Origin of the sequence: Pseudovibrio sp. JE062, from assembly GCF_000156235.1 — a bacterium.
GTDB lineage: Bacteria > Pseudomonadota > Alphaproteobacteria > Rhizobiales > Stappiaceae > Pseudovibrio.
This window is the reverse complement of the sequence record NZ_DS996805.1, coordinates 181089-238759: the sequence shown is the minus strand read 5'-3', so window position 1 is coordinate 238759 and position 57671 is coordinate 181089. Positions and strand designations below refer to the sequence as shown.

At 52.8% G+C, this 57671-nt stretch carries 54 protein-coding genes and 1 tRNA gene; 24 read left to right on the top strand and 31 right to left on the bottom strand.

From position 1 onward, the window contains the following. Nucleotides 1-8: 8 nt before the first annotated feature. The 4 genes from PJE062_RS01075 (at nucleotide 9) to PJE062_RS01060 (ending at nucleotide 3370) form a co-directional block, all read left to right on the top strand. Nucleotides 9-839 (top strand): enoyl-CoA hydratase, encoded by an 831-nt coding sequence (locus PJE062_RS01075; RefSeq protein ID WP_008546960.1) that lies wholly within the window; start codon nucleotides 9-11, stop codon nucleotides 837-839. Between the two features lie 23 nt (nucleotides 840-862). Further along, nucleotides 863-1318: a DUF3052 family protein gene (locus PJE062_RS01070; protein ID WP_008546331.1), complete on the top strand. Its 456-nt coding sequence runs from the start codon at nucleotides 863-865 to the stop codon at nucleotides 1316-1318. A gap of 7 nt (nucleotides 1319-1325) precedes the next feature. After that, nucleotides 1326-1766, top strand: coding sequence for a CoA-binding protein (locus tag PJE062_RS01065; protein ID WP_008546314.1), 441 nt, complete (start codon nucleotides 1326-1328; stop codon nucleotides 1764-1766). A 320-nt stretch (nucleotides 1767-2086) separates the two neighbouring features. Then, nucleotides 2087-3370, top strand: a complete 1284-nt coding sequence (locus PJE062_RS01060; protein ID WP_008547080.1) for an O-acetylhomoserine aminocarboxypropyltransferase — start codon at nucleotides 2087-2089, stop codon at nucleotides 3368-3370. A 134-nt stretch (nucleotides 3371-3504) separates the two neighbouring features. Here PJE062_RS01060 and PJE062_RS01055 read toward each other — a convergent pair whose 3' ends face one another. Continuing rightward, a complete protein-coding gene (locus tag PJE062_RS01055; protein ID WP_037035763.1) occupies nucleotides 3505-4590 on the bottom strand; it encodes a COX15/CtaA family protein in 1086 nt (361 codons plus the stop codon). Between the two features lie 290 nt (nucleotides 4591-4880). On the opposite strand from PJE062_RS01055, the gene PJE062_RS01050 reads away from it, so the two are divergent. Next, the gene (locus PJE062_RS01050; protein WP_008546191.1) at nucleotides 4881-5084 is read left to right on the top strand and encodes a DUF2842 domain-containing protein; all 204 of its coding nucleotides are present in this window, start codon (nucleotides 4881-4883) and stop codon (nucleotides 5082-5084) included. Between the two features lie 15 nt (nucleotides 5085-5099). On the opposite strand, the gene PJE062_RS01045 is transcribed toward PJE062_RS01050, so the two are convergent. Continuing rightward, the gene (locus PJE062_RS01045; RefSeq protein ID WP_208982090.1) at nucleotides 5100-5939 is read right to left on the bottom strand and encodes a polysaccharide deacetylase family protein; all 840 of its coding nucleotides are present in this window, start codon (nucleotides 5937-5939) and stop codon (nucleotides 5100-5102) included. A 391-nt stretch (nucleotides 5940-6330) separates the two neighbouring features. Here PJE062_RS01045 and PJE062_RS01040 point away from each other — a divergent pair, with 391 nt between their 5' ends. Beyond that, nucleotides 6331-7548 (top strand): GNAT family N-acetyltransferase, encoded by a 1218-nt coding sequence (locus PJE062_RS01040; RefSeq protein ID WP_008546779.1) that lies wholly within the window; start codon nucleotides 6331-6333, stop codon nucleotides 7546-7548. A gap of 35 nt (nucleotides 7549-7583) precedes the next feature. Here PJE062_RS01040 and PJE062_RS01035 read toward each other — a convergent pair whose 3' ends face one another. Next, nucleotides 7584-9941 (bottom strand): GumC family protein, encoded by a 2358-nt coding sequence (locus PJE062_RS01035; RefSeq protein WP_008546205.1) that lies wholly within the window; start codon nucleotides 9939-9941, stop codon nucleotides 7584-7586. 221 nt (nucleotides 9942-10162) lie between these two features. On the opposite strand from PJE062_RS01035, the gene PJE062_RS01030 reads away from it, so the two are divergent. The 6 genes from PJE062_RS01030 to PJE062_RS25735 all read left to right on the top strand — a co-directional run bounded on the left by PJE062_RS01030 (nucleotide 10163) and on the right by PJE062_RS25735 (nucleotide 15774). Next, nucleotides 10163-10720 carry a polysaccharide biosynthesis/export family protein gene (locus PJE062_RS01030; RefSeq protein WP_008547208.1) on the top strand — a complete coding sequence of 186 codons (558 nt, stop codon included), beginning with the start codon at nucleotides 10163-10165 and terminating at the stop codon, nucleotides 10718-10720. Between the two features lie 183 nt (nucleotides 10721-10903). After that, the gene (locus PJE062_RS01025) at nucleotides 10904-12118 is read left to right on the top strand and encodes a glycosyltransferase (protein ID WP_008546243.1); all 1215 of its coding nucleotides are present in this window, start codon (nucleotides 10904-10906) and stop codon (nucleotides 12116-12118) included. 12 nt (nucleotides 12119-12130) lie between these two features. Next, nucleotides 12131-13690 (top strand): undecaprenyl-phosphate glucose phosphotransferase, encoded by a 1560-nt coding sequence (locus tag PJE062_RS01020; protein ID WP_008547036.1) that lies wholly within the window; start codon nucleotides 12131-12133, stop codon nucleotides 13688-13690. After that, entirely contained in the window at nucleotides 13687-14955 is a 1269-nt protein-coding gene (locus PJE062_RS01015) for an O-antigen ligase (RefSeq protein WP_208982088.1), read from the top strand. The genes PJE062_RS01020 and PJE062_RS01015 overlap by 4 nt, the downstream gene beginning before the upstream one ends. A 139-nt stretch (nucleotides 14956-15094) precedes the next feature. Then, a tRNA-Pro gene (locus PJE062_RS01010) sits at nucleotides 15095-15171 on the top strand. A gap of 174 nt (nucleotides 15172-15345) precedes the next feature. Further along, on the top strand, nucleotides 15346-15774 hold the full coding sequence (locus tag PJE062_RS25735) for a hypothetical protein (RefSeq protein WP_050773803.1): 429 nt from the start codon (nucleotides 15346-15348) through the stop codon (nucleotides 15772-15774). 245 nt (nucleotides 15775-16019) lie between these two features. Here PJE062_RS25735 and PJE062_RS01000 read toward each other — a convergent pair whose 3' ends face one another. The 4 genes from PJE062_RS01000 to PJE062_RS00985 form a co-directional block, all read right to left on the bottom strand. After that, nucleotides 16020-16796 (bottom strand): glycoside hydrolase family 108 protein, encoded by a 777-nt coding sequence (locus PJE062_RS01000; protein WP_208982087.1) that lies wholly within the window; start codon nucleotides 16794-16796, stop codon nucleotides 16020-16022. A gap of 92 nt (nucleotides 16797-16888) precedes the next feature. Further along, on the bottom strand, nucleotides 16889-17659 hold the full coding sequence (locus PJE062_RS00995; RefSeq protein WP_008546263.1) for a DUF2793 domain-containing protein: 771 nt from the start codon (nucleotides 17657-17659) through the stop codon (nucleotides 16889-16891). A 98-nt stretch (nucleotides 17660-17757) separates the two neighbouring features. Next, nucleotides 17758-18063 carry a DUF550 domain-containing protein gene (locus tag PJE062_RS00990; RefSeq protein ID WP_008546976.1) on the bottom strand — a complete coding sequence of 102 codons (306 nt, stop codon included), beginning with the start codon at nucleotides 18061-18063 and terminating at the stop codon, nucleotides 17758-17760. 258 nt (nucleotides 18064-18321) lie between these two features. Next, complete coding sequence (locus PJE062_RS00985) at nucleotides 18322-21384, bottom strand: aminotransferase class III-fold pyridoxal phosphate-dependent enzyme (protein WP_008546743.1); 3063 nt, start codon at nucleotides 21382-21384, stop codon at nucleotides 18322-18324. A 139-nt stretch (nucleotides 21385-21523) separates the two neighbouring features. Here PJE062_RS00985 and PJE062_RS00980 point away from each other — a divergent pair, with 139 nt between their 5' ends. Continuing rightward, nucleotides 21524-21952 (top strand): Lrp/AsnC family transcriptional regulator, encoded by a 429-nt coding sequence (locus PJE062_RS00980; RefSeq protein ID WP_008546341.1) that lies wholly within the window; start codon nucleotides 21524-21526, stop codon nucleotides 21950-21952. 66 nt (nucleotides 21953-22018) lie between these two features. On the opposite strand, the gene PJE062_RS00975 is transcribed toward PJE062_RS00980, so the two are convergent. From PJE062_RS00975 to PJE062_RS00950, 6 genes are all read right to left on the bottom strand, one after another. Then, nucleotides 22019-22729: a MerR family transcriptional regulator gene (locus tag PJE062_RS00975; RefSeq protein WP_008547200.1), complete on the bottom strand. Its 711-nt coding sequence runs from the start codon at nucleotides 22727-22729 to the stop codon at nucleotides 22019-22021. 41 nt (nucleotides 22730-22770) lie between these two features. Beyond that, nucleotides 22771-23082, bottom strand: coding sequence for an integration host factor subunit alpha (locus tag PJE062_RS00970; RefSeq protein WP_008546564.1), 312 nt, complete (start codon nucleotides 23080-23082; stop codon nucleotides 22771-22773). A 135-nt stretch (nucleotides 23083-23217) separates the two neighbouring features. Further along, complete coding sequence (locus tag PJE062_RS00965; protein ID WP_008546279.1) at nucleotides 23218-24195, bottom strand: beta-ketoacyl-ACP synthase III; 978 nt, start codon at nucleotides 24193-24195, stop codon at nucleotides 23218-23220. A 10-nt stretch (nucleotides 24196-24205) separates the two neighbouring features. Next, nucleotides 24206-25255: a phosphate acyltransferase PlsX gene (gene plsX / locus PJE062_RS00960; protein WP_008546257.1), complete on the bottom strand. Its 1050-nt coding sequence runs from the start codon at nucleotides 25253-25255 to the stop codon at nucleotides 24206-24208. A 167-nt stretch (nucleotides 25256-25422) separates the two neighbouring features. Further along, on the bottom strand, nucleotides 25423-25995 hold the full coding sequence (locus tag PJE062_RS00955; protein ID WP_008546265.1) for a DUF177 domain-containing protein: 573 nt from the start codon (nucleotides 25993-25995) through the stop codon (nucleotides 25423-25425). Then, nucleotides 25988-26548 (bottom strand): ubiquinol-cytochrome C chaperone family protein, encoded by a 561-nt coding sequence (locus PJE062_RS00950; RefSeq protein ID WP_075697056.1) that lies wholly within the window; start codon nucleotides 26546-26548, stop codon nucleotides 25988-25990. Before PJE062_RS00950 ends, PJE062_RS00955 begins: the two co-directional genes overlap by 8 nt. 127 nt (nucleotides 26549-26675) lie before the next feature. Between PJE062_RS00950 and PJE062_RS00945 the strand changes: the two genes are divergently transcribed. The 4 genes from PJE062_RS00945 to PJE062_RS00930 all read left to right on the top strand — a co-directional run bounded on the left by PJE062_RS00945 (nucleotide 26676) and on the right by PJE062_RS00930 (nucleotide 30476). Further along, nucleotides 26676-27113, top strand: a complete 438-nt coding sequence (locus PJE062_RS00945; protein WP_008546731.1) for an outer membrane protein assembly factor BamE — start codon at nucleotides 26676-26678, stop codon at nucleotides 27111-27113. Nucleotides 27114-27353: 240 nt separating this feature from the next. Continuing rightward, entirely contained in the window at nucleotides 27354-28262 is a 909-nt protein-coding gene (locus PJE062_RS00940; protein WP_008546384.1) for a DUF417 family protein, read from the top strand. 150 nt (nucleotides 28263-28412) lie between these two features. Beyond that, the gene (locus PJE062_RS00935; RefSeq protein WP_037035938.1) at nucleotides 28413-28832 is read left to right on the top strand and encodes a thioesterase family protein; all 420 of its coding nucleotides are present in this window, start codon (nucleotides 28413-28415) and stop codon (nucleotides 28830-28832) included. A gap of 378 nt (nucleotides 28833-29210) precedes the next feature. Beyond that, nucleotides 29211-30476, top strand: coding sequence for a carbohydrate porin (locus PJE062_RS00930; RefSeq protein ID WP_037035758.1), 1266 nt, complete (start codon nucleotides 29211-29213; stop codon nucleotides 30474-30476). Nucleotides 30477-30544: 68 nt separating this feature from the next. On the opposite strand, the gene PJE062_RS00925 is transcribed toward PJE062_RS00930, so the two are convergent. The 16 genes from PJE062_RS00925 to PJE062_RS00845 all read right to left on the bottom strand — a co-directional run bounded on the left by PJE062_RS00925 (nucleotide 30545) and on the right by PJE062_RS00845 (nucleotide 47561). Further along, nucleotides 30545-32674 carry a sodium-translocating pyrophosphatase gene (locus PJE062_RS00925; RefSeq protein ID WP_008546888.1) on the bottom strand — a complete coding sequence of 710 codons (2130 nt, stop codon included), beginning with the start codon at nucleotides 32672-32674 and terminating at the stop codon, nucleotides 30545-30547. 180 nt (nucleotides 32675-32854) lie between these two features. Beyond that, a complete protein-coding gene (locus tag PJE062_RS00920) occupies nucleotides 32855-34072 on the bottom strand; it encodes an MFS transporter (protein ID WP_008546777.1) in 1218 nt (405 codons plus the stop codon). A gap of 621 nt (nucleotides 34073-34693) precedes the next feature. Then, nucleotides 34694-35710, bottom strand: coding sequence for a thiamine-phosphate kinase (thiL, locus tag PJE062_RS00910; protein WP_008547311.1), 1017 nt, complete (start codon nucleotides 35708-35710; stop codon nucleotides 34694-34696). Nucleotides 35711-35714: 4 nt separating this feature from the next. Continuing rightward, complete coding sequence (nusB, locus tag PJE062_RS00905) at nucleotides 35715-36206, bottom strand: transcription antitermination factor NusB (protein WP_008546596.1); 492 nt, start codon at nucleotides 36204-36206, stop codon at nucleotides 35715-35717. A gap of 8 nt (nucleotides 36207-36214) precedes the next feature. Beyond that, a complete protein-coding gene (gene ribH, locus PJE062_RS00900; RefSeq protein WP_008546707.1) occupies nucleotides 36215-36664 on the bottom strand; it encodes a 6,7-dimethyl-8-ribityllumazine synthase in 450 nt (149 codons plus the stop codon). Nucleotides 36665-36820: 156 nt separating this feature from the next. Further along, nucleotides 36821-37444 (bottom strand): riboflavin synthase, encoded by a 624-nt coding sequence (locus PJE062_RS00895; RefSeq protein WP_037035747.1) that lies wholly within the window; start codon nucleotides 37442-37444, stop codon nucleotides 36821-36823. Next, nucleotides 37445-38590 carry a bifunctional diaminohydroxyphosphoribosylaminopyrimidine deaminase/5-amino-6-(5-phosphoribosylamino)uracil reductase RibD gene (gene ribD, locus PJE062_RS00890; RefSeq protein WP_008546201.1) on the bottom strand — a complete coding sequence of 382 codons (1146 nt, stop codon included), beginning with the start codon at nucleotides 38588-38590 and terminating at the stop codon, nucleotides 37445-37447. Between the two features lie 151 nt (nucleotides 38591-38741). Next, a complete protein-coding gene (gene nrdR / locus PJE062_RS00885; RefSeq protein WP_037035745.1) occupies nucleotides 38742-39227 on the bottom strand; it encodes a transcriptional regulator NrdR in 486 nt (161 codons plus the stop codon). 69 nt (nucleotides 39228-39296) lie between these two features. Further along, nucleotides 39297-40610, bottom strand: coding sequence for a serine hydroxymethyltransferase (gene glyA / locus PJE062_RS00880; protein ID WP_008546488.1), 1314 nt, complete (start codon nucleotides 40608-40610; stop codon nucleotides 39297-39299). Nucleotides 40611-40795: 185 nt separating this feature from the next. Next, complete coding sequence (locus PJE062_RS00875; protein ID WP_008546912.1) at nucleotides 40796-40981, bottom strand: serine hydroxymethyltransferase; 186 nt, start codon at nucleotides 40979-40981, stop codon at nucleotides 40796-40798. A 161-nt stretch (nucleotides 40982-41142) separates the two neighbouring features. Beyond that, entirely contained in the window at nucleotides 41143-42489 is a 1347-nt protein-coding gene (locus PJE062_RS00870) for a murein L,D-transpeptidase (protein WP_008547215.1), read from the bottom strand. Nucleotides 42490-43014: 525 nt separating this feature from the next. Next, nucleotides 43015-43527: a transcriptional regulator LdtR gene (ldtR, locus tag PJE062_RS00865; RefSeq protein ID WP_008546709.1), complete on the bottom strand. Its 513-nt coding sequence runs from the start codon at nucleotides 43525-43527 to the stop codon at nucleotides 43015-43017. 155 nt (nucleotides 43528-43682) lie between these two features. Further along, the gene (gene mmsB, locus PJE062_RS00860; protein ID WP_008546219.1) at nucleotides 43683-44585 is read right to left on the bottom strand and encodes a 3-hydroxyisobutyrate dehydrogenase; all 903 of its coding nucleotides are present in this window, start codon (nucleotides 44583-44585) and stop codon (nucleotides 43683-43685) included. A gap of 157 nt (nucleotides 44586-44742) precedes the next feature. Then, nucleotides 44743-45153: a DUF6163 family protein gene (locus PJE062_RS00855; protein WP_008546554.1), complete on the bottom strand. Its 411-nt coding sequence runs from the start codon at nucleotides 45151-45153 to the stop codon at nucleotides 44743-44745. A gap of 58 nt (nucleotides 45154-45211) precedes the next feature. Continuing rightward, the gene (locus PJE062_RS00850) at nucleotides 45212-46261 is read right to left on the bottom strand and encodes an enoyl-CoA hydratase/isomerase family protein (protein ID WP_208982086.1); all 1050 of its coding nucleotides are present in this window, start codon (nucleotides 46259-46261) and stop codon (nucleotides 45212-45214) included. A 160-nt stretch (nucleotides 46262-46421) separates the two neighbouring features. Beyond that, entirely contained in the window at nucleotides 46422-47561 is a 1140-nt protein-coding gene (locus PJE062_RS00845; protein WP_008546322.1) for an isobutyryl-CoA dehydrogenase, read from the bottom strand. Between the two features lie 479 nt (nucleotides 47562-48040). Here PJE062_RS00845 and hemB point away from each other — a divergent pair, with 479 nt between their 5' ends. From hemB to PJE062_RS00820, 5 genes are all read left to right on the top strand, one after another. Next, nucleotides 48041-49069 (top strand): porphobilinogen synthase, encoded by a 1029-nt coding sequence (gene hemB / locus PJE062_RS00840; protein ID WP_008547025.1) that lies wholly within the window; start codon nucleotides 48041-48043, stop codon nucleotides 49067-49069. Nucleotides 49070-49103: 34 nt separating this feature from the next. After that, entirely contained in the window at nucleotides 49104-50345 is a 1242-nt protein-coding gene (locus tag PJE062_RS00835; RefSeq protein ID WP_008546945.1) for a threonine ammonia-lyase, read from the top strand. A 219-nt stretch (nucleotides 50346-50564) separates the two neighbouring features. Next, entirely contained in the window at nucleotides 50565-51053 is a 489-nt protein-coding gene (locus PJE062_RS00830; RefSeq protein ID WP_208982085.1) for an RDD family protein, read from the top strand. An 83-nt stretch (nucleotides 51054-51136) separates the two neighbouring features. Next, the gene (locus PJE062_RS00825) at nucleotides 51137-52969 is read left to right on the top strand and encodes an SLC13 family permease (protein WP_008546302.1); all 1833 of its coding nucleotides are present in this window, start codon (nucleotides 51137-51139) and stop codon (nucleotides 52967-52969) included. 38 nt (nucleotides 52970-53007) lie between these two features. Further along, nucleotides 53008-53754, top strand: coding sequence for an arginyltransferase (locus PJE062_RS00820; RefSeq protein WP_008546426.1), 747 nt, complete (start codon nucleotides 53008-53010; stop codon nucleotides 53752-53754). Nucleotides 53755-53775: 21 nt separating this feature from the next. Here PJE062_RS00820 and PJE062_RS00815 read toward each other — a convergent pair whose 3' ends face one another. Both PJE062_RS00815 and PJE062_RS00810 read right to left on the bottom strand, forming a co-directional pair. Further along, nucleotides 53776-54447, bottom strand: a complete 672-nt coding sequence (locus tag PJE062_RS00815) for a uracil-DNA glycosylase (protein ID WP_208982084.1) — start codon at nucleotides 54445-54447, stop codon at nucleotides 53776-53778. Next, complete coding sequence (locus tag PJE062_RS00810) at nucleotides 54434-55018, bottom strand: NYN domain-containing protein (protein ID WP_008547287.1); 585 nt, start codon at nucleotides 55016-55018, stop codon at nucleotides 54434-54436. The genes PJE062_RS00815 and PJE062_RS00810 overlap by 14 nt, the downstream gene beginning before the upstream one ends. 824 nt (nucleotides 55019-55842) lie before the next feature. Here PJE062_RS00810 and rpoZ point away from each other — a divergent pair. Both rpoZ and PJE062_RS26810 read left to right on the top strand, forming a co-directional pair. After that, complete coding sequence (rpoZ, locus tag PJE062_RS00805; RefSeq protein WP_008547174.1) at nucleotides 55843-56238, top strand: DNA-directed RNA polymerase subunit omega; 396 nt, start codon at nucleotides 55843-55845, stop codon at nucleotides 56236-56238. Nucleotides 56239-56334: 96 nt separating this feature from the next. Then, the coding region (locus tag PJE062_RS26810; protein WP_037035743.1) for a bifunctional (p)ppGpp synthetase/guanosine-3',5'-bis(diphosphate) 3'-pyrophosphohydrolase at nucleotides 56335-57671 on the top strand (1337 nt) is incomplete at its 3' end.

Below are 57671 nucleotides of genomic sequence, written 5' to 3'. Positions count from 1 at the left end.
GATCCACCATGTCTGACGCAGACACCGCAAAAGATCAGAGCGAAGCAGAGCGTCCAATGCTCGGCAAACTGCTGCACAATGGTGTTCAGCGTATCGTCATGCAGCGCCCGGAGCGCATGAACGCTCTGTCCATGGCCATGATGAAAGAGCTTTGCGCCGCCTTGGATGAAGCCGCAGCCAACCCGGAAGTTCGCGTTGTCCTGCTAGGTGCAGAAGGCAAGGTGTTCTGCGCAGGCCACGACCTGAAAGAACTCACCGCAGCTCGCGCGGAAGCCGACGGTGGCAAAGCTTTCTACCAGCAGACATTCGACCAGTGTGCTGAACTGATGCAGAAGATTGTGAACCTGCCAAAGCCAGTCATTGCTGTCGTCACGGGCGTTGCCACTGCAGCTGGCTGCCAGCTCGTCGCCTCCTGCGACCTTGCTCTGGCACTCGACACAGCAACCTTCTGCACACCTGGCGTCAACATCGGCCTCTTCTGCTCCACACCAATGGTTGCCCTCACCCGCAACATTGGCCGCAAGCAGGCCATGGAAATGCTGCTAACCGGTGAAAGCATCGATGCTTCCACTGCAAAAGAGTACGGCCTGATCAACCGCGTGGTGCAGGCAGACTATCTGGAAGTTGTGGTGCAGAAATATGCTGAAGTCATCGGCTCCAAATCTGCCCTGACAGTCAAAACCGGTAAGGAAGCCTTCTACAAGCAGGCAGATATGCCACTGGCAGAAGCTTATGCTTACACCTCCAAGGTCATGGCAGAAAACATGCTGGCCAATGACGCAGAAGAAGGCATCAGCGCATTCCTGCAAAAGCGCACTCCGGAATGGAAAGATAGCTGATCAGTCAGTAAGGAGCAGCAAGCATGGCAGCCGGGTATTCGAAAAGATCACTAGCTCAAAAACTTGGTCTGAAACCCGGCATGCACTGTTGGTGGCACAACATGCCGCAGAGCGTTTCCGATGAAATTACCGCAGGAGTTGACGATCTGGTCCTCCTACCCACTCTGGAAACCGGCGTAAGCACTGCCCATATCTTTGTAACAGGTCAAAGCGAACTGTCAGATCTGCTGGGTAAGCTGCGCATGAAACTGGATGCAGACGGCATGATCTGGGTGTCGTGGCCGAAGAAAGCATCCAAAGTCCCCTCTGAGGTGACAGAAGATACAGTAAGAGAAATTTGCTTGCCTATGGGGCTGGTGGATATCAAGGTCTGCGCCGTTGATGCAGTCTGGTCCGGTCTCAAACTTGTCATTCGCAAGGAGCTGCGTGCCGCGCATCGGCAAAGGCAGCAGGCAGCCACAGAAATTGCAGAGAGTTGATAAGAATATGAACCACGATCACTATTCCGACGATTACATTCAGAACATTCTGGAAAGCACCAAGACAATCGCGTTGGTCGGCGCCAGCAACAAGCCGGAACGTGCCAGCTTCCGCGTGCTGGGCTACCTACTGGAGCAAGGCTACACCGTCTATCCAATCAACCCAGGACAGGCTGGCACCGAAATCGCAGGCGCAAAAGTCTACGCATCCCTGAGCGAGCTACCAGAGGCCGTAGACATGATCGATGTCTTCCGCAACTCAGAAGCCGCAGGCGGCGTCATCGATGAAGCTATCGCACTGCCAACACCTCCCAAAGCCATCTGGCTTCAACTGGGCGTAAGAAACGACGACGCAGCTGCACGGGCAGAGGAAAAGGGAATCAAAGTGGTTATGGACCGCTGCCCAAAGATCGAAATCCCGCGCCTGGCATCTGTTGCAACCAGCTAAACACGTATTCTCATGCGCTCTCGGCTCCTGACATCTGAGAGCGCACTTCACTTCTTAGAATGATTTTCCAATCCCTCACCACTAAAGCAAACAGAATTTCAAGCATCAAATAGCCGTCATATTGCTTGAGCTTTCTGCAAGAGTGAAGCGCGCTCATCTTTCCCTTCTGCGCTTGCCAACCTGCGGTTGCCCCCTCATAGTTCCTAGCGGGAAATTATATAAATTTCAGCAGAGAATGACGCGCCTGTTCCAAGGGTTTGCACGCCATGCACCTTGCGCAGCACCGCTCCATCCTGCAAGCGCATTGAAAGGACTGCCTCATGAGCGAGAACACCCCAGGCTTTGATACCCTTGCAATTCACGCAGGCGCGAAACCAGACCCAACCACAGGCGCACGCGCAACACCAATCTACCAAACCACCTCATTTGTGTTTGATGATGTAGACCACGCAGCTTCCCTGTTCGGTCTTCAGGCGTTTGGCAACATCTACACCCGCATCACCAACCCAACCACAGCAGTGCTTGAAGAGCGCGTCGCAACGCTGGAGGGCGGCACAGCAGCTCTGGCAGTAGCATCCGGTCATGCGGCACAGCTCCTCACCTTCCACGCACTCATGACCCCGGGCTGCAACATCGTTGCCTCCAAGCGCATGTATGGCGGCACCATCAACCAGCTCAACCATTCCTTCAAGAGCTTTGGCTGGGATGTGAAGTGGGCGGAAGGTCTGGATGGGCAGAGCTTTGCAGATCAGATCGACGAAAACACCCGCGCTGTGTTCATTGAAAGTGTTGCCAACCCGGGCGGCGTGGTCATGGACATTGAGGGCATCTCAGCCGTTGCCAAAGAAGCTGGCGTCCCGCTGATCGTCGACAACACCATGGCAACACCATACCTCTGCCAGCCAATCAAACACGGCGCAGACATCGTGCTCCACTCCCTGACCAAGTTCATGGGTGGTCATGGTAACTCCATGGGCGGTGCGATTGTTGATGCAGGCACATTCGACTGGGCAGCCTCCGGCAAATATCCAATGCTGACTGAGCCGCGCCCTGAATACAACGACATGCGCCTCTTCGAGACCTTCGGTAGCATCGCCTTCGCAATCTGCTGCCGCGTCCTAGGCCTGCGCGATCTTGGCCCTGCAATCTCACCGCAGAACGCATTCATGCTGATCACCGGCATCGAAACGCTGGCCCTGCGCATGCAAAAGCATTCTGACAACGCACTGAAGGTCGCTGAGTTCCTACAAGGCCATCCAGCCGTCAGCTGGGTCTCCTACGCTGGCCTCGCAAACGATCCATTCTATCAGGCACATCAGAAGTACTGCCCAAAGGGCGCAGGCGCTGTCTTCACCTTTGGCCTGAAAGGTGGATACGAAGCAGGCGTCGAGCTGGTGAAAAGTCTGGAACTGTTCTCTCACCTTGCCAACATCGGCGACACCCGCTCACTCGTCATCCACCCGGCTTCAACCACCCACCGCCAGCTTTCTGACGAACAGAAGACAGCAGCAGGGGCTGGTCCAGACGTGGTGCGCGTCTCCATCGGCATTGAAGATGCTGCAGACATCATCGCAGATCTGAAACAAGCACTTGAGAACGCATAATCCTCAAATAAGTCAAAGACTTGAGATTGGAAAATGAATCAATCTCCAAGCTTTAGCTCAAAAAACAAGAAAGGCGCCCTAGGAGGCGCCTTTTTCGATTCTACATCAATCACTTATTCCAGAAACCGGAATCACTATCTGAGCGCAGCTTCCTTTTCCCGGCGCAGCAGGCAAACCTGCTCAACAGCCAGTGCAAGAACAATCAGCGCCATGGCCTGATGTGCCAATGCGCGATCCATTGGAACCATTCCGAGCAGAGTCACGACACCGAGGAAAACCTGAATGATAATCGCCACCATCAACCAGCTGGCATTCTGCTTCAACGCAGCATCCCGGTTCCCTCGCATCAGATAAAAACTCTGCAGGAACACAGCCACAACCAACAGGTAGGCAATCATGCGATGCTGGAACTGCACCATCATCACATTCTCAAAGAAGTTGATCCACCAAGGAGACATGATGAACAGACCGGACGGGATAATCTGCCCATCCATCAGCGGCCATGTGTTGAAGGTCAGGCCCGCATTCAGGCCAGCAACCAACGCCCCAAGGAACAGCTGGAAGAGCACCAGAGCAACCAGACCATACGACCCCATCAGCCCATCACCAAACACATCCCAGCCGTCGCGTTTCAACTCAGGGCGACGCTTGAGAACGCCAGCAAGGTAATAGAGGTAGGCGAACAGAATACACGCTACACTCAAATGCACGGCAAGACGGTACTGGCTCACATCAATGCGGTTCACCAGCCCTGAAGCCACCATCCACCACCCAATTGCACCTTGCAAACCGCCCAGCAGAAACGCGATCACAAGCCGTGGTTTCAACCAGGAACTGACCTGTCCGCGTGCCCAGAACCACACCAATGGGATGAAGAAGAACAGACCGATCACGCGGCCTAGCAGGCGATGCCCCCACTCCCACCAGAAAATGCCTTTGAACTCATCAAGCGTCATCCCCTCATTGAGAACTTTATACTGAGGGATCTGCTTATACTTCTCAAACTCCTCTTCCCACTCAGCTGCATTCAGCGGCGGAATAGCACCGTGAATTGGTTTCCATTCAGTGATGGAAAGGCCGGAATCCGTCAGGCGGGTCGCCCCACCAACAACAACCATGGCCAAAATCAAAAAGCAGATGAACAGCAACCACACACGAATTTGCCTGCGGTTGGATAGGTCTTGAGCGGAAAGATCTGAAGTGTAGAACGGAGTAGACATGACACCTATTCGAAGAGCTTGTTTGCCCCTATATATGTCAGATCCGCAGCTAAATCAGGAAAAATACGCAGATCCTCACAGCAGTCTAGACAAATTACCTAGAATTTTCAGGCGAAAGCAGGTCGCTCAATAGCGCAGCGCTGTCATAGGCTTAGAGGCTCACCAGTAGGATCAGATCAGCAAGACCTGCAAATTATCAGCAAGATCCTCTTGAAAAATATATGCATTTTGAACTATGGCTTGCGCGGAAAAGAAGAGCCCAATGCAATGAGGCTTTCAAGGAGAACTATATGGCTTCGCCAGTGCGCCGCTTCATCGGTATGATTTTTCTGGTCACGTTTGTGGTCGTCTATGTCTTCGTCGCCATGGTGATTGGCGATCTGACAATGGCAGACAAACACTGGTCCCTTAAGCTGATCTTCTTTGCAATCGCTGGTCTGATCTGGGTTATCCCGGCAGGCATGATCATCAGCTGGACCTATAAGAAGCGCTAGGTTTTCTAGCGCTCGTTACCTCTGCAGCCAGGACCGGGCGCGTTTCACCGCGTGATAGGCCGCAAAGGCTGCCCCGGTCAGGTACACATCAACCATCCTCTGGTTTTGATGCAATCCATTTAGCGAGACCCGCGGCAAATGATAGGGCCGCTCAAGGTTTTTCGCAGAGAGCGTTCCAGGCTGCGTTGTAACAGCCGCCGCAAACCCAAGCTCCTCCGCCACAGCTTCACACCGTCGGTCAACCGCCTCAGCAAATCCATAAGGGTACGCCAACATAGTCGGCCTCTTGCCAAGCCGCGCAACCATTTCCTGCTGCCCGGCCTGTATATGCTGCCGGATCTCTGCCTCAGTTGAAAGCCGCGCCAACATCGGATGGGTATCGGTATGAGCACCTAGGCTCACCAGAGGGTCCTCAGCGAGTTCTTTCAGCTCCTCAAAGGAAAGAATAAGTTCCTGACACAGCGCTCGCCAGTCATGACCGTATCGCTCTGCAGCTTCCCGAACAACCTCTCTTTGAGCGGTCTCAGGCACTTCACTGATCAGCATGCAGCGTGAAGCTTCAAAAGCAGTTTCCTTCAACTCAAGTGACGAGCAATCATAATTGAACTGCCGCTCACCATATCGCAGAGAAACACTCGTATTCTCGGCAATGAGTTGCTCCAGAATGATCCACCAAAGCTCGGAGTTATGGTTGCTGTATTCGCTGCTGATGAAGATCGTGAAAGGGACGCCCAACTCCTTCAGAATTGGGTAAGCCACGTCACGATTGTCTTTGTAGCCATCATCAAACGTCAGAACAGCAAACCTGGAGGCAGACTTCTCGCCAGCTCGAAGCCGCTCAAGCGCAACATCCAATGATACAAATTCGTATCCAGAAGCTCGCACCTGCTCAACAGTATCTCGAAGAAACTCCGGCGTGACCTCCAAGAGTTTGTTGGGCTGAAAAGCTCGATCTGACGCGGGCAGCACGCGGTGCAGCGTAAAAATAACACCATCGCCAGCGGTCACCCCTTTAAAAAAACGAGCGGGACCACGACTGCTAAAAAGATAACTCGCGCAACTAATAAATAAATGTTTGAAGGATTTCCGCACGGAGACCCCCTAGTTCCCAACCGAAATTGTATCAAATTGTAACTGGGAATTATTTACGATTAATTTCAATTTGGGTTGCTCTACATAGTTAGATTTGAGATTCATTAAGAGCTTGGAACTAATAATTCCTTGTATTTTATTTAGGGCATTCTCAATGGCACTTCCTCAATCCACCGAAAAAAGCGAGAGCACATCATGCGCTGATCGCAAGACCACGCTGGATTTGGGCCAACTCTCCTTTCAGATTTACACCGGCAACGACCTGCAGCAAGTGCGAGCAGACTGGCTGGCATTGGAAGCAGAAGCCCAAGGAAGCGCCTATCACGCCTACGAATGGTGCAAAAGCTGGGCGCAACACGTGGCTGCTTCCGAAAAAGCCACAGCATTGATTGTTGCTGGATACATCGACGAGAAACTCCACGTCCTTCTCCCCCTCGCCCTTCACCAGTGTCATCTGGCGAAAACGGCAAGATGGCTTGGCGAGGAGATTTTCAACCAGAACACAGGGTATTGGTCAAAGGAGTTGCTGGCCGCACCACAAGCCCACTTCCTCCGCCCTCGCCTGTTTGCTGCACTGAAGGCATGGGGAGTTGATCTCATCCACTTGGGCAACATGAGCTTTAAGGTGGAAGCCTCCGACAATCCTCTGGTGCGTATGGACGACACCACCAGCACCAACGCGATCTATCCGTTTGAGCTGAAAGGCCCGGCAGAAGAGTTCCTCAAAGCGAAACGCTCCAAAGCCGCCCGCAAGAAGCACCGCAGCAAACTGAACAAGCTACAATCTCTCGGCACACTCACCTTCACAAACGAAGTAACCCGCGAAGGTGCGTCAGCCACTGTGGACGCGATGATCAAACAACGCGAAGTGCGGCAAGCCGAAACCGGCATTCCGACAGCTTTTGCATTGCCCAATTATCAAAGCTTCGCACGCGAGGTCTTCGCTGATCTGGCAAAAGAGGACAGCCCAACAAAGCCGCTGATCTATAGCCTGAAACTTGACGATGAGATCATCAGCACCTGCCTCAGCCTCAAATCCGGAAAACGCATCTACTGCTACTGCACATCCATCATCAGCGGAGACCTGATGCGCTACAGTCCGGGCGAGCTGCTCATGCAACACGTGATTGAGGACATGTGCGAGGAAGGACTGGAAGTCTTTGATTTCGGCTTGGGGGAAGAACGCTTCAAACTGGCATGGGCAGAGCCGGAGTATCTCAAAGATTGGATTGAGCCCCTCACCTTTAAAGGCAAACTCGCAGCAGCCGTAGAAAGCGCTAAACTCAGCTCAAAACGCAAGCTCAGAAACAACCAGAGCTTCTGGCAGCTATACCGCCGCATCCGCGGAATGTTCGCCCGCCTACAGCACTAAAATTCTTTTGAGAATATGCTGTTAAATGGCAGCTCTTACGCCGCCATATCAACCTGCAACCACGCAGCAGCTTCATTGCTGACCACACGCTCCACCTCTACAGGTGCCTTAGTGTGCTTTTCCAGAATAGAGAGCGCTTTCTCCAACTCAGGTCCTGCAGGAGAACCATCCGTCGCAATGATCACACGGTCCGCTTCAGAGAGCATCTGCGCACAAATCAGGCTTGGCTCGATAAGGCCAAGGTCAGCGACAATCACATCATAGGTGAGATCAAGCGCTTCCATGATAAGGTTATAGCGGCCGCCATAAACCACCTCATCCCGAATAGGCATGACACCTGATTGTATCACGTGCGCACGAGAAACCGGATCGCGGTGGATCACATTCGTAAAGGCAGCTTCCCCTTCCAACAACTCAGAAAAGCCCGGCTTGAGCGGCTCTGAACCATCTTCGGACTGCGGGACGTCACCCACTTCCTCGAGCGGTGTTTCCTTCAGGATAGACTGAGCACCTTCCCCACCTTCGGAGCGTACTTCAACGACCACTGGCATGATACCACGGGCAGCAATTTTACGAGTGCAGCTCAGAGCCACGCGAGAAGAAAGGCTTTCGTCCTCAACGCTCAGCACAACAACACGGCTCACCTTTTCCAGCTGGTTTGCATTGTCTGCCTTCACTTCTTTCAAATCGATAGAAGGGACTTCAACCTCGTGCTCTTCTTCGTCCTGCTCTTCATCAAACTCTTCAGCTTCATCAACAACGGTTTCGTCTTCCGCATCATCATGAAGCTCAGCCTGCTCTTCTGTCAGCTCGTATTCAGCAACCTCTTCTTCCTCAGGAGCTGGCTTGTCCTCCTCTTCTTCAAAGGAAGGTTTCAGCTCAACAGGAGGGACAGCAACTGCATGGCTGCGGGTTGTTGCATCAACCACGCTTTCCAACGCATTTGATGTTGCAGTCCCGATAGACTCTTTTGGATTGGCCGCAGGTGCAGCTGGCGTGGCAAAAGACTCGCGGCGCAGCACCTCACCAGAGATCAACGCCCGGACAATGCTCCAGAGACATCCCAGGAAGAACGCAGCGAAGCCAGCAATAGCAGCAAGTGCAGATGGTTTACGGCCTGATGGCTCGCTTGGCACAGACGCACGGGAAATCACACGAGAGTCAGCATTCAGAACTCCAACCCCTTGCAAAACTTCTGCTTCCCGAAGGCTCACCAGCAACTGGTTCAGCTGCTCTTCTTTAGAGCGCGCTTCACGTTCTAGTTCCTGCAAACGCACCTGATCAGCGCCAGAACGAGCCGCTTCTTTCTTCAACTCATTCACTTGCGCGTTCAAGGCAACATAACGGTCCTGAGCGATCTTGGCGTCATTCTCAAGACCAATAACAATCTTCTCAGCTTCAGCACGGATCTGGCGATCATACCCACGCAGCTGAGAGCGCAGAGCTTTGATCTGCGGGTGGTTCGGCAGCAAAGTGGTGGAAAGCTCAGCAATACGGTTCTCCAACGCCAGCTGACGCTCCCGCAAACGCTGAATAAGCGACGAGTTCAGAACCTGCGTTGCAGTTTCCAGGGATCCGCCATTCTCCAACAAAGACCGGATCTGCTTAGCCTGCGCTTCAGCCTGAGATTTCGCCACGATCGCAGCGGAGACCTGAGAATTCAGCTCTGACAACTGCTGCTGATTAAGTGTTCTGTTTTCAGAACCTAGCAACAAATCAGCACCGGAGCGAAACTCAGCAACTTTCTGCTGCGCAGCCTCAACCTCATTCTCAAGACGAGCAACCTGAGGAGCAAGCGCATCCGCTGTATTGTTGGTTACAGCCCGCTTCGCGTTATCCTGCAGTGTGCGGTACTCATTGACCACGGTGTTCGCAACACGCGCAGCCAGCTCCGGGTCCTTACTGGTAAAACGAACCGCAATCACGCGGGAGCCATCCACCTGATAGACATCCAGATTACTGGTGAACTTGTTCAGAAGACGCTCAGCTTTACTCACCTGATTGGAAGTTGGCTCAAACCCGACGGAGGTCATCAGCCGATCAACGAGGCCCGGCTCACTCTTGGAAGCAAACACACTGTTGTTTTCAAGATCAAGCTTCTGAACAACATGACGCGCCAGATCGCGCGATTGCAGCAGCTGGACCTGACTGGCGATGCCTTCTTTATCTAAGAGGGAGCGTTCCTGCTCACTGTTCCGGATCTGCCCCGGCAGCACAATCTTCGCAGTATCGATAAGAACTTTGGATTCACTGGTGTATTTAGCAGCCTGCTTGCTGGCCAGATAGAAGGTGCCAAAGGCGACCAGCGCTGCAAACGGGATCACCCAAAGGAGTCCCTTCAGCACTTTTTTGAACAGCACGCCCATATCAAGAAAGACATCTTCTTGCGGCACAGCCCACTTCCCCACTCAATACAAAGCCCGAAACAATTTTCTGCGCACAAGAATGCATAGACAGGGTAACCAAGTTATTAAGCACCTTAATCAAATGCTGGAAAGAAATGACAAAGAGCCCAACAATTCTTACAAAATTAATTGGAGGATAATTACAATATTTATATTCTGTTAACCTTGAGCGCCGAAATATACTCCCAATGAATTTAAAGGATTTCGTAATGCGCCCGCGCCTACTAGCAGTTATTGCTGGCTTAACTCTGTTAACGAGTTGTTCATCTTATAAAAAGCCAGAGCCTGCTTTCCATGAGGAACTGGTCCAGCCTTACACGCTTGCCGCGAGTGACGAAGTCCGCATCATTGTTTTTGGACAGGCTGATCTGTCCAACACCTATAAGATTGATCAGGGCGGCAGCCTCGCCTTCCCACTCATTGGGCAAGTCAACGCAAACGGCAAAACACCCAAGCAACTGACAAGCATGATCCGCGCACGCCTGAAGAACGGCTTCATCCGCGATCCGGATGTCTCTGTTGAAGTGGCCGTCTATCGTCCAATTTTCGTCATGGGTGAAGTCAGAAATGCAGGCCAGTACGCCTATCTTCCAGGCATGACAGTGCAGAACGCCATCGCAACAGCCGGTGGCTTCACAGCGCGCGCGCGCCAGCAAGATGTAGATCTGACCCGCCAACTGGGCGCTGAAGTAACCAACGGCGTTGTTCCAATCACAGCGCCAGTCCGTCCGGGTGACACACTGTATGTGCACGAGCGGCTCTTTTAAAATTAAGAGCATGCACTCTACATGCCTTTGCGTCTTGTTAAGCTAAAACCGCAGGTTAAGAGTTAATTAACCCTGTCGATTAACAGGTCAAACAGTATTTTAAGCTAGCAATAAACTCAGTTGCGCGGCGGTCTGTGCTGGGGAGCATCAGACCATGCATGCGCGGTGGGGAGTTTGCTGCGGATGTCTACGGACAAGCTGAAAATCGTTCATTGCATACGTGCGCCTTTAGGCGGCGCGTTTCGCCATCTTATGGATCTGGTCGAAGAGCAGATTGAGATGGGTCACGAGCTCGGCATCGTCTGCGCCTCCAACGATATTCCATCCTCTTCATTGGCACAGCTGGAAGCATTAAAGCCCAGATTTTCTCTGGGTTTAATCACCGTTCCAATGGCCCGGGCGCTCGCTCCCAAAGACCTGTTCAGCTTCTTCAAACTGCTCAAACATCTTGCTCCTTTAAAGCCAGATGTGCTCCACGGCCATGGCGCCAAGGGGGGAGTATGGGCACGCACGATCGGCTCAGCGCTTAAACTAGGCGGTCTCCCAACCAGACGTGTTTACAGCCCTCACGGCGGAAGTTTGCACTACGATTTTTCCAGCACCTCAGGCAAGGTCTACATCACGCTTGAAAAGCTCTTGAGACCGCTCACAGACTCACTTGTGTTTACCAGTGCGTTTGAGAAAGCCGCTTATCAACAAAAGATCGGCATGAAGGGCGAACGCCCAGACAGCAAGATTGTCCATAACGGCCTGAGAGAAACTGAGTTCTGGCAAAGCCCAGTTGATGAGGACGCTGCTGATCTCCTGTTTATCGGTGAGTTACGCCTGCTCAAAGGAGTTGACCTGCTCATCAACGCCATTGATGACCTGCATCGCAACACCAACTCCAGGCCAACCCTAGCTGTTGTCGGCGACGGACCGGATCGTGCGCTCTTTGAGCAAATGGTCAGCGACAGGAACCTGCAGGCCTACATCACGTTCCATGGCTTCCAGAAACTCGATCAGGCTCTCCCCCTGGGTAAAACGGCTGTCATTCCGTCCAGAGCAGAAGCCCTTCCCTACATTGTGCTGGAGCTGCTTGCCGCTCAAAAGCCACTGATTACAACCCGTGTTGGTGGCATTCCTGAAATCTATGCGCAGCACAAGAAGACACTCGTTCAACCCGACGACCAGCAAGCCCTGACCAACGCCGTCAGCTGGGCGCTGTCGCATACGGATGAACAGATCAAGCTGAGCCTGCAACTGCAGGACCACCTCAAATCCAATTTCACTCTGTCGCAAATGGCGCAGAGCATCACCCAACTTTATCAACCCGTTCAAAGTGCGAAGAACGAACTGGCAGACGCTTCACAGCAGTCTCAACAGTCCGCGCTGCACTCACCAGAAAAACTCACTTAGGCGCACGGCAACATGGTCAAACATCGCTTCAATGTAATTGAGAGTGGCCCGTCACCTGACGACAAAACCACGATAGACGGTCACCAGACACCTGCAACGCACAACGAAGACGTCACAATCAGTAATCTTTCCAAGGATGCGTTGGAGGTGGCAGCAACCCTGCGCACCAACACCATCTCCAAATCCGTTTTTGATGGCTTTATGCGTACGGCAGATGCGGCCTTGATCGTCATCACGGGCATTGCCGCTTACTTAAGCGGAGCAGCCCTCGACATCCCACCCCTCTGGCAGATCTTTGCGCTGTTCGAAGCCTCCATGATCGGCATCATGCTGTTTCAGATGGCAGATCTTTATCAAGCCAACGCCCTGCAAAAAGTGATTGCGCAAGTTATGCGCCTGATCACAGCATGGGCACTGGTGTTCGCCGCTCTGATCACGTCTCTGCTTCTGATCCTGCCTTCCGCTGAAATTCCGCAGGCGTTCCTGCTGAAGTGGTTTGTCAGCGGCGCTGCAGTCCTGACCATCTTCAGAATGGTCATGCGCGGTTTCATCGTACGTTGGACACGCATGGGCCGCCTGAGTCGACGTGCAGTTCTGGTGGGCGGCGGACAAGCAGCCGCTGACCTTATTGCAGAGCTGGAGCGCCAGCCAAACAATGACATCGAGATCTGCGGCATCTTTGATGATCGCTCCAACGACCGCTCCCCGCCGAGCGTCGCCGGATATCAGAAGCTCGGCAACGTTTCTGATCTGGTGGAGTTTGCTCGTATCGCACAGATCGATATGCTGTTGGTGACGATCCCGATCCGCGCAGAAAAGCGCATCATTCAGCTGCTGGAGAAACTCTGGGTGCTGCCGGTCGATATCCGCCTGTCCGCACACGCAGATAAACTCCGCTTCCGTCAAAGAGCATCATCCTTCGTGGGCACCGTCCCATTCGTTGATGTTCTGGAAAAGCCAATTGCGGATTGGGACACCATCGCCAAACGGGCATTCGACATCTTCTTTGCAAGCCTGTCGCTGATCGCCCTCTCCCCTGTCATGCTGATCACGGCACTGCTGATCAAGCTGGACAGTTCCGGACCGGTTATCTTCCGCCAGAAGCGCTATGGCTTTAACAACGAGCTGATCGACGTCTTCAAGTTCCGCTCCATGTATCACAACATGACGGACGCCAACGCCTCCAAACTGGTGACCAAAGGCGATCCGCGCGTCACCAAGGTTGGCCGCATCATCCGAAAGACATCAATCGATGAACTTCCGCAGCTCATCAACGTGCTGATGGGCCAGCTGTCACTTGTCGGCCCACGCCCTCATGCCCTTTCTGCAAAGGCCGAAAACCGCCTCTATGAGAACGTGGTGGATGGGTACTTTGCACGCCACAAAGTGAAGCCTGGCGTGACGGGTTGGGCGCAAATCAAAGGTTGGCGCGGAGAGACAGACACAGAAGACAAGATCCAAAAGCGTGTTGAATGCGACATCTACTATATCGAGAACTGGTCTGTTTTCTTTGATCTCTACATCCTGATTAAAACGCCGTTCTGTCTGCTGGAAACGGAAAACGCATATTGACCGACTTATCGCGCCCTCACGATGTTATCGGACGCACGCGCCCCTTCTGGCACGTGCCTCTGACGATCGGCACAGAAACAATCGCCCGTGCGCTGTTGTTTCTGACCGCATCGGTGAGCGCGCTCGTCATCATAGAACCGGCTCCATATGACCTGCTCATCGCACTTTTGCTGGTGGGCTGGTCTTTCTTTGGGCTGGAGCTGCGTAAAGACATCCTGCCGCTTCTGATCCTGCTGTGCTTCTACATTGTAGGCGGCATCATGGCTTTGCCCGCAGCGGCAGACACCAAAGAAGCTGTCATCTTCTACGCAGTCACGGTCTTCCTAGCCTTCTCGTCTTTCCTCTACGCAGCAACACTCTCCGCAAAAATCGAGCGGATTGAGGCGATTGAGAAGGGATACATGCTCGCAGCCCTGTTTGCGACGCTGCTGGCCGTTGCTGGATACTTCAACGCCTTCCCCGGAGCGTATGACCAGTTCACCCTGTATGGCCGCGCCAAAGGCACCTTCAAAGATCCAAACGTCTACGGTCCGTTCCTGCTGCTGCCAACGCTGCTGATCACCTACGACATCCTGACTAAGCCACTAAAGGAGAACATCCTCAAAGCGGGCATCTTGCTCATCTTGTTGCTCGGCGCCTTCCTCTCCTTCTCCCGCGCAGCCTGGGGCATGACACTCGGAGGAGCGCTCATGGTATTCCTGCTCGTCTTCATCAATGAGCGTCGTTCAGTCCCACGATTAAAGCTCCTCGGCATTCTTGGCCTCGCAGGTATCGGACTTGTTGTGGCGCTCCTGGCAATCCTTTCCATTGAATCAATCTCGGAAATGTTCACTCTCCGCGCCAAGCTTGTTCAGGACTACGACGGGGCTCGTTTGGGCCGTTTTGGCCGCTGGGGGGAAGGTTTCACGCTTGTCACAGAACGCCCATTTGGCCTAGGTGTTGGCGGGTTTAACTCCATCTTCCCGGAGGATGAGCACAACGCCTATCTAAAGGCCTTTACAACCTACGGGTGGCTTGGTGGTCTCTCTTATGTAACGCTCGTTTTCTGGACGCTGATCAAAGCTTTGCCACTGGTTTTCAAACCACGTCCATGGCAGAAATACATCGTCTGCACCTACGTGGCGTTCCTGCTACACGCTTGTGTTAGCTTCATTATTGACAGCGACCACTGGCGCCACTACTTCCTGCTGCTCGGCATCCTGTGGGCTATCATTGCAGCGGAATCCGGCATTTCCCGCTACAGGCGTTTTCCACCAACACAATAACGCCAGCCGCATTTGATCCTTGATCAGACAACCTGAATTAGGTAGGAAAGTTGTAAGGATAAGCCGTTAAGGCTACTCCTGAAATAGGAATACTTGCATGTGCGGTCTCCGCATCCAGGCGCAAGTATCCTCATAGGTTCGGGTAGTAGCGCAGCCTGGTAGCGCACTTCACTGGGGGTGAAGGGGTCGTCGGTTCAAATCCGGCCTACCCGACCAATCTTTTCAATAACTTAACTTTTTAAAGTGTAGTTCCCCTCGGCTCATTTGAGCACTTTTTTGCGAAAAAATCCCCAAAATCAGCCTTCAAAAAATTAGCTTCACAAAGTGTAGTGCGCTACCCTTGAGCTCAACTACGACCGAAGATTTGTTTTCAGCCGACAGGATTTTCAAATGGATTTGATGAGTGGCCTGACTGCCATCAGCAAAGCACTCGATGTTGCAAAAGCTCTGAGAGAGTTCGATGGTCAATTAAATGACGCGACGTATAAGTTTCAAGTCGCAGAACTATACGCCGCACTCGCGGATGCCAAAATTAGTTTAGCCGATGCAAAAGAGGAAATTGCACTAAAAGAAAGAGAGATCATTAGTCTAAAAGAGAAGCAACGAAGCAAGTATAAAACGATCAATCATCAAGGGTATAACTTTGGCCTCAATGAAAATGGAGAGGCATTTGTAGATCCCTTCTGCCCTGTCTGCGAGCAACAACACGATCTTCAAATTCCTCTTCAAACTCAAAGTCGGATTGAGAAGCAATGCCCTAAATGCAAGGCAAAATACACTAACTACCCAAGGACCACGCCTGAAACCGTTTCACATTAGTGAACTAGTTGAACGAGCACATCCACCTCACAATAGAGCTATCAAGCAATATCTGAAGTAACCAATCCAACATTTGGTACACTCGTACCAAGCCCAATCTAGCTCTATTGGGTTTGTTGGTTTTTTGGGCTCAGTAAAGTGGCTCTATTTGCCAAACATCAATGAGTTGGGGTAGATGCCCGTGACTGGGGGTGAAGGGGTCGTCGGTTCAAATCCGGCCTACCCGACCATTTTTCTTCCACTCATCAGGCTTCCCGCGTTCTCTGCACCAGCAGATAGCCACCTACACCCACGCCAATCAGCAGTGAAAGAGCAAACGCCCATTGCATAGGGCCAGAACCAGCAAGCATTCCTGCCAAGCCAGAAACAGCCGCTGCAGCTTTGCTCAGACCTTCCGGTGTCATCAACGCATTGATCGCACCCGTCTCCTGCCCCAACGCTTTTGCCCCCTGCCCGCGATCAAACCCATCCAGAACTGGCAATGGCTGCTTTTGCCTGCCGCTATTCTCCATAAGCTTGAGCGACTTTTCCTGCACGTCCCGCACCCGGCGTGACCAGCCGTTCTTGTTGTAAGGCCAGTTCCGCAACCGCTTCATGAAAGCCAGTCTTTGAGCTGAAAGCTCATTCACGAGATAGATCACGGGCCGCTGCTTGATCGCAGCAAGCGTCTTCAAGCCAATCACACCATCAACACCCACCCCAAGGATCATCTGAAGTGTTTTCACGGCTCGGGCAGGACCGGAGTTCACCGCAAAGTCAAAAAGCGCATAATCCAGACCGAGCGGCAAACGATCCCCTTGCACAGCATCCCAATACTGCGCCCGATAGATCTCAACAGCCTCAGACTGGCTCAGAGCCTGAACCTCCTCCACACTCACTTTTCGCTCCCTCCACGCACTCAATGTACCCTGCGTGATCCCAAAGTGTGTCGGCCCTCCCGGATCCGCTTTGCGGCTTCGATGGGCAAACCCGCCTTCGGTGTGAAGCAAATCAGCGATAATCAGGTCAAACGTAGACTTCATCAGCATCTCCCAACAAAAAAGGAGGCTCAGGGCCTCCATCAAAACACAAAAAAGACCGCAGAAGCGGCCCCAGAAAACGTAATCAGATATCATCAACTCTGCGGCACAATCGGCAGGAAGTAATGCAAGGAAAGCCGGAGCTTACCCCCAGTGAAGCCGCCTCCATTCGCAGTGACTCGAACAGGCGTATCTGCATAGAACGCTGTCGGCCCAATCACCCCGGCATTGTTTGAGCCAGCAGTCACACCCAGCGAACCACCAAACTTGCTGGTCTCGCCCGCAACCCCACAATCATAGGAGCTCGCGCCAGTGATGGCCTCTGTCACACGCGTAGAAACGCAAAAGACAATTGCTCGGGAAGGAATGTGAAGAGTGCTGTCGGAATAGCTACCGGAAAGAGTGATCAGTTCATCAACGGTCACGAACTGGCTCTGTGCCTTATGCGCACTTTCGCTAAGTACCGTCGTTTCCTGCTGAAACGCAGCACCGCCAGTGGTGCTATCAACGCCCAGCCCTGCAACGGAAGAGAACCCTACCCAGACACCGCCGGAATAGATACGCATAGCACCCAGGCTTTGCACCCAGGCAGCCCAGCCATCAACTGGTGCCAGAAATCGCCAGACACCTCCATCGAAGGCCGCGATTTTGTGCTCATGTCCGGCAAAGATGCCCGTGGCACCTGCAGGCACGATGTAGCGGTCACCCTCATCAGGGTCCGCAGGAGGCGCATTTACGCTGTCAGAAACAACAGCAAGCTGCACCACCAGATCAACGAGCGCCAAAGCCTCGTTATGTGTCACATGCTTTTGTGCTTGAGCAGCTGCCAGAAACGGCAGCTTAAGATGTGTCGTCCATTCACTCATCAAGATCCCCATAGATCGCCTAGCCTACGCAAAAGCGTATCATTCAGCGTAACGAGGGGGATAAGTCTTGATGAGACCGTAAAGCTCTGGCGGATGCCTTAAGCGACGTGACGACCGGTACCATCACCAGCCAGAGACCAGATGCGGGTGCGGTTACGCGCCATTTTTTCATCAACGGCAAAGGAAAGCTCGGCACCATGCAGACCAACGAGGCGATGCAATAGAATAGCAATCTCAGCTGCATCAGCTGCAACATCACGCGCACTGTCACCGCTTTCGACAGCCATTTGCAGAGCTGCCAGCTCTTCGCGTGCCCGCTCAATCAATGCATTCAGATCAGCCACCTGACCAAAGGTTCTCTCACCCCAGGCGGTAATGCTTGCACTGCTTTCAATGGTTACCATGTTCGCCCACCTTCAAACTCTGGGGCCTGTTCCCGCAAGGTTGGTAAGCCAACCCAATTGAAAACAAACCCGAAACACCAAACCGGAGCACTCAGTATGTTGCGATCTTGAGCGACGCCTCCGGACATTGAACATGAAATGAACTCACGCTTATCCCTATCCAGTTAGCCCTCAGGACAAAGAAAAAGCGGAGACAACCTCCTGTCCCCGCCTATTCTTCAGGTAAAAAAGGCCAGACTTTGGCCCTTTTTTGATAGTTTACATGGTTTCCAGAGCCGAAACGGACTCATTCATGGCCTGATCGAGCACGTCCAGCAAGTAATCCGCATTTTCCTTAGAAAAAATCATCGGTGGTCGCATCTTCAACACATTGTCATAGGGCCCCTCAGTGCCCATCAGGATACCCAGATCCTTGGCACGGTTCGCCACGCGTCTGGCCCTATCCGTTGCAGGCTCCTTGGTTTTGCGGTCTTTCACCAGCTCCACGCCAAGGAACAAGCCCATACCACGCACATCGCCAATGAACTCATACTTCTCCATCATCTTGCGGAAGCCAGCCAGAATATAGTCGCCAACCACGCGGGCATTCTCACGCAGTCCATCCCGCTCAATTACACTGAGAACAGAAAGCCCAACCGCGCAGGAAACCGGATTGCCGCCAAATGTGTTGAAGTACTCCATACCATTGTTGAAGCTCTTTGCTACTTCGCGCGTGGTAACGAGAGCGGCCATAGGATGACCATTACCAATTGGCTTGCCCATGGTCACCACATCAGGCGTCACACCCTGGGTTTCAAAAGCCCACCAGTGAGAACCAACCCGGCCAAAGCCAACCTGCACTTCATCAGCCACACACAAACCACCCTCAGCACGGATCAGCTTGTAAACCTCATCCAAGTATCCATCTGGCATAAACACCTGACCAGCCACACTTGGAATTGACTCAGCAATGAAGAAAGCTGGCGCACGGCCTTGTTTCTTCATCAGATCCAGCTGCTCAGCTACGCTCTGCACATAACGCGCAGTGATCTCTTCGGGTGCCCAATCTACAGGAGCGCGGTACGCGTCAGGAATGGCAGCCTCAAACACATGGTCAGGCCGCCCCTTCCCGCCATTGCGCTTGTATTTGTAAGGGCTCAGCGCAATCAGCTCAGGTGTGGTGCCATGATAAGCCCAGTCCAAAACCACCGCATCCCGGCGGCCCGTATGGGCTTCGGCCATACGGATCATCAGGCTGTTCGCCTCACTGCCCGTACACACAAAGGACGCAACAGCCAGATCATCCGGCAATGTGGCGGTCAGACGCTCGGAGTACTCCACGATATTGTCATGCAGGTAACGGGTGTTGGTGTTCAACAGGCCTGCTTGATGAGAAAGCGCCTCAACCACCTCTGGATGCGCATGTCCCAGATGACAAACATTGTTGAAGCAATCCAGATAGGCCCGTCCGCGATGGTCAATCAGATAAGCCCCTTCACCCCGCACAAACTTGATCGGCTCGCTGTAGGAGATGGAAAGGTTCGGCAACAGGTTCTGGCGACGCGACGACACAATCTCATCAATAGAACGCCCATCACTGCCCAATGTCTCTTGAGGAAGCCCTGCAAAATCAATGGCGGATGGGAACAGATCCGCCCACACATCAAGATACTTCTCCTCCCCAACACCAAGGATCTCCTCAGCACTTAGAGAAACATCCGCTGAAAGCTGCAGGTGCAGATGAGGTGCCCAGCCCCCATTCTCATCCTCGGCACCAAGGTAGCCAACCGTCTCACCGGCTCTAACGACATCGCCCGCCTTTAATCGACTTGCCGCCTCATGCGCCATGTGCCCCCACAGGCTCACAAAGGGCTGACCGCAGTCTGTCTCATGATCCAGTGCAATCATGCAGCCATAGCCAAGCGGATCAGTTTCAATCACAACAGAACGGACCTTGCCATCCATAGGTGCACAAACGCGGGTGCCAGATGAAAGGAACAGATCAAACCCCAAGTGATTGCGGCGACGCTCACCTTCAATAAATCGGCTCTCAAAAAAGTCAGAGGAGTAAACACTGCGGCTTTCACCCCATGGACCGATGCCCAGCTCCACATTGTGAGCTTCGCAGTAATCTTCCCACCACTCCTGCGCCGCTTCCGGCTGACGATCCCGAGACTTCACAGTCATCTCATTTTGAGGATCTCCATAGGGCACCATGGCCTTGGACATCAACTTGGGATGACGCTCAAACAACCCAGCAAAGGAGTTGCGGTTCTTCGCACAGAACTCAGCAACCTTCCGCGCTCCTGGCACCGCCTCAAACCCACAGGCCTTGCGCAGGATCGCCGTCGCGAACGCAGGCTTCATGCTGTAAAGTTTGTAAAGCAGGTTCCATGCTGGCGCTTCACTGACCGCCAGATAAGGATTGTCTTCAGTCTCGTCTTTCCGAAGCGCAGAAAGGCTCACACTGGTCACAAGGCGCATAGCGATCAGGTCGAAGAGAAGATCAACCTCCCCCTCTTCCAACGGATACTCCGCATGATAAGCCGCAGCCAGATCCGCTGCCGCCTCAATCGGATCAGCTACCTCCATAATCGTATAGGCCGCCGCAATCGCAACTTCCGCAATCACCGGCGTATGCAAGCTGTCCCCAAAATCAATCAGACCACAAACACGGGAATGATCATCAGGATCGACCAGCACATTCCAGTCATTTGCATCATTGTGAATGACAGCAGCCCGTAGGCCAGCGAGCTTGGGAGCAACCAGACGATCAAAGCGCTCAAGGAAGTACTCCACAATGCGCCGATGATCAGGATCGCCAATGGCGGTCAATCGATCACGCGCATCACCTGCCGCACGAAGATCCCATTCAAAACTGCGCAAAGCTCCCGGATGTACAAAACCGCGAAGCGCCTTGTCCATCTTGCCAAGCAAAGTGCCAAGGCTGGCAACAACGCCCTCCTCTCGCTTGGTCTCAGCCAGCGGTACACCTGTCACCCAGGAGACCACGCGCATTGCATGCTGTGCTCCATCTGGCCCAACGACACTTTGCGTGGTACCGCCGTCATTTGTCAGGCGCAGTCGTGGCATTGGCAGCTCTGGCGCAGAAGCAGCAAGATGCTGAAGCATAGCCGTCTGAAAGCCAGTCTCTGCCTCAGGCTCGCTGGCATTGACGATCTTCACGGTCCAGCGCGTTCCATCTTCTGCTTCAAGGCGATGGTTCTGGTCGCGCTCACTTTCCAGCGGCGACAGATCACCTTTCAGATCCCAATGCTTATTCAGCAGCTCAGCAATGGTTTCACGGTCAAAATTCGGGGCGGGATGGCTAATATCAGTCATGGGTCTCTCCGGTTGGCCCGAATATATCCCACGCTGATATTTCAGAATACCGACTTTATGTCAGTTGCGCCGACACTATGTCGCGATTAATAAGTATTTTAACGGCACTCTTCCTGAAAGCCCGCTTTAAGGACCACCAATGCTCGACGCCACCGACCGCGAGATCATCGCGATCCTCTCCAAAGAAGCTCGCATTCCGATCAAAACACTGGCTGCGCGCATCAACCTGTCCCGCAGCGCCACCAGCGAGCGCATCACCCGGCTGGAGAACAACGGCACAATCCGCGGCTACAGAGCAGACATAGGCGGTCTCGACCCAACCCACATCTCTGCCTTCCTCTTCATCCGCCTCTCCCGCACCCCCATGCGCGAAATTCTGGACGTACTGGCCGCTTTCCCGGAAGTGAAGCGGGTCAGTTCTGTCAGCGGCGAACTGGATCTGGTGGTTGAAGTGGTCGCTCCATCCATGGAAGTGCTGAACAACGTGCGCGATGCCATTGCCTCCACTGATGGCGTGAAAGACCTGACAACCACAGTCATTTTACGGGATGAATTTCAGCGTACCTGAAACGACAAAGGGCGCCGACTGCGTGAAACAGTGAACGCCCTAAACCTTGAAATCAAATAGACCTGACTAGCGTGCCTGATCCAGCATACGCTTACATTCCAGCAGCTCAAACAGCGTGGACTGCAGACGATCAACATCGTCCTTGGAAAGTCCAGGCGCAACAGCCTCTTCCTTCTCTGAACCCATCAGACGGTCCATGAAGCCAAATGCGCCATGCCCCCCTTTGCCACCAGCCTCTGGCTCATCATCTGGCAACAAACCAGATGGCAGCGGCATTTGTGGTTCCGGTTCAGTTTCAAGCGGAAGATCTGCCTGTGTTTCTGCAGGTCGCTCAGCAACCCAATCTTCCTGAGGCTCATAAACATCCTGTGCAGGCGCCATCACAGCCTGAGCCACAGCAGCTTCCGCTGCACTGCGTACAGAATGATCAGAAACCTGGGATGGATCAGGAGCAACGCCTACAGGCGTGGACGCACTGGATGAGGTCGGGATGACAACGCCACCTCCCTCTTTCCAAACGTCCATAACGACGCGCACGCCTTGCTCTCGCAAAATACGTTGCACGCCTTTAATCGTATAGCCTTCCCCATAGAGCAAATGGCGGATACCGCGCAAAAGCTCAAGGTCGTCAGGTCTGTAGTAGCGGCGACCACCACCTCGTTTCAGAGGCCTGATCTGGGTAAACCGGGTTTCCCAGAACCGCAGAACGTGCTGCGGCAGATCCAGTTCGCTTGCTACTTCACTAATTGTTCGGAACGCGTCGGCGCTCTTCTCCACGATGCAGACCCTCTAAACCTTATTATTTTTGGGGCAGCAAATTAGCTGGCGCCCTCAACCAGTGCATCGTTGATGCGCTGCTTAAGAACATTGCTTGGCTTGAACACCATAACCCGGCGTGGAGAAATCGGAACTTCCTCGCCTGTTTTTGGGTTACGGCCAATGCGTTCACCTTTCGAGCGAACAACAAAAGAGCCAAAGCTAGACAGTTTGACAGACTCGCCATTTTCCAGGCTTGCAGAAATCTCTGCGAGCACCTGCTCGACGAGTTCGGCAGATTCAGTCCGAGATAGGCCGACCTTCTGGTAAACCGCTTCACATAAATCAGCGCGGGTTACAGTGTGACTACCCATTCCACCCTCCTCCGGTAAAGCCATGATCCGTAAGAATAAAGCTTGCTTTCAACAAGTTACGGTATGGCCAACCGGCGTCAGGGTCAACAGCTCATTTGCTAAGAATTGCAACCCTCTGGGGTTTTTTGCTGCTTTTTACCACTTAAGGAGCACTGAACCCCAGGTAAAGCCGCCGCCCATGGCTTCCAGCATGATCAGATCACCCTTTTTGACCTTGCCAGCTTTTACAATGCTGTCCAGTGCCAAAGGAATCGATGCCGCTGAAGTGTTGCCGTGTTGGGAAACTGTTTTCACTACCTTTTCAGGAGCGATTCCGAGTTTCTTGGCAGACGCATCAATAATGCGCTGGTTCGCCTGGTGTGGAACAAACCAGTCCAGATCTTCCGCAGATGTGCCAGTGGCATCAAAGGCAGCTTCAATCACATCAGTGACCATGCCAACCGCGTGCTTGAACACTTCCTTGCCCTGCATACGCAGATGACCTGCTGTACCAGTGGTAGAAGGACCACCATCCACGTAAAGCTTCTCTTTGTGACGACCATCAGAACGCAGCTGACAGGTCAGAACACCACTCTCGTCAATGGAAGGTTCACCTTCCTGCGCTTCCATCACAACAGCGCCAGCGCCATCGCCAAACAGAACGCAGGTCGTGCGGTCTTCCCAATCCAGAATGCGGGAGAAAGTCTCTGCGCCAATCACAAGCGCACGTTTTGCCAGACCGCCGCGCAAATAGGCATCCGCAGTGGTCACAGCGTAAACGAAGCCGGAGCACACAGCCTGAACGTCAAACGCAAAACCGTGGTTGATGCCAAGCGCAGCCTGCACAGCAACAGCTGTGGCCGGGAAAGTGTTGTCAGGTGTGGAGGTTGCCAGAACGATCAGATCGATGTCCTGCGCATCAACACCGGCATTTTCCAGCGCAGCCTTGGCCGCATTCACTGCAAGGTGAGAAGTAAACTCGCCTTCTGCAGCAATGTGACGGTTCTTGATCCCGGTACGCTGAACGATCCACTCATCCGAAGTGTCAACAATCTCGGTAAGCTGCTGGTTAGTAAGTGCTTTCTCAGGCAGATAGCTGCCACAGCCCAAAAATACAGAGCGAAGTGCCTTCACTTTAAACCCTTCAGTTTTCTTCAGCCTCTGAGAAACGACCGCGATGGTAGTTTGCCAGATCGTCAGAGATCTTTTTAATCAGTTCATTCTTGGCCATATCGTAGGCCAGTTCAACGGCAGCAGCAAAACCTTCGGCATCTGTTCCACCATGGCTTTTGATCACAATGCCATTCAGCCCGAGGAACACACCGCCATTCACTTTACGTGGGTCCATCTTCGCGCGCAGGCGTTCAAACGCACCGCGTGCAAAAAGATAACCAATCTTCGCCATGAGCGTACGACTCATAGCAGCTCGCAGATAGCCAGCAAACTGTTTTGCTGTGCCTTCCGCAGTCTTGAGCGCAATATTACCTGCAAAACCTTCGGTGACCACAACGTCAACCGTGCCCTTGCCAATGTCATCACCTTCAACAAAGCCGGAGTAAACAAGGTTTGGAGGAGAAAGGTCACGCAGCATCTTGCCTGCGGTCCGCACTTCCTCAACACCCTTCACTTCCTCAACACCGATGTTGAGAAGGCCAACCGTAGGCTGGCTGACACCATGGACAGAACGCGCCATCGCGCCGCCCAGAATTGCAAAATCGATCAACTGCTGAGCATCCGCGCCAATAGTCGCGCCCACATCAAGAACGATGGATTCTCCGCGCAGTGTCGGCCAGATGGCGGCAATTGCAGGCCGCTCAATACCAGACATGGTGCGCAGGCAGAACTTGGACATGGCCATCAGCGCGCCGGTGTTACCGGCAGAAACTGCAACATGAGCCTCAGAGTTCTTCACTGCAGCGATGGAGTTCCACATGGAAGACTTCCCGCGCCCCTTACGAAGGGCCTGGCTGGGCTTTTCATCCATTCCAATGGAAACATCACAGTGATGAACGACAGATGCCTGTTTCAGACGAGGGTATTCCTCGAGCATTGGCTCGATGACCTTGGCATCACCGAAAAGCAGGAACTCGATATTCGGGCAGCGTTGCAACACCAGATCAGCACCTGGCAACACCACCTCAACACCGTAATCCCCTCCCATAGCATCAAGAGAAATACGTATTTTTTCAGACATTTCCAATTTCTTGCCTTGTCCCAACAAAGTCTGCCCTTGTATCGGCAGACCTTGGAATAGTTAAGAGCATTTTCCCTATGTTCAGTGGAAATGCGCGTCGCGAAGATACTCGATTATAAACGTCTCGCAACACCCACCTCCAAAAAACCTTTGCAGCACTCTAAGAATTACTTTTTGCCTTTAAGGGCCTCTAGCGCAGCAAAGGGAGAAGGCTTTTGCTCTTCATCCTGTTTTAGTTCTTCCTCTGGGTCCGGAGCATATTTCTCATCCATTTCAACCCCTTCAGCCCGAGGGAATGGATCAAGACCCAAAGCAAAATGTTCACAAATGACCGCTCCGAGATCCACCTGCGGCCCGTCGAAATAGTCCGGTGGATCGCTCTCATCAATATCCAGATCTACTTCCAAGGTATCATCGTCACTGCGACGTCGCCCCCGGGAATCTTGCTCTGGCAAAAATGTACGGTCGAACTCTTCGTCAATCATGCAATCAACGGGTTCGAGTGTCACGACACATTGCTGGATGGCTTTGGCACGAATGTGGCCACGCACGGCCAATCCATCACGGCGCCACGGGCGCACCTCAAGGTCCACATCCAGTTCCGGCAGCTCAAGCAGATCATAGGCTTTGGCGATTTGCGCCCGCTCGCTCTCATTCAAAGAGAGTTTCAGATGCTTGGTTTTATTACCAAGACGCGTCGCATCAAATTGATAAACCCACGGGTAATCAGTATCAGCCATTACTGGCGCTTTCCCTTATAAGTTCTGTTTTTGGAGCCACAAATTTGACGTCGCCCGCAAGAATTTCTGAAGTAGGAAGGGCAGCAAGGCCTTCCACCGCCTCATGCATGTAATGAACCAGCGCCTTTATCGCAACTGCTTCCCCGCTCTGCCCATAGATGTTTCTCATAAAGGCCTCAAATAGAGCGGCATTGTCCTTGTTTTCCAAAGCCTGCATGTAGCTGGTGGTGCGGCCATAGAACGATTCGACCATAATCCGGACACGTTTGCGCACGCCTTCATCGCCAATACCCAGCTCGCGCATGCTCTGGTCCATATCCTGAAAAAAATAATCGAATACAGCCTGTGCAAATTTTCGGGACGCCTTATCTTCGCCTCTTAACCGGTGAAAGACACAAAAAGCGTGCAAAACAATCATCTCGAAGCGACCTTCGCTCGTATCAGGTATACCATAGTGCTGATAAAACACCGGTAGTCGTGCCTGCGCGACGATCCGCTCGTAAGTTGTTCTGACGGATGTGTCTTTACGTCGACGGAAAAAACCGAAGATCATGGCACCTCTCTTGCGCTTGTCGAGTTACTTGTGTCCCTGCCACGTCGGTGGCATAAGCACAAGTCTGAATCTAAACCGCTTGCTTGCTGTATTTTGCCAGCATTTGCAAGCCAACAGGATGTTTGGAATGTTTGCATTTGCGCGCCGTACTGTGTTCCTTGCTTGTTTGAGCCTGCCACTTGCCGGCTGCTTCACCCAGACACTAACGCATGGCCAGGTGGTTTCACCTGATGCAATTCAAGATGTACAGGTCGGTTCCAGCCGTGAGCAGGTTGAACTTCTCCTTGGTAGCCCGTCCACAACATCTAATCTGGACGGTGAAGCTTACTATTATATCTCTCAAAAGAGCGAAACAGTGGCATTCTGGTCCCCATCCATCGTGGATCAGCGCGTTGTCGCAGTTTACTTTGATAAAGATGGTTACGTGAAATCAGTTGCTGACTACGGCATCGAAGACGGGAAGGTCTTTGATTACCTAGGCAGAAAAACACGCACTGGCGGTGCTGATTATGGTCTCCTGACGCAGATCCTGCGTGGAGCTGCAAACCCATCAATCGGCCTCTAAACTGCCTGCATTCACTTGAAAGAAACGGCGTCTCTCGCAGGCGCCGTTTTTTTGTGCGCAAACACCAGCAGAAAAAGCCCACACGTCAGTTCCCACCAAACTCTAAGTTTCACTCTTAAAATAACGCCGGTGTTATTGGAGGTTTGCTACATGTGATCCTGTATTGAGGAGTTATACGCATTCTGGCCGTCTTCTTCCGTGGTTTCTTCAAGGCCTCAACGACAAACGCGAAGTAAAATCATGACGCAAGCTTCTTCTCCCCTCAAAAGAATTACAGATATACGTCCCTCCGAAAACGCTCTCTTTGTCTACCTCACCCTCGTCACCGCAACCTATCTGATCTGGCTGGGCCTGCTGAAGTTCACAGCACCAGAACATCAGCAGATTGAGTTCTGGTTGGGCAACAGCCCGCTCTTCAGCTGGCTGGTTGCAGCTCTTGGCGCACCAGTGACAGGCGTTCTGATGGCCCTTTTTGAAGTTCCAGCCGGCATTCTGGTCCTGCTCGGCCTCAAAGATCGCCGTCTCGGCATCCTCGGCTGCCTGATGGCCATGCTGATCTTCCTGCTGAACTTCCTTTACCTGTTCACAAACCCCGTCTGGATGGATGCTCTTGGCGGCTTCCCAATCATCGGCTCAGGTCAGAACCTCCTCAAGTACCTCTCCATGTTCGCTGTGCCGACCTACATTCTGGGCCATCACATGCAGGCAGCAGGAAAGGACAAGACAGCTGGCTCCTTCAAAAAGCTCGCCGTCTTCGCAAGCTTTGCCGGCATTGCATTGGTCATGGGCTGGATCAGCGCCATGAAGTTCTATGAGTTTGAAGCTCAGGGCATCGTCCGTCTGATGGAATCCAACTTCCTCTTCAGCTGGACCTATCAGGTCTGGGATGTTCAGGGCGCCTCCAACTTCATCGGCATTGTGGAATGGGTCTTCCTGCTTCTGCTGCTGTGCCTGCCGTTCAACCGCTTCCTCGGCGGTCTGGGTGTCCTCGGCATTGCCGCCACAGCATTCGGCACCCTCACCTTCATGTTCTCAGTACCAGGTTGGGATGCAGACTCCTTCTTCCCACTCCTCAACCGCACCGGCGTCTTTGTGCTGAAGGACCAGTTCCTTCTCGCAGCCGCCATCATCCTCTGGAAGAACTACTGATCAGAACATAATCTGAAAGACAGAATGAGCCGGTGCCTGTATTCAGGTACCGGCTTTTTTGTGCGCGTGCAAACGTAGCCGACAGTCGTAATGACCTGCTGCCAGCTTCCCAATAGGCTGGATGAGACAGCAATCGTATTGGAAACAAAGATGTTTGAGACATATCGCGGGATTGTTTATCCGCAGCACGAAGACCACATGGGGCACATGAATGTGGCGTGGTACACCTCCAAATTTGATGAAGCCACCTGGCACATGCTCGCCCACATCGGCATCACACCCGCTTACATTCGCGAGAAAAACAAGGGCATGGCAGCTCTGGAGATCACCTACAAATACCTCGCCGAAGTCTCCGCAGGAGACTTGCTCGTCGTACGCTCCGAAATCAAAGAACTCCGCGATAAAACAATCCTCTTCCAACACACCATGTTTGAGGCGATCGACGACACCCCGGTCGCAACCATGCAGGCTGTGGGCGTGCACATGGACCGTGAAATCAGAAAGTCCTGCCCGTTCCCTGCGCACGTCAAAGAGCGCTGCGAAACCTTGCTTCTGGAACCAACAACCTAAGCGGCCACCTGAATTTTACTTAGCAGGTTTCAGATAGCAGCAGGCTAGAGAACAACCGACTATACTCACCCTATTGAGTGAATCTGAGTACGGCATGTAGCCCTGCTGCATACCGGAAGGATGCGGGCATATTCTTTGAAATCTGCGGCGTTTTTCGCAAAAAGGATGGGTTCCATCTGAAGCGTATTCCCGAAAAGCAGTTCCGGCTTTCGGTACGCTTTGAAGTGAAGACTTAGAGCGCGGCACGTGCATGCAAATAAACGTGACAAGCTCTGAAGACTGGGGCGTACTTTGTGATCGGAGGAGGTCACGGGCTGTTCCGGAGTTTCTCTGTTTGCTGAGCCAGTTTAGGGGAACCTGCTTTTGCGAGCGTTCAAGATGCCTGCCCCACTCAAACGCAGGTCGTCAGTTCTATGGTGTATCGCGGTTGCCAGCACATGCCTGACACCCAGCACAGAACTACGCGCGCAAGACAGCCGCAACTGGCCACTTGTCTGGGCTCAATGGCACAACAAAACCCGCGATTGGGGCGGAATCCGCACGGACCTCTCTGATAAGGGCCTCGACCTCGGCGTTCTCTACACGCAGGACGTCGCCGCAAACCCTGCAGGCGGCATGAAGCAAAGCCTGACCTATGGTGGCCGTCTGGAAGGCATGGCCAAGCTGGACTTCGACAAAATCTTTGGCATCAAAAACAGCAGCCTGCACTACATTATGTATCAGGGGCTGGGTCAGGGCCTGTCGCAGGAAGCCATTGGCAACGACTTTGGCGTCACGCAAATCTTCTCCAGCGACATCCTCGCCATCGCCAACCTAAGCCTGCAGCAAAAGCTCTACCATGATCAGGTCTACCTCTCCGCAGGCCGCCTCGCGGTGGGAGACATCTTCGCACGGGATGATACCTTTGCGTATTACCTCAACGGCGCTCTCAACAGCACGCCGGGCCAGCTCCTCATCAATCAACCTGCTTTCACCACCTACCCCTTCAACACTTGGGGAGTGGCTGGCACCTACACCTTCCCTGATAACCAGTATTTCGGCTTGGGTGTTTACGATGCCAACGTCGATGATCTGAACAACGCCGAACACGGCTTCAACTTCCGCTTTCAGCCAGAAGGCAATGTGCTGGTGGTTGGTCAGGTGGGCGTCAATCCGGGGAAGGATGATACAAGTCAGTTTCTTCCCGGCCACTATCAGCTCGGCGCCTATTACAACAGCGGCACCGTGGATGTGCTCGGCGACAGCACAGAAACACGAGAGGGCAACTGGGGGCTTTATGGGATAGCCCGTCAGATGGTCTATCAGGAGGAAGGAGACCAGGGCTTGAGCCTTTGGGGCCTCTTCACCATGGCCCCCCAACAAGCCATCAACACCCAGCCCTACGGCGTCAGCGGTGGCTTCTTTTATCAGGGTCTCCTCCCCAACCGCGACGACGACGTCACCGCAGGCGCATTCATCCTCGGCTTTTACAGCGACAACCTCGTCAACCAGTCCTACGAGCTCGTCTTCGAATTTGCCCATCGCTACCAGTTCCGCGACTGGTCCTACCTCACGCTGGATTTCCAGTACGTGGTCAACCCGGCTGGTAACGACGACATCCCGGATGCATGGGTCTTCGGAACAGAGTTCTCAGTGAAGTTCTGATCACCACCAAAACAGCAAAAAGCCCGGCCTTTTCAGACCGGGCTTCTTAATTTCAAGTCAGATCAAACTCAGTGTGCCAGAACTGCCAGAAGCAGAAGAGCAACGATGTTTGTGATCTTGATCATTGGGTTCACAGCTGGGCCAGCGGTGTCCTTGTAAGGATCACCAACGGTATCACCTGTCACCGCAGCTTTGTGAGCGTCAGAGCCCTTACCGCCGTGGTTACCGTCTTCGATGTACTTCTTCGCGTTATCCCACGCACCGCCACCAGCGGTCATGGAAAGCGCAACGAAGAGACCGGTCACGATCACACCCAGCAGCATCGCGCCCAGGGATGCGAACGCATTCGCCTTACCTGCAATCGCGTTGATGACAAAGTAGATCACAATCGGAGACAGAACCGGCAGCAGAGAAGGAACAATCATTTCCTTGATTGCCGCTTTGGTCAGCATATCAACCGCACGGCCATAATCAGGGCGTTCTTCACCCTTCATGATGCCAGGCTTTTCTTTGAACTGGCGACGAACTTCTTCAACCACCGCACCAGCGGCGCGGCCCACAGCGGTCATTGCGATACCACCAAACAGGAATGGCAGAAGACCACCAAAGAACAGACCAACCACCACATATGGGTTGGACAGGGAGAAGTCGATGGACGCCTCAGTCATACCCTGGAAGTAGGTGAACTGATCAGAGTTCGCCACGAAGAACTTCAGATCCTCAGTGTAGGCTGTAAACAGCACCAGCGCACCAAGGCCTGCAGACCCAATCGCGTAGCCTTTGGTCACAGCCTTTGTGGTGTTACCAACAGCATCCAGCGCATCCGTGGTGTCACGAACTTCCGCAGGCAGCTCAGCCATTTCGGCAATACCACCAGCGTTGTCCGTCACAGGACCAAACGCATCCAGCGCAACAACCATACCGGCCAGCGCCAGCATCGTGGTCACCGCAATCGCAATACCGAACAGACCAGCAAGCTGATAGGTCACGATGATACCAGCGATGATCACTAGCGCAGGCAGAGCGGTGGATTCCATGGAAACCGCCAGACCCTGAATAACGTTGGTACCATGACCAGTTTCAGAGGCCTTTGCGATAGCACGCACAGGACGGAAACCAGTACCGGTGTAGTACTCGGTGATCCAGATGATCAGACCAGTGACAACAAGACCGGAAACGCCGCAAAGGAACAAGGCCATCGGCGTAAAGCTCAAGCCATTGCCCATTGTCAGCACTGTATCCATTCCGCCAAATACCCAGTGGGTTAGCGGATAAAGAATGATCAGTGAGATCACGGCTGTTGCGATGAAGCCCTTATACAGCGCACCCATAATAGAGTTGGAAGCACCAAGGCGGACAAAGAATGTACCAATGATGGAAGCTACGGAACAAACACCGCAGATCAGCATTGGATACAGCATCGCCGCCTGAAGGTCAGCAGTTCCGGCAAAGTAGATCGCTGCAAGAACCATGGTCGCAACCAGCGTCACAGCGTAGGTTTCAAACAGGTCAGCGGCCATACCAGCACAATCACCAACGTTGTCACCCACGTTATCAGCAATGGTTGCAGGGTTGCGCGGATCATCCTCAGGAATACCGGCTTCCACCTTACCAACAAGGTCACCACCCACGTCTGCGCCTTTGGTGAAGATACCACCACCAAGACGGGCGAAGATAGAGATCAGGGATGCACCAAAGCCCAGAGCCACGAGCGCGTCAATCACGGTTCTGGAAGTTGGGTCCATACCCATAGGACCGGTGAGGATGAGGTAGTAAACGGAAACACCCAAGAGAGCGAGACCAGCCACAAACATCCCAGTGATAGCACCGGAGCGGAATGCAATAGAGAGCCCTGCCCCCAGGCTCTGGCTTGCAGCTTGTGCAGTGCGAACGTTTGCCCGTACGGAGACGAGCATTCCAATAAATCCTGCGGCGCCGGAAAGAACGGCACCAATAACAAATCCGATAGCAACAGTGATGGACAGCAGATAAGCAACGATTACGAAGATAACAACGCCAACAATTGCGACACTGGTGTACTGACGAGTGAGGTACGCCTGAGCGCCCTCTTGGATGGCACCAGCAATCTCCTGCATCTTCGCAGAGCCAGTGTCAGCAGCCATCACGCTTTGAATTGCCCAAATGCCGTAAACGACAGATAGCAAACCGCACGCAATGGTAACGATAAGTTCAGTCATATTTCCTCCCCTAAGGGTACCCTGCTACTTATGTGTGTGTTCGTAGCAAAATCCGCACTGCACTTGTGTAAATTAACGCACACAGTGACGGTATATACCTGTCACTATCCGTCAAGTTGCTTTTGCGCGGTAGTGGAAGGAAACACGTATGTTGAAAGGAGAGAAATTATTTGGAATTATTCAAACTTTAACTTCCCGTTTTTCAGTAAACATCAGTGACACAACAAGAAATAGACATAAGATAACGAACGGGAACACCATTAGGTTGACAGTTTCCCAACCAAACACGTTTAACAATTTCCCTGAGGAAAACGAGGCAGTTGCTACTAAACCAAAGACGAAGAAGTCGTTTATGGACTGGACTCTGTTTTGTTCTTCTGGTCGGTAAGTTTGCGTGAGCAAAGCCGATGCCCCGACGAAAGAAAAGTTCCAACCAAGTCCAAGTAAAATCAGGGAACTCCAGAAAATCCAACGTTCTAGTCCCGTAAGGCCAACCAGCGCGCACACCGCGTAGATCAAAAATCCGGCACCAATCACGCTTGCATGGCCGAATCGGCTGATCAAACTACCGGTGATAAAGCTCGGTGCGAACATGGCAATCACATGCCACTGGATGCCCAACGCCGCATCTGAGTTGGTTAACCCACATGCCACCATGGCAAGAGGCGCCGAAGTCATGATCAGGTTCATGATTGCGTAACTGATCATTCCACATCCGACCGCCACGAAGAACTTTTGTTGCTTCAAAATCTCCGAAAGCGGCCGTCCGCGTTCATGCTTTTCTGTCTTCGCAGGCAAAGGTATTTTCAAAAACGCTACAAATAACAAACCGATAAGCATCAGACCCGCCTGCGCAAGGTAGGTTCCGACAAAAAGAAACGGCTCAAACATGCCTTGAGTAAGAATAACGGTCTGCGGACCGACCACTCCGGCAAGGATTCCACCGGTTAGAACCCAGGAAATCGCTTTTGGCTTGAACGCAGGGCTCGCCGTATCAGCTGCAGCAAAACGCGCCTGCTGGGTAAACGCCATCACAAAACCACTGCCAAGCGTGGAAACACAAAGCAGAGTAAAGCTGCCGATATAAGCAGCATAAGACGCAAGCAAGGCACAAAGCGCGCCAAACAACAACGCCCCAACAAGACCCGCACGGCGTCCAAACTCACGCATAATCATGCCAGCAGGCAACGTGCCAAGAGCAGTACCGAGAACAAAAGCTGTCACTGGCAATGTGGCAAGCGACTTGTCATCAACCAGCAGAACAGAAGCAAGAATAGAAGTGGTCGCAAAAATAATCGGAGGCACACCACCAGCAAACGACTGGGCAAGCGCCAAAAGCAACGCATTGCGCTTTGCCAATCCGTCATCAATCAACGGAGCCGCCAGAGTATTTGCCATAATGTAAATCTTTCAAAGAATGCAGGAAGGAACCGACAGCCTAATCAATTCCACGTAATGAGCAACCATTGAGCTCACCAGATCATCTGCAACTTTGGGAGATATACGCACAACTCGATGAGAATACGTCATGCAAGGCATTTTTGTCGATTATAGTGGCATCGCCAATGCGACACGCATGATGATCCCGCCCAGAGCTATCAATCCACATAACAAAAGCCAGGACGACGCCACGCTTCGCACAATCACACGAGTTTTAGTCCACTTCCGCCTCTTCAAGGTCGCTGCATCGGGCAACCTAAACAACCTGAAAATAAGATAAATAATTGAAATAACGAACGAAAACAGAATCCAGATTGATGTCATATCAGCAAACCCAACACAATGCGTCTTGCAATTCCGATCAACACTATCAGGCCCCACCACAAAAACAACGACCTTCCTAGGTAATAAGAAATCAGACGCTTTCTGGCCCGTCTTTGGCGTTGTATTGTCGTTGCGCGAGGAACCTTCCGCAACTTGGTAATCAAATAAAGCAATGAAATAACGAATGTTATAAAATAGATGGCCGACTCCATCTGAGTACCCTAGCAAAAATAAAGCTCAGGTCGAGACCACTAATCAAAAATGCCGGAAACCTACAGCGCCATGAAGCACATAGGCCTCACCATTCAGGCTCAAAGAAATCATATCCTCGGAAACATCAGCGGAGAGCACGCCAATCTGAGCACAGCGCAATCCGGCTTCCTGCAAGGCCACTTCAAAAGCCACCGCATTCTCAGGCATCACAGCAGCAAGGATCTCGTAGTCATCCCCGCCCGTAATAGCAGTCTCACGGAACGCAGTATCTCTTGCAATCATAGCTGAGGCGGCATCAGAAAATGGTACATTCTCCAGCCTGACAGCAGCCTGAACCTGCGATGTTCGGCACATATGGCCAAGGTCGGCAATCAACCCATCCGAGATATCCATCGCAGCAACAGCATAATCACGAAGCGCAGAAACAGCAGCAACGCGTGGCTGTGGCAACAGATACCGGTTTAGCAGGAAATCACGATGTTCAGCAGAAAGCTCAAGCTCGCCAGCCAGTTCATCGTCCAACCGCAATTTCAAACCAAGCGCAGCGTCACCAATAGTGCCCGTCACATAAAGCAGTGCACCGGCAACAGCCTCATTACGGCGAACCACCTGCCCTTTTGGCACCTGACCAAAAGCAGTGACGGAAAGCAGCGGGCCTTGCGGGCAGGAAATCGTATCCCCGCCAAGCAGATCAATCTGAAACTGATCCTGAACCAACTTCAGGCCGCGGCAGAACTCGGCAACCCACTCTTCGCCAATCTCTTTGGAAAGGCCAAGGCCCAGCAGATAGCCCTTGGGCTCTGCGCCTTTTGCAGCCAGATCGGAAAGGTTCACACCAAGCGCTTTTTGCGCGACTTCAAAGGGAGGATCGTTTTTAAAAAAATGAACCCCTGCCATCAGCATGTCCTTGGTCACAACCAAATCACATCCGGTGTCAGGGGTAAAAACAGCAGCATCATCTTGCAGATGCACAGCGCCTGCGTTGGTGGCAAGCGGCGCAAAATAGCGCTCAATAAGCGAGAACTCTCCCGGTCTGGAACTGGCAGCTTTCTCGCTCATGTAATCAGTCTTCGAATTCGGACTGACGCAGCTCGCGAGCCAGACGGTTCATAATACCGTTGACCAGACGTGCTTCATCTCCTTCATAGAAGGACTTCGCAACATCAATGTACTCATTGATGATCACACGGGCCGGAACGTCTTTCTTGCGCAAAAACTCTGCACAGCCAACGCGCAGGATCGCACGCAAGGTGGTATCGATGCGCTTCAGCGGCCAGTCTTCGGAAAGCGCTGTGTGAATGCGAGGGTCAATGCGCAGCTGGTCTTCGAACACAGCCTGCACCAGATCGCGGAACCACGCAGGGTCCGCATCGCGGTACTGCTCGCCGTCCACTTCCTGACCAAGGCGGTAAGCTTCGTACTCGTTCAGCACATCATTCAGACGTGCACCAGTGATTTCCATCTGATACACGGCCTGAACAGCAGCCAACCGGGCAACACCGCGTTTGTTAGCGGGCCTTACTTCAGCGTTTTTCTTGTTGTTTTCAGTTGTCATTCTAAACCTTACACACCGAACCGGTCGCGCACGTCAATCATAGCAAGACAAGCTTCAGCAGCACCGCCGCCCTTGTTCTTCTTGGAAACGCTTGCGCGCGCCCATGCCTGATCATCGTTCTCAACTGTCTGGATACCGTTACCAACTGCAACATTAGCATCCACAGAAAGATCCATGATCGCACGAGCCGACTCGTTAGAAACGATGTCGTAATGGGTGGTTTCACCGCGAATTACAACACCGAGCAATACAAAACCGTCATAATCTGCTTCGCCATTTTCCATTGCGGTTAACGCCATGGAAAGCGCAGCAGGAATTTCGAGCACACCAGGAACAGCCAGTCGAGAGATTTTCGCCCCTTCACGCTCCAGCACATCTGCAGCACCTTCGTACAGGGCATCTGCCAGATCTTCGTAAAAACGTGCTTCAATAACAAGAATGTGCGGAACCGCGCTCATTTTAATTCTCCTAATGCCAACCAGTTCTTTTCGCTGCATCAATCAGCAAAGCTGGTTAAGGCCACGGGTACGGACAGTACCCACGTATGTGCGCTCAGGAACCATGCCCCAAGCGAAATGTCCAGTTATTTCCTGCGGAATTTTTTGGCTATAAGGCTATTTTGCAATTTCTGCAAGACTTGGAAACTCTGCAAGACGCGCAACGTACCGTGCCATCATGTCCACTTCCAAGTTTATCTCATCCCCCTGCGCCCTGTCGGACCACGTGGTCACTTCCAGAGTGTGTGGAATGAGGAACACGGAAAATGTATTTCCTTCAGCCTCGTTGACCGTCAAAGAGGTGCCATCCAGCGCAACAGATCCCTTCTTCGGGATAAACCGTGCGAACTCAGGAGCACACTCAAATTTCAGGTAAACGCTCTCAGGGTGTTCGGTCCGCTCCACAATGGTGGCTTTGCCATCCACATGACCCAGAACAAGGTGACCGCCCAGCTCCGCGCCCATGGAAAGGGAACGTTCCAGATTAACCCGCTTGCCGACGCACCAGTCCTTCACAGTGGTCAGGGCCAGTGTCTCAGCAGCAGATTCAACGGTAAACCAGTTCTGCTCGCCGTCGCGACCTTTCGCAACAACAGTGTGGCAGACGCCGGAACAGGCGATGGACGCGCCAATTTCAATCCCGTCAGGATCGTAAACAGTTCCAATTTTCGCTCTCTGACCTGCAGCAATCTGCTCCAGCTCAAGGATTGTTCCAACGTCACTAACGATGCCCGTAAACACCTAGAACCTCTCTTTTGGCGTATACCGCCACAACAGATCTTCACCCACATGGCGCAGCATCTGCTTGTTATAACCGTCTTGCAAACTCTCCAGACCTTCAAAGCCGAATGGCAAAAGGCCGTCAGAACCAACTGTACTGGTTCCCTGGAAAATCAAAAGCTCATCCACCAGATCCTGCTGAAGCAGGCCGTGTGCCAGTTCGGCGCCGCCCTCAACCATGATCTGGGAGAGACCATGCATGTAAAGCGCATCCAGTGCCTTATCAAGACATACCTTGCCATTTCTGAGGCAGTCATTGACGATAACTGTCACACCTTCCCGCTCAAGCGCGCTGACACGGTGATCCGGCGCATTATCGCCAATCACCACCCACAAAGAATTGCTCTCTGCGTTCTGCACAAGCTTAGAGGAAAGCGGAATACGCGCCTGACTGTCAAACACCACCGGCTGCGGCGAACGATGCGCCATGCCCGGTAAGCGAACAGACAGCTCCGGGTCATCTTCCAGAACTGTACCGATGCCCACCACGATCGCATCCATCTGCGCCCGCATGGCATGCACCAGCTGGCGTGACAGCGGGCTGGAGATCGCCACCTGCCCCGCACCACGCTTGCCAATGTAACCGTCTTTGGAAACAGCCATCTTGAGCTGCACAAACGGGCGCTCATTGAGGATACGGGAGATATGACCGCGCACAGCTTCACGGCATTCCTTCTCAAGAACGCCAATCAGCACTTCTACGCCGCCCTCTTCCAAAATCTTCTTGCCGCGCCCTGCCACTGCCGGATTTGGGTCCGCTGTGCCATAAACAACACGGCTGACACCAGCAGCCACCAACGCCCGCGCACAAGGGCCAGTCCGCCCGTAATGCGCACACGGCTCAAGGGTCACATACGCAGTCGCGCCCTTGGCATGCTCACCAGCATCCTTGATGGCCAGCACTTCAGCGTGAGAACCACCCGGAGGCAACGTCGCACCCTGTCCCACGATGACCGGGCCATCACCAAAATCTTTTGTCAGGATTGCACCAACCGGAGGATTGGGCCATGTGCGGCCCTTTGCGCGAATGCCATAGCTGAGTGCGGCCGCCATAAAGCGTTCGTGCTCAGCTCGCTCCTTTGCATTTAATGCTTTGTGACCAGACAAAGCTGTCCCCCTGCCAGCGCTAAAGCGTATCGCCGAAAAGTGTCCGCCGGTTTTCGGATAAAGATACGCGAACTGCTTTAAAGCGTATTCCTCAAATGGATTTGACGTAACCCGAACAGAATATACGTCACAGACAACGAAAAGCCAGAGCTTAGGTCCGCGGCGGCATCATCAGCGGATCAACATCCGCATCGGAAAGCTCATCCAGCAGAGCCTCGAAATCCTTGGCTTCACGGAAATTCTTGTAAACAGAAGCGAACCGCACATAAGCCACATCGTCAAGGGTTTTCAGCCCTTCCATGACCAAATGACCAATATCTTCCGCCACAACATCGCTCTCACCGGAACTTTCCAGCTGGCGAACCAGTCCGCTCACCATGCGCTCGATACGCTCAGGTTCCACCGGACGTTTGCGGGTTGCGATCAAAACAGAGCGCATCAGCTTTTCGCGATCAAACGGCACGCGACGCCCATTGCGCTTAATAACGGTCAGCTCGCGCAGCTGAACACGTTCAAAGGTGGTAAAACGACCACCACAAGTCTGGCAGACTCTGCGTCGACGGATAGCTGTATTATCCTCGGTTGGGCGTGAATCCTTCACCTGGGTGTCCTCACCCCCGCAATACGGACAACGCATCTCGCCTGCCTCCTTAACTAAACACTGAAGAACCGCCGAAGGGATCTCCGGCGGTTCTTCTCGTTTAAATTAGTTTTTGTAGATTGGGAACCGGGCAGTAAGGGCCAGTACCTTCTCTTTGACCTGTGCTTCCACAGCTTCGTTGCCGTCAACGGAATTTGTCTTACGCAGACCTTCCAGAACCTCGGTAATCAGCTTACCGATTTCACGGAATTCTTCCTTGCCGAAGCCGCGGGATGTGCCAGCAGGCGTACCAAGGCGGATACCGGAAGTGATGGTAGGCTTCTGAGGATCAAGCGGAACACCGTTCTTGTTACAGGTGATATTCGCACGGCCCAGAGAAATCTCTGCATTCTTACCGGTCAGGTTCATTGGACGCAGGTCAACCAGCATCAGGTGCGTGTCGGTACCACCGGAAACGATGTCCAAACCACCTTCAACAAGGGTCTCAGCCAGAACCTGTGCGTTCTCAACAACGTCTTTTGCGTAGGTCTTGAACTCAGGACGCAGCGCTTCACCGAAGGCAACAGCCTTACCAGCGATCACGTGCATCAGAGGACCACCCTGCAGACCTGGGAAGATCGCGGAGTTGATTTTCTTCGCAATGTCAGCGTCGTTGGTCACAACCAGACCACCGCGAGGACCACGAAGGGTCTTGTGGGTGGTGGATGTTGCAACATGTGCATGCGGGAACGGGCTTGGGTGCTGACCACCCGCAACCAGACCTGCAAAGTGCGCCATGTCGACCCACAGGTACGCGCCCACTTCGTCAGCGATTGCGCGGAATGCAGCAAAGTCAATCTCACGAGAGTATGCAGAACCGCCAGCGATGATGATCTTAGGCTGATGTTCTTTTGCAAGCTCGCGCACTTCGTCCATGTTGATGCGGCCAGTGTCGGTGTTCAGGCCGTACTGAACAGCGTTGAACCACTTACCGGACATGTTAGGACGTGCACCGTGTGTCAGGTGACCACCCGCATCAAGGCTCATGCCGAGCAGAGTGTCGCCTGGTTTAGCCAGCGCAAGAAGAACAGACTGGTTAGCCTGGGAACCGGAGTTCGCCTGCACGTTTGCAAACTCACAGCCGAACAGTGTCTTCACACGATCGATCGCAAGCTGCTCAACAATGTCGACATACTCACAACCACCGTAGTAACGGCGGCCAGGGTAACCTTCAGCGTATTTGTTGGTCAGAACGGAACCCTGTGCTTCCAGCACAGCGCGGGACACGATATTTTCCGAAGCGATGAGTTCAATCTCGTTCTGCTGACGAGAAAGCTCTTTATTGATTGCCTCGAGAAGCTCTGGGTCACCAGAAGCCAGGCTACCTGTAAAGAACTCTGGGTAGAGCGGCGTCGTAATTGGACTATCCGATACGGACATAGGTGGACCTCATTACAAGGTTGGAGCAACAAACTGACGAAACGTCCCAATATCGTTTCGCATTCCGATCCCCGACAAGTTGTAGCTTCGGGTGCTTAGCCCATTAACATATAGGGGGTAATGAACCAAGCTTTGTTCATAGGAATTGCGCAATAGTATTGCCGCCATCACCCAAAATTTATGAATTACGCATCTTGAGGTTGTAATTTACGTTCCAGCTTACGGAGCGCCAGTTGTTTCAGATGCGATTCGCTCGCATTACGAGGCCCCACCACAAACACCTCAACACCGCTCTGAGCACAGATTGCGGACATGCGAATAGCATTCCCAACCAGCCGTGTTTCAAAATAGACCTGTCCCAGTTTAGGCATCTGGCCCCTCGCCTCACTTCTCTCAGATTCGTAAATTGCTCAATCAGTTTTAGCAGTTAGAGTGCGACAGTGCAGGCACCCACACAGCCAATTCCCCAAAAGAAAAAGGCCGCCCCGACAAACGCCGGAAGCGACCTTTAATTCGAAACTGTGAAGCCTGCTTACTGAGCAGAGGCCTGCGCCAGCGGATCAACACTTGCTGAATACAGACCATCCTTGTCGTAGATGTCATCACGGAAGTGGACCATGCCATCGCTGAGCGCCCATGCGGTCACATAGGACAGATGCAGCGGAATGCGGCTCTTCATCTTCACATCCAGACGTTCACCGGAGTTGATGGTCGCATCCACGCGGGAACGGGTCCACTCAGGCGTTGTGGAGCCCAGCAACCATGTCACCAGCTCACGCACGTTCTGTACGCGCACACAGCCGGAAGAATGGAAGCGATAGCCTTCGCCAAACAGAGACTGCTCTGGCGTGTCATGCAGGTAAACCTGATGGGTGTTGTTGAAGTTGATACGGATGCTGCCCATGGAGTTGCCTTCGCCCGGCTCCTGCGTAAAGCGATACTTGGTCGCTTCATCCGTGTTCCAGTCGATCTCCTGCCACTGCTTCTCTTTTCCATACCAGTCGAAGATATGGATATTGTTCTTCGCCAGATACTGCGGATCCTTCTGCATTTTCGGAATAAGATCTTTCCGGATAATGCTGACGGGAACAGTCCAGTACGGGTTGAAATTCACCTCATAGATCGCAGAGCTCAGGATCGGAGACTGGCGATCCTGCTTGCCAACAACAGCAGTGTGGCGAGAACGAACGCGGCCATTCTCAACAACCTCAATACGAGCTGCCGGAATGTTCACGTTCACATAGGTATCACTCACGTTATCAGCCAGAGCCGAAACGCGCTCCAGATTGGTGCGCAGCTGCTGTAAACGCACCTCAACAGGCACATTCATGGCAATCACAGTCGCGCGGCCCACAACACCATCTGGTGTCAGGCCATGTCGCAGCTGGAAACGACGCACAGCTGAATCAACGTAGCTGTCAAAAACTTCAGAAACACCAGCATGCTGCGCCATGTCGCCAGAAACAATCAGGCGCTGTCGCAGGGAAGCAATCGCCGGTGCACGCATACCAATGCGCAGAACCTTTTTGGTGGAGACTTCAGGCCAGCCACCATTGAGGGCGATGCGCTCATAATCGAGAATCGCATCAATCATGTACTGGGTGGTCTGCTTGGAGATAATCGGCGCCACAAAGTCGATCTGCTCCAGAGATGAAACACCCTCATCAAAGGTGTCTTCCCACTCTGTGCCCTGACCAACAATCGGCTGCTCAGTGACGACCGGAGCTGGCTCGGTCACAGCTTGCTGGATGTTTCCGCTGTAGGAAAGCAACCCAGGAACTTTAACCTGCGCCTGTGCGGACATCATACCTGCAGAAAGACCCGTACTCACAACGAGAGCAAGAGCAAGTTTGCTGCGGTTTAAAAGAGGTGCCAACACGAAATAGTTCTCCTAGCAATCAATCGTCCCGTAAGATTCCATGCGAACTTGGTAAACAGAGACTTAACATGGCAAATCTACATGGCATTATCTGCGCAAACTCGCAAGACTTCCGCCAAAACTCGGGGAGGAACATCTGTTGGTGAATTAGAGAAAGTGATCGGCTCCCTGAACAAATCAGAGTTGACAGTTTCTAAATTTCAAAAAACCAACAGTACTTTTTCAGCCCGAAAAGTGAGCAAGTGTCTTCCTCACTCAATGTGACCGTTTAATGGCTATTTACCCTAAGTGGGAAAAAGGTGGCTGCTGTGCAGGTGTTCGTTCCGACCTAGTGCAAGAAAGCAACAATCAGGCCGACTTACTCACAGATGCCTGTTGCGAGGCTGGCCTGCCCTTCTGCCAGCACGCCTGAAACCACATCTGAACCAGCCAGGCATTGAACCGGCAATTTCATCCAGACAAGCAAAAATACCGCTCCCGGTTTCGGAAGCGGTATTTTTTGAAAGGTCAGAAACCACTCTGAAATCAGAGACGGTAGAGGATTTGATCTGTCCAGAAGCGTTCCAGACGACGCAGGGACCGGTTTAGCTCCTCAAAGTTCTCGGTTGAGAGCTCACCAACCTGCTCAACAGAAAGGATATGACGACTATAAAGATCGTCAACAATCTGAGCAATTTCACGTCCTTTGTCCGTCAGGCTCACACGTACGGAACGGCGATCCATCTGGGAACGTTCATGATTGATGTATCCGGTTTCTACGAGCTTCTTAAGGTTATAAGAAACGTTAGAACCTAGATAATAACCGCGAGTACGAAGCTCGCCTGCAGTCAGCTCGGCGTCGCCGATGTTGAAAAGAAGCAGCGCCTGAACGCTGTTCACATCGGAACGACCCATCCGGTCAAACTCATCTTTGATGACGTCAAGAAGGCGACGATGCAAACGCTCAATGAGCGTAAGTGCCTCAAGGTACGCAGGCTTCAGCCCTACCGTTTCTTCTTCTTGCGCCAAGACCTCAACGGCCCTGTTTGTATTGATCATCTGGTTGCGCCTCATGTCCATATTTTTCGTGCGTTCGTATTTTTATCAGCACTTGAAGCAAATTTACGCGACCGCTTCTAAGAACCGCTTAAGAGACACGATGAATTATTTCTTAATCACTAGCAAGCGTGTAGACCTTTCCGTTAACCCTCTGTTTACCCTGACTTCCGAAGCAAGTGGATGATGCCGGAGAAGTCGACGTTTTCCCCGCCATTGTTACAGTATTCCTCATAAAGGCGAGCCGCTTTTTCACCCATAGGTGTATTCGCCCCACTCGAATCTGCTGCCTCTTCCGCCAGTAACAAATCTTTAAGCATCATTGGCGCTGCAAAGCCGGGTTTGTATTCATTGTTGGCTGGCGAAGTCGGGACCGGTCCGGGAATCGGGCAGTAAGAGGTCAAAGACCAACACTGACCAGAAGACTTGGAGGAGATGTCATAAAGCTTCTGTGGGTCCAGACCCAGCTTCTCAGCCAAAACAAACGCCTCGCAGGTACCGATCATCGAAATACCAAGCAACATGTTGTTACAGATCTTTGCCGCCTGCCCAGCGCCAGCATCACCAGCATGAACAATTGAGGCTCCCATGATATCCAGGAGCGGTTTAGCCCGTTCAAATGCAGCATCAGGCCCACCAACCATAAAGGTCAATGTGCCGTTCGCAGCACCCACAATACCACCGGAAACCGGAGCATCGACCATGTCCATGCCAGCTTCGCTCGCTGCTTTTGCAACATCGCGGCTGCTGTCCACATCGATAGTCGAGCTATCAACAAACAGCGTGCCCTTTGGTGCATGCGCAAGAATGCCATCCGCGCCCGTATAAACGGCGCGAACATGCTTCCCTGCTGGCAGCATGGTAACAACAGCCTGAACGTCGCGGACTGCTTCAACCGCAGATGTGGCAACCTGCCCACCTGCGGCCTGAAACGCAGCACGCGCCTCTTCAGAAAGATCTACACCGACGACTTCATGTCCGGCTTTGACAAGATTTGCAGCCATAGGGCCGCCCATATTGCCAAGACCAATAAAAGCAACGCGAAGAACAGTTTCTCCCATTGCATCCTCCCGAAAATCGCCGTCCGTCTGGATTTTGAACATTTAGAACTTGCCCGAAGCTGATCACCTAGGGTTCGCTCAGATCAAATTGACGTGAACGGCCGTTTGCAAAACGATAAATTTCAATGAGTTACAGACCAAACACGACTTTGGTCGATCAGGCCCGCTCCTCTCGCTCTGCAAGATAAAGCAGAACGAGGTAAACGGCGATTGCACTGATGTAGAATACCACCTCGGTCGGACTACGACCAAAGACCATGGGGAACACGGAATACATCACCACCTGGGCCAGTGAGCGGAACAGCCACATGACTGTTCCCCAGCTAGAAAGCAGCCACAAACCAATGGCTGTCACCAGATCAAGAATCGCGAAAAAGATAATGGTGGACTGCACTTGCACGCCCACATCCTCAAACGGCATGCCATCAATCAGACGCACACCGATAATCGCGCTCCAATAGTTGAGGCCAGCAAACAGCATGAACACAGCAAGCAGCCTGACATACGCATGCAGCAAAAACTGAAAGGAGGGAACCCTCTTCATCAGCTCTACAAAAACGCCAGGCATACTCTTAGCTCCACCTTACTCATCCGCCTCAACAACAGGCAGGAGGCCCCTCGCCCCGTTAAAATACGAGGTCACCCCCCTTCGGTGACATAAAATGGGCCTCAACATCAACTGTTTTTATTTCATCAAGGCTTGAATGCTGCCATTTAGGTGCATGATCCTTATCGATAATCACAGCTCGCACACCTTCATAGAAGTCCTTGCCCAGCAGGATCTGTGAAACAATCCGATGCTCCATGATCATGCAGTCCTTCATGGAAAGCCCTTCACCGCGCCGCACCTGCTGGAAAGCCACTTCCATACTCAGCGGGGAACGCTTTGAGATCGTACCCAGAGCTGCTGCTGCAAAATCATCATGCTCAGAACCCAAAAGCTTACGCAGACGATCCACAACTTCCAGCGTGCTCTCAGCACCAAAGCACTCATCCACCACATCTGCTTTGGCATGCAGCGGTGCAGGTCCCGGATCAAACGCATAGCGCGCCAGCACTGGCTCCACATCCTGCACCTCGCACAGCGCCTCTTCCAGAGCCGCCATATCATCCCGCTTCATCGCATGAGTGAGAATACCGGTCCAGTAGCAATCTGCCTGTTTCAGACGCTCACCGGTCATAGCGCAATACATGCCCGTGTTCTGAGGCATTTTCGGCAGGAAGTGACTGCCGCCCACATCCGGGAAGAAGCCAATCGCTGTCTCCGGCATCGCGAACAATGTCTTCTCACTACCAACGCGGTAAGCCCCATGCACAGATATGCCGACACCGCCACCCATCACGATCCCATCAATCAAGGCAATCAACGGCTTAGGATAGCTCTCCATGTAGGTGTTCAGGCGATACTCATCCGCAAAGAACGGCAGACTCTTGTCGATATTCTCCGGGCCGTTTTCAGCCACCTGACGAATATCACCACCTGCGCAGAAGGCTTTCTCGCTGTTACTCTTGATGAGAACATGATGGACCGCATCATCAATCAGCCAGCGCTCCAGCTGCCGATGCATGGCAACACACATCTCATGTGTCAGAGCATTCAGCGCCTTCGGGCGATTGAGAATGATCAGGCCCGCATGGCCTTTCTCTTCAAAAAGAACATCAGTAGTTTCGGACAAGACATCCCCCACATATTCCTGTTGCACAGCGCACCTATTCATTTGCTAAAAATGTTAGGCGTATCTCCGCGCAGTAGACACCGAGTTTCGGGCAAAGATACGCAACACGGGAGCCAAAGCAGCTCCCTCAATTCATCCTATGAAGAACCAGCTAGGCAGCTCAAGCCTTCATCAGCTCACGCGCCACGATGACGCGCATGATCTCGTTGGTACCTTCCAGAATCTGATGCACCCGCAAGTCACGCAAATGACGCTCCAGCGGATAATCCTTCAGATACCCGTAACCACCATGGATCTGCAGCGCCTCATTGACCACCTTGAAGCCCGTATCCGTCGCAAGTCGCTTGGCCATCGCTGCCATCTTGGTCACCTGTGGATCTTTCCTGTCCAACATGTAAGCCGCTTTGTGTAGCAGCAGCCGCGCTGCTTCCAGCTCAGTCGCCATATCCGCCACTTTGAACTGCAACGCCTGAAATTGCGCCAGAGACCGCCCAAACTGCTTGCGCTCGTCCATATACTGCAGCGCCCGGTCCAGACAGAACTGCGCCCCGCCAAGAGAGCAGGCACCAATGTTCAGACGACCACCATCAAGCCCTGCCATCGCAATAGAAAAGCCCTGCCCTTCTGCGCCAACCAGGTTGGCCACCGGCACACGGCAATCCTCAAAGATCACCTGCGCCGTCGGCTGACTGCACCACCCCAGCTTATGCTCGTTGGCACCAAAGGAGAGACCCGGCGCATCTTTCTCAACGACAATACAGGATATCCCCTTCGGCCCATCCTCACCGGTGCGCACCATGCAGACATAAACATCCGACACACCACCACCGGAGATAAAGGACTTGGAACCGTTGATCACATAATGATCCCCGTCCCGTACAGCCCGCGTTCTCAAAGATGCCGCATCAGAACCAGCACCCGGCTCTGTCAGGCAATAACTCGCTACTTTCTCCATGCTGCAAAGATCAGGGAGAAATCTCTGCCGCAGCTCATCAGACCCAAACCGGTCCAGCATACCCGCTGCCATGTTATGGATGGAAAGAAACGCAGACGTGGAAACACAGCCCTTGGAAAGCTCTTCAAAGATCAACGCCCCATCAAGCCGCCCCAGCTGAGAGCCGCCCACATCCTCACGCACATACAGTCCGCCCAGACCCAGCGCAGCCGCCTTGCGAAGCACATCCAGAGGGAAATGAGATTTCGCATCCCACTCCGCAGCAAAAGGCGCCATCTCCTCCTGCGCAAACCCGGCAGCCATATCAACAAAGGCACGTTGATCTTCGTTCAGTTCAAATTCCATGGAATCCGTCCTCCCAGCCAACGGCCTCCCACAACCATCAGCCCCAATATTGAAGTAATTGCGTCAATCGGTAGACCCGTACCCAAACTGCGTCAATTCTCGGAAAGACCAAGATAAGACCAATTGCTCAGTCAAAACAGCGCCCCGTACACAACAACGTTCAAAAAACGCAAAGCTTTCAAACCAACGCAATAAATCGCGCAAAGCTGAAACTGGCGTCCAATTCTGAACTGATTCCCCACTTGTTCCCGTTGCGTTTCCAATCTGCTGAGGGGATAACAAGGTCGTCCACTATTAAATTGCACGGAAAGCGAAAACCTTTCTGCGATTCTAAAGAAGCTTTGGAACACAAAAAGAATTTGAGTTTTATCAAGCAAACACACCGTGCTATCTGACATCAAATGCCCTAGTAGTTTTGAGTAAGCCGTCGCTCTCAGCTCTACGAGAGCGCCAACAACCAGTCATTCAGGTGAGTTACCATGCCGTTTGCCAATGAATCGCATTCTTCCGTAGACATGAACCAGATTTTGAACGGCCGCCGAATGCGTCGCAATCGTCACAGCGATTGGTCCCGTCGCCTTATCCGCGAAAACACAATCACCACTGACGACTTGATCTGGCCAATCTTTCTGATTGATGGCGAAAAGAAAACGGAACCAGTTGCTTCCATGCCGGGCGTTGAGCGCTATTCTGTCGATATGGCAGTGCGCGCCGCTGAGCAGGCAGCTGAACTGGGCATTCCGGTCATTGCACTGTTCCCGAACACAGATCCAGACCTGCGCGACGAAATGGGCACCGAAGCGCTGAATGACAGCAACCTCACTTGCCGCGCTCTTCAGGCGATCAAGGCAGAAGGTTTCCCTGTTGGTCTGATGACGGACGTTGCACTTGATCCATACACCTCTCACGGCCACGACGGTCTGATGGCCGGTGATAAGATCATCAACGACGAAACCGTCGATCAGCTCTGCCGTCAGGCACTTATTCAAGCAGAAGCAGGCTCTGACATCATTGCTCCATCCGACATGATGGATGGTCGCATCGGCGCAATCCGTTATGCGCTGGACAATCAGGGCTTTGAGAACCTTCAGATCATGGCGTACTCCGCAAAATACGCTTCTGCCTTCTACGGCCCATTCCGCGACGCTGTCGGCTCCAATGCCAACCTGAAGGGCGACAAGCGCACCTATCAGATGGACCCAGCCAACACAGATGAAGCACTGAAAGAAGCAGAGCTGGATCTGGCAGAAGGCGCGGACATGATCATGGTGAAGCCTGGCATGCCGTACCTCGATATTCTCCGTCGCATCAAAGATACCTTCCTTGCACCAACCTACGCCTATCAGGTCTCTGGTGAGTACGCGATGATTTGCGCAGCAGCTCAAAACGGCTGGATGGACAAGGACAAGGCGATGATGGAAAGCCTGATGGCCTTCAAACGCGCCGGTGCAGATGGCGTCTTAACCTACTTTGCACCTGAACTTGCGAAAAAACTGAACGGCAAATAAAGCCTGTAAAACAAGACACCTGCGAGAACAAAATATGCCAAAGGTGGCCTCACCTCTTCTCACCCTGTCCAACATTGAAGAGGCTGCAAACAACATCAAGGGCGCGGTGATTTCAACACCGCTCCTGCCAGCAGCTCAACTGGATGCCATCACCGGTGCCTCCGTTTTCGTCAAATACGAAAACATGCAGGCCACCAACGCATTCAAAGAGCGCGGCGCCCTGAACAAGCTGCTTCACTTGACAGAAGAAGAAAAGAGCCGCGGCGTGATTGCCATGTCCGCAGGCAACCACGCACAGGCCGTGGCGTTGCACGCACAGCGCCTTGGCATTCCCGCTCTCATCGTCATGCCCAACGGCACACCTTATGTGAAGGTGGAGGCAACCAAAGCCTATGGCGCCAAAGTCGTCCTCGCAGGCGAAACCGTCGACGATGCTAAGAAAGAAGCCGACCGCCTCTCTGAGGAACACGGCTACATCTGGGTCCACCCGTTCGATGATTTGCAGGTCATTGCAGGCCAGGGCACCATTGCCCTTGAAATGCTGAAGGATCAGCCGGATCTGGACACCCTGATCGTGCCAGTCGGTGGCGGCGGAATGATCTCTGGCATCGCAGTTGCAGCCAAAGCGATCAAACCAGATATCGAAATCATCGGCGTTGAAAGCGAGCTCTACCCATCCATGTACGCCGCGCTGCGCGACGAACCGATGGAATGTGGCGGCAACTCGCTGGCAGAAGGTATCGCGGTGAAAGTGCCCGGCACTTACACCCAGCAGCTGGTCAAAGAATATGTCGATGACATCCTGCTGGTCAGCGAAAGCCAGATTGAGGAAGCCATCAACATCTTCCTCACCCGCCTGAAAACCGTAGCTGAAGGCGCTGGAGCAGCCGGGCTCGCTGCTATGTGCGCCCATCCGGAGCGCTTCAAAGGCAAAAAAGTTGGACTTGTCCTCTGCGGCGGCAACATTAATCCACGCCTGCTGGCTTCCATCGCACTGCGCCAGCTGGTTCGACTCGGCAACATCATTCACATCCGCTGCAACATCCCGGATCGTCCGGGCATCCTTGGCGAAATCTCAACCACCATTGGCCAGCTGGGCGGCAACATTCTGGAAGTCTCCCACCACCGCCTGTTCCTCGATGTCTCTGTGAAAGGAGCAACGTTGGATGTGGCCATTGAGACGCGCGATAACCAGCACGCCAAAGAGATCATCGCGGCACTGGAAGCCGGAGATATCCACGTCACACTGCTCTCCTCCGGTGAGATGCGGTTCTAGGCTTATCCACGCCTGACAGTACGACAAACAATCAGAACAAGCGCCAAACTCTTGCGTTGGCGCTTGTGCAACTATTTTGATCCGCGCAAAAATATCCTCACATGCCGGATTCTACAAAAATAGTTTACTACTCCCGCTTGAAACTTGAAAATGCACACCCAATTCTACTGAAAGACGCTGGGGAAGACCTCAGCACAGTTGAATCTAACCGAGGAAGAAATGAGCCAGCAAGTGAGCGCGCACCCCAACACTTATTATGATCCCTACCTTAATCCGCACTTGTTTGATGGTGTGCGGAAAAAGCGGATCTTTGCGTGCGTTTTTGATGTCATCGCGATTACCATTCTGTTTGGTATCGCTTTCGTCGTCATTACCTTTCTCGGCATTCTGACGCTTGGCCTTGCATGGCTGTTGTTCCCTGCAATCTGGCCACTTGTTGCCCTTGCCTACACCGCATTCTCACTGGGCGGATACAACTCTGCAACACCGGGTATGCGCGCGTTTGGGCTGGAAATGCGCCTGCAGAATGGTGGCCGCCCATATCCGCTCTACGCAGCAATCCACGTTCTGCTCTTTTATTTCTCGGTAACAATACTCAGCCCTTTTGTCCTCATAGTCTCATTGTTTAGTGACCAAAAGCGACTGCTCCATGATATCGTGCTAGGTGCCGTTATTATGAATTCCCCGGTGGATAGTCTGCATCGATAACAAACCAATGATGCAACGTGCAGTGACGAACCCGCCCGGACCCTCTAATAACGTGTGAAAGAGTAGCACGAGCGGGGACGCGCATGGAGAACCTGAACATACCGATGATCCTGACCTTTGTGATCATCGGATTCACGATTGTCCTTTATGCGCTGGAACGCATCGCCATCGAAATCGTAGCACTTGGCTCCATCGTAGCCCTCATGCTGCTGTTCATGGCTTTCCCACATACACTCAATGGATCACCGATCAGGCCGGAGGATTTTCTCTCCGGCTTTTCCAATCAGGCCCTGATCACGGTGATCTGCTTGCTCATAGTCGGGCAAGGCCTCTTCCAGACAGACGCTCTCGACAAACCCGCGCAGGCCATCCTGCGTATGTCAAAACAGCGCCGTTGGCTCGCCACCGGACCGCTGCTTATCACCGTCGGCATCGTCAGCGCGTTTTTGAACAACACGCCTGTCGTGGTCATCACACTGCCGATTTTGACCACTGTTGCTGCCGCGCATAGCACCTCTTCCTCACGTTTTCTTATGCCCCTCTCGTTCATCACGATCCTGGGCGGCATGACAACAATGATCGGCTCCTCCACCAACCTGCTCGTCGCCAACGTGGCCAACGCAACCGGTGAAGTCCGCATCAATTTCTTCACCTTCACCGCATTCGGCGCCATTCTGGCAGCCGTAGGTGCCGTCTATGTTCTGTTCGTTCTGCCACGCGTCCTCAAACCGCGCCAAACCATGGCGGAAGAATTCACTGGCAAAGACGGACGTCAGTTTATTGCACAGATTCCAATAGTTTACGGCCATCCTCTGGTTGGTGAGAAGGCCGTTGCAGGCATGTTTCCTGCCCTGAAAGAAATGACCGTTCGCCTGATCCAGCGCGGCGAACGCCCGCTCCTGCCTCCGTTCGAAGAGGTCCAGTTGCAGCCGGGCGATACCGTAATCGTCGCCGCCACCCGCGACACCCTCACCCGCGCCATCAGCCAACGCCACCCCCTCCTTCCAGCAGACGCAAACGAAAGCCCAACCAGCGAAGCAGAGCACGCTTCTCCATCCGGCACCCTCACCCTTGCTGAAGCAGTTATTGCCCCCGGCTCGCGCCTGATTGGCCGCACGCTTTCCATGACAAGTTTCCACGCTGATACCGGCTGTGTGGTGACCGGATTGCAGCGCCGCAGCCGCATGCCACGCATGCCGATGACTGATATCCGTATGGAATCCGGGGATGTTTTGCTGATCGCTGGCAACCGTGAAGAAATCAACCGTCTGCGCGGCAACCGAGATGTCCTCCTCATGGACTGGTCCGCAACAGAACTACCTCAAAGACAATATGCCCGCCGCGCGCTGGCCATTTTTGTTGCCATGATCACGCTAGCAGTCACCGGAATTGTGCCAATTATGGTCGCCTCCGTTGCTGCAACCTTCGCCATGATCACCTTCGGTTGCCTCAACATCCGCCAGACCCTGCGCACCATCGACAGCCGTATCTTCATGCTGATCGGCGCCTCGATCGCAGCCTCGTTAGCACTGGAAGCAACAGGTGGTGACGATGCCATCGCCTCGGCACTTCTCAACATCGCCGATGGCCGATCGCCGGCATTTGTCCTCTCCTTGCTCTTTGCTGTTGTCGCTGTCTTAACCAACTTACTCAGCAACAACGCAACCGCGGTGCTGTTTACGCCCATTGCAATTGAAATGGCGCACCGGGTTGGCGTACCGGTAGAGCCCTTCATCGTTTGCCTGATTTTTGCAGCAAATTGCTCATTTGCAACGCCAATCGGGTATCAGACAAACCTCATCGTTATGGGTCCAGGCCACTACCGTTTCTCAGATTTCCTCTTCGCCGGCACACCTCTCGCCATAATCATATGGTTGACCTTCTCATTTGCAGCTCCTTACTATTATAATCTGTAAGGCCAGCGATAAATAAAGAAGAGAGAGGGACGCGCTAGGTGACACGGCAAGCCTATGATAACCCGCAGTTTTATCTGACTGCCCCCACGGATTGCCCCTACCTGCCAGATCGTAAAGAACGCAAAGTCTTCACGCATCTTGTTGGACCCAATGCCCCTGCGCTCAACGACGTTCTCACACAAGGCGGCTTTCGTCGCTCTCAGAATATCGCCTATCGTCCTGCCTGCGAAGATTGCCGAGCTTGCGTCTCTATCCGCGTCTGCGCTCAGGAGTTCAAGTGGACCAAATCGCTCAAGCGCGTCTGGAAAGACAATCAGGATCTGATTGGTACTGAGCTGCCACCCGGCCCGTCGACTGAGCAATACGACCTGTTCCATGAATATCTGAATGCCCGCCACACCAATGGCGGCATGACAGAGATGTCCCCGGGCGACTATTCCATGATGGTTGAAGATACGCACGTTGACACAGCCATCATCGAGTACCGCCAACGAGGCCCAAACTCCTTCCTCTCCGGCGAAGGAGAAGGCCCACTCATCGGCGTCGCCCTGACCGACCGCCTCTGCGATGGCCTCTCCATGGTCTACTCCTTCTTCGACCATTCCCAAACCAGCCGAAGCCTCGGCACCTTTATGATCCTCGATCATATCGCCCGCGCACAGCACCTCGGCCTGCCCTATGTCTATCTGGGATACTGGGTCGAAGGCTCACCAAAAATGGCGTATAAAGAGCGCTTTAAACCACAGGAACACCTTGGCGCACAGGGCTGGGAACGTCAGGACTAACCTAAAATTTTCGCTGGTTTTCTAAAGAGAACTCAAGTACTCGCGTACGCGCATAAACACAGCCGTAAACTGCTCGGCTGTGATCCGCCGCGTATTCACGTTGTACTGAGAACAATGGAAGCTGGAAAACATTCTGAGAGAAGGCGTGAGCTGAGTTTCACGATTATGCCCGAACGGATTGTCCTTCAGCTTCAACTCAAAAGCCTTCAGTAACTCCTCATGCGCTGTCCGCCCCACAGCCACAACAGTACGCGTCTGATCACTCACCAGCATGGAATCCAGAAAGAACGGCCGACAGGTTCTTATTTCTGCAGGTTTTGGAGCATTCTTTGGCGGCATGCACTTCACCACATTGGTGATCCGCACATCCAGAGGCTCAATCCCAAGTTCAGGCGCTGCTACATCTTTGTAAGATGCAAACCCACTCGCCGTCAAAGCGCCATTGAGCATTTCGCCGGAAAAATCACCAAAGAACGGAATACCGGTGCGGTTGCCACCTTTATGCCCCGGAGCCAGCCCCACAACAATGAGGGAGGCATCAACAGGACCATAGTCCAGCACAGGCGCATTGTGCCAATCAGGGTGAAGCTCGCGCAACTCGGCCCTATACGCAACAAGCCGGGAACAGAGTGGACACTCTCTCCCCGGCTTCTGCAAACTTTCGATACCGTGACAGACCTTAGTAGTCGTCATCTCCGATCTCATCATCCTCGTCTTCAACACGTGGTGGGCGCTCGTTTGGGTCACGACCAACACGTTGCATCAACGTGGAAAGTTCGATGAAGTGGTCCGCTTGACGGCGCAGATCATCAGCAATCATTGGCGGCTGCGTCTGAAGTGTAGAAACAACAGAAACCTTGCGACCACGACGCTGCAGCGCTTCAACCAGAGAACGGAAGTCACCATCACCAGAGAACAGAACGATATGGTCAACATGATCAATCAACTGCATGGCATCCACAGCCAGCTCGATATCCATGTTGCCTTTAATTTTGCGACGTCCTGCTGAATCCACGAATTCCTTAACAGGTTTGGTAACGACCTTGTAGCCATTGTAGTCCAGCCAATCGATCAATGGACGAATGGAGGAGTACTCCTGCTCTTCCACCAGCGCAGTATAATAGTAAGCGCGTAGCAGGTAGCCCTTTGATTGGAATTCTTTCAAGAGACGCTTGTAATCGATGTCGAAACCAATTGCTTTCGCCGTCGAATAAAGGTTCGCTCCATCAATGAATAAAGCAATCTTTTCGCGGGGATCAAACATATTATTTTTAGCCTTTCCGCTGCACAGACGCGTAAGTCAGTAACTTGTTATAAGCAATCACTTTCTGGACATGCCTGTTTGCTGTCGTGACATGTCTAGAATGTATGCCGTTCTAATTGACCCGGTTGCACTCTACGTTAAATCGAATACGCATTCGTTACGGACAAACATAAAACCTTGTCCCTCAGCGTATATATTGCATTGGTCTAGTTAATATCGGACCAATACAGTTCGATTCACCGGCCAGAAACTAAAACAAGATGAATGAAATTTACAGATGTCATCTTGCATAAATTAACAGGAACCCACCAAATATTCCCACTTTATATTATAGTTCCAGTTTAGCTTAGAAACAAACCACCGGATATAGATACTAATGGTTCCAATAGAAACAAGGTTTCCTTGTTTTTTCGGATCTAGGGCATTCCAAAAATATCTGGACCAGAATTTCGGTTAACTCTAATTTGTTATTTTTTTTCATCTATTCCAATTCCAGTGTACAAAACGGATCTTGAAACTCACTCAGGAGTTGAAGATTTGAAAATTCGTTCCTCCAGAAAAACTAACAATAAAAAACTAATCCGACTTAGCACTGCACACTAAAGCAGCCCTTCACAATAGTATTGAAGTTAAAATCAAGCGCGTTAGACCTAAAGCCCCAATTTTTCTCTGGCCTAATCTTAAGCAGCTCCGGACTGGAAAATTTCTCCTTTCATAATAAGATGTAAAGGAGTTGCACAAAAAATACAGAAACGGCTCTTGCCTTAAAACAAGAAGCATTCTATGAGTGGCCTCTGAATTCCCAGATATTACGGAGTGATCGAATGGCACGTGTGACCGTCGAAGATTGCGTCGACAAGGTCGAAAACCGGTTTGAGCTGGTTCTGCTTGCCAGCCATCGCGCCCGGATGATTTCCAGTGGCTCGCCGCTGACAATCGACCGCGACAACGATAAGAACCCGGTTGTTGCGCTTCGCGAAATCGCTGAAGAAACAGTGAGCCCAGAGGACTTGAAAGAAGACCTCATTCACTCTCTTCAGAAATTCGTGGAAGTGGACGAGCCGGAAGCAGAAACAGCACCAATGGTTCCTAGCGACCCACAACAACTTCAGATCAATGCAGTTGACGATTCAGAAGTCGAATTCGACAGCATTACTGAAGAAGACCTGCTGAAGGGGCTTGAAGGCCTGGTACCGCCGGAACGTTCCGACGACTACTAATCGCCCTCACGCAAGATGTCGGCGTCGGCCGGGCCGGCGCCTCGCATTTTCAGGTCCGGCCCTAGCTTATTTGCATAGTGAAGCGGCCGCCCGAAAATGATGCGTCAATACGAACTTGTTGAGAGAGTAACCAGCTACAATCCTGATACGGATGAAGCGCTGCTCAACAAGGCATATGTTTATGCCATGCAAAAGCATGGTACCCAGACTCGCGCCTCTGGGGATCCTTATATTTCCCACCCTCTCGAAGTTGCAGCCATCCTCACCGACATGAAGTTGGATGATGCGACCATTGCCGTTGCCCTGCTTCATGACACCATTGAAGACACCGATGCCACACGCGCTGAAATTGATCGCATGTTTGGTGAGGAAATCGGCAAGCTTGTAGAGGGCCTGACCAAGATCCAGCGACTGGATCTGGTTTCCCGCAAAGCCAAACAGGCTGAAAACTTCCGCAAGCTTCTGCTTGCCATCGCTGATGACGTCCGTGTTCTCCTCGTAAAACTGGCCGATCGCCTGCACAACATGCGCACCCTGCACCACATGCGGGAAGACAAGCGCATCCGCATCGCTGAAGAGACCATGGAGATCTATGCGCCGCTTGCAGGCCGCATGGGTATGCAGGACATCCGCGATGAGCTGGAAGACATCTCCTTCGAGACCCTCTATCCGGATGCTCGCAACACCATCCGCGAGCGCCTTGCAATCCTGCACAGCAAGAACGAAGGCCTGATCACGGACATTGAGGAAGACCTCACACAGCGCCTCGCAGAACAAGGCATCACCGCTAAGATCAGCGGACGTGAAAAGCGCGCTTACTCCATCTTCCGCAAGATGGAAGAAAAGTCCCTCGGTTTCGAGCAGCTCTCAGACATTTACGGCTTCCGCGCGATCGTTCCTGCACTGGAAGATTGCTACCGCGTACTAGGCGTCATTCATACAGCATGGCCATGCGTACCGGGCCGCTTCAAGGATTACATCTCCACGCCGAAGCAGAACGACTACCGCTCCATTCACACCACCGTTGTAGGTCCCAAGCGCCAGCGCGTTGAGCTGCAGATCCGCACTCAAGCCATGCACCGCATCGCGGAGAACGGCATCGCGGCCCATGCACTTTACAAAGATGGTGTCACCGGTGGTCGCAACATTCAGTCCATGACCGCGGAATCCCGCGCCTATGGCTGGCTACGTGGCACCATTGATCTGCTGGCACAAGGTGAATCTCCGGAAGAGTTCCTCGAGCACACAAAGCTTGAGCTCTTCCATGATCAGGTCTTCTGCTTCACACCAAAAGGCCGCCTGATCGCGCTGCCGCGCGGCGCAACACCGATCGACTTCGCTTATGCAGTCCATACGGACATCGGTAACACCTGCGTTGGCTGTAAGATCAACGGACGCATCTCCTCACTGGTCACAGAGCTGACCAATGGTGA

Excerpts from the sequence above, each read along its gene's own strand:
- PJE062_RS01075 (WP_008546960.1), top strand. The coding sequence starts at position 9 with ATGTCTGACGCAGACACCGCAAAAGATCAGAGCGAAGCAGAGCGTCCA.
- PJE062_RS01070 (WP_008546331.1), top strand. The coding sequence starts at position 863 with ATGGCAGCCGGGTATTCGAAAAGATCACTAGCTCAAAAACTTGGTCTG.
- PJE062_RS01065 (WP_008546314.1), top strand. The coding sequence starts at position 1,326 with ATGAACCACGATCACTATTCCGACGATTACATTCAGAACATTCTGGAA.
- PJE062_RS01060 (WP_008547080.1), top strand. The coding sequence starts at position 2,087 with ATGAGCGAGAACACCCCAGGCTTTGATACCCTTGCAATTCACGCAGGC.
- PJE062_RS01055 (WP_037035763.1), bottom strand. The coding sequence starts at position 4,590 with ATGTCTACTCCGTTCTACACTTCAGATCTTTCCGCTCAAGACCTATCC.
- PJE062_RS01050 (WP_008546191.1), top strand. The coding sequence starts at position 4,881 with ATGGCTTCGCCAGTGCGCCGCTTCATCGGTATGATTTTTCTGGTCACG.
- PJE062_RS01040 (WP_008546779.1), top strand. The coding sequence starts at position 6,331 with ATGGCACTTCCTCAATCCACCGAAAAAAGCGAGAGCACATCATGCGCT.
- PJE062_RS01030 (WP_008547208.1), top strand. The coding sequence starts at position 10,163 with ATGCGCCCGCGCCTACTAGCAGTTATTGCTGGCTTAACTCTGTTAACG.
- PJE062_RS01025 (WP_008546243.1), top strand. The coding sequence starts at position 10,904 with ATGTCTACGGACAAGCTGAAAATCGTTCATTGCATACGTGCGCCTTTA.
- PJE062_RS01020 (WP_008547036.1), top strand. The coding sequence starts at position 12,131 with ATGGTCAAACATCGCTTCAATGTAATTGAGAGTGGCCCGTCACCTGAC.
- PJE062_RS25735 (WP_050773803.1), top strand. The coding sequence starts at position 15,346 with ATGGATTTGATGAGTGGCCTGACTGCCATCAGCAAAGCACTCGATGTT.
- PJE062_RS01000 (WP_208982087.1), bottom strand. The coding sequence starts at position 16,796 with ATGAAGTCTACGTTTGACCTGATTATCGCTGATTTGCTTCACACCGAA.
- PJE062_RS00995 (WP_008546263.1), bottom strand. The coding sequence starts at position 17,659 with ATGAGTGAATGGACGACACATCTTAAGCTGCCGTTTCTGGCAGCTGCT.
- PJE062_RS00990 (WP_008546976.1), bottom strand. The coding sequence starts at position 18,063 with ATGGTAACCATTGAAAGCAGTGCAAGCATTACCGCCTGGGGTGAGAGA.
- PJE062_RS00985 (WP_008546743.1), bottom strand. The coding sequence starts at position 21,384 with ATGACTGATATTAGCCATCCCGCCCCGAATTTTGACCGTGAAACCATT.
- PJE062_RS00980 (WP_008546341.1), top strand. The coding sequence starts at position 21,524 with ATGCTCGACGCCACCGACCGCGAGATCATCGCGATCCTCTCCAAAGAA.
- PJE062_RS00970 (WP_008546564.1), bottom strand. The coding sequence starts at position 23,082 with ATGGGTAGTCACACTGTAACCCGCGCTGATTTATGTGAAGCGGTTTAC.
- plsX (WP_008546257.1), bottom strand. The coding sequence starts at position 25,255 with ATGTCTGAAAAAATACGTATTTCTCTTGATGCTATGGGAGGGGATTAC.
- PJE062_RS00955 (WP_008546265.1), bottom strand. The coding sequence starts at position 25,995 with ATGGCTGATACTGATTACCCGTGGGTTTATCAATTTGATGCGACGCGT.
- PJE062_RS00950 (WP_075697056.1), bottom strand. The coding sequence starts at position 26,548 with ATGATCTTCGGTTTTTTCCGTCGACGTAAAGACACATCCGTCAGAACA.
- PJE062_RS00945 (WP_008546731.1), top strand. The coding sequence starts at position 26,676 with ATGTTTGCATTTGCGCGCCGTACTGTGTTCCTTGCTTGTTTGAGCCTG.
- PJE062_RS00940 (WP_008546384.1), top strand. The coding sequence starts at position 27,354 with ATGACGCAAGCTTCTTCTCCCCTCAAAAGAATTACAGATATACGTCCC.
- PJE062_RS00935 (WP_037035938.1), top strand. The coding sequence starts at position 28,413 with ATGTTTGAGACATATCGCGGGATTGTTTATCCGCAGCACGAAGACCAC.
- PJE062_RS00930 (WP_037035758.1), top strand. The coding sequence starts at position 29,211 with ATGCCTGCCCCACTCAAACGCAGGTCGTCAGTTCTATGGTGTATCGCG.
- PJE062_RS00925 (WP_008546888.1), bottom strand. The coding sequence starts at position 32,674 with ATGACTGAACTTATCGTTACCATTGCGTGCGGTTTGCTATCTGTCGTT.
- PJE062_RS00920 (WP_008546777.1), bottom strand. The coding sequence starts at position 34,072 with ATGGCAAATACTCTGGCGGCTCCGTTGATTGATGACGGATTGGCAAAG.
- thiL (WP_008547311.1), bottom strand. The coding sequence starts at position 35,710 with ATGAGCGAGAAAGCTGCCAGTTCCAGACCGGGAGAGTTCTCGCTTATT.
- nusB (WP_008546596.1), bottom strand. The coding sequence starts at position 36,206 with ATGACAACTGAAAACAACAAGAAAAACGCTGAAGTAAGGCCCGCTAAC.
- ribH (WP_008546707.1), bottom strand. The coding sequence starts at position 36,664 with ATGAGCGCGGTTCCGCACATTCTTGTTATTGAAGCACGTTTTTACGAA.
- nrdR (WP_037035745.1), bottom strand. The coding sequence starts at position 39,227 with ATGCGTTGTCCGTATTGCGGGGGTGAGGACACCCAGGTGAAGGATTCA.
- glyA (WP_008546488.1), bottom strand. The coding sequence starts at position 40,610 with ATGTCCGTATCGGATAGTCCAATTACGACGCCGCTCTACCCAGAGTTC.
- PJE062_RS00875 (WP_008546912.1), bottom strand. The coding sequence starts at position 40,981 with ATGCCTAAACTGGGACAGGTCTATTTTGAAACACGGCTGGTTGGGAAT.
- ldtR (WP_008546709.1), bottom strand. The coding sequence starts at position 43,527 with ATGATCAATACAAACAGGGCCGTTGAGGTCTTGGCGCAAGAAGAAGAA.
- mmsB (WP_008546219.1), bottom strand. The coding sequence starts at position 44,585 with ATGGGAGAAACTGTTCTTCGCGTTGCTTTTATTGGTCTTGGCAATATG.
- PJE062_RS00855 (WP_008546554.1), bottom strand. The coding sequence starts at position 45,153 with ATGCCTGGCGTTTTTGTAGAGCTGATGAAGAGGGTTCCCTCCTTTCAG.
- PJE062_RS00845 (WP_008546322.1), bottom strand. The coding sequence starts at position 47,561 with ATGGAATTTGAACTGAACGAAGATCAACGTGCCTTTGTTGATATGGCT.
- hemB (WP_008547025.1), top strand. The coding sequence starts at position 48,041 with ATGCCGTTTGCCAATGAATCGCATTCTTCCGTAGACATGAACCAGATT.
- PJE062_RS00835 (WP_008546945.1), top strand. The coding sequence starts at position 49,104 with ATGCCAAAGGTGGCCTCACCTCTTCTCACCCTGTCCAACATTGAAGAG.
- PJE062_RS00830 (WP_208982085.1), top strand. The coding sequence starts at position 50,565 with ATGAGCCAGCAAGTGAGCGCGCACCCCAACACTTATTATGATCCCTAC.
- PJE062_RS00825 (WP_008546302.1), top strand. The coding sequence starts at position 51,137 with ATGGAGAACCTGAACATACCGATGATCCTGACCTTTGTGATCATCGGA.
- PJE062_RS00815 (WP_208982084.1), bottom strand. The coding sequence starts at position 54,447 with ATGACGACTACTAAGGTCTGTCACGGTATCGAAAGTTTGCAGAAGCCG.
- PJE062_RS00810 (WP_008547287.1), bottom strand. The coding sequence starts at position 55,018 with ATGTTTGATCCCCGCGAAAAGATTGCTTTATTCATTGATGGAGCGAAC.
- rpoZ (WP_008547174.1), top strand. The coding sequence starts at position 55,843 with ATGGCACGTGTGACCGTCGAAGATTGCGTCGACAAGGTCGAAAACCGG.